The organism is Ruegeria sp. YKSD163 (assembly GCF_059612905.1).
On record NZ_JBXWRM010000004.1, the window covers coordinates 216537 to 269712 of the forward strand.

At 62.7% G+C, this 53176-nt stretch carries 68 protein-coding genes and 1 tRNA gene (1 of these 69 running past the window's edge); 50 read left to right on the forward strand and 19 right to left on the reverse strand.

Annotation, left to right across the window (positions count from 1 at the left end; all coding sequences use genetic code 11):
• Positions 1 to 52 precede the first annotated feature (52 nt).
• On the forward strand, positions 53 to 736 hold the full coding sequence (gene phnL, locus AC2FNA_RS07950; RefSeq protein WP_496825474.1) for a phosphonate C-P lyase system protein PhnL: 684 nt from the start codon (positions 53 to 55) through the stop codon (positions 734 to 736).
• Entirely contained in the window at positions 733 to 1281 is a 549-nt protein-coding gene (gene phnN / locus AC2FNA_RS07955; protein ID WP_496825475.1) for a phosphonate metabolism protein/1,5-bisphosphokinase (PRPP-forming) PhnN, read from the forward strand. The genes phnL and phnN overlap by 4 nt, the downstream gene beginning before the upstream one ends.
• Here the strand turns inward: phnN and AC2FNA_RS07960 are convergent.
• A complete protein-coding gene (locus AC2FNA_RS07960) occupies positions 1263 to 1946 on the reverse strand; it encodes a DUF1045 domain-containing protein (protein WP_496825476.1) in 684 nt (227 codons plus the stop codon). The two genes, phnN and AC2FNA_RS07960, sit on opposite strands and share 19 nt — an antisense overlap.
• A gap of 53 nt (positions 1947 to 1999) precedes the next feature.
• On the opposite strand from AC2FNA_RS07960, the gene AC2FNA_RS07965 reads away from it, so the two are divergent.
• Positions 2000 to 3142 carry an alpha-D-ribose 1-methylphosphonate 5-triphosphate diphosphatase gene (locus AC2FNA_RS07965; protein ID WP_496825477.1) on the forward strand — a complete coding sequence of 381 codons (1143 nt, stop codon included), beginning with the start codon at positions 2000 to 2002 and terminating at the stop codon, positions 3140 to 3142.
• A gap of 4 nt (positions 3143 to 3146) precedes the next feature.
• Here the strand turns inward: AC2FNA_RS07965 and AC2FNA_RS07970 are convergent, their stop codons facing one another.
• Positions 3147 to 3560, reverse strand: a complete 414-nt coding sequence (locus AC2FNA_RS07970) for an excalibur calcium-binding domain-containing protein (protein ID WP_496825478.1) — start codon at positions 3558 to 3560, stop codon at positions 3147 to 3149.
• A gap of 177 nt (positions 3561 to 3737) precedes the next feature.
• On the opposite strand from AC2FNA_RS07970, the gene AC2FNA_RS07975 reads away from it, so the two are divergent.
• The gene (locus tag AC2FNA_RS07975; protein WP_496825479.1) at positions 3738 to 3989 is read left to right on the forward strand and encodes a hypothetical protein; all 252 of its coding nucleotides are present in this window, start codon (positions 3738 to 3740) and stop codon (positions 3987 to 3989) included.
• Positions 3990 to 4048: 59 nt separating this feature from the next.
• On the opposite strand, the gene AC2FNA_RS07980 is transcribed toward AC2FNA_RS07975, so the two are convergent.
• From AC2FNA_RS07980 to AC2FNA_RS07990, 3 genes are all read right to left on the reverse strand, one after another.
• Positions 4049 to 4125, reverse strand: a tRNA-Arg gene (locus AC2FNA_RS07980).
• A gap of 35 nt (positions 4126 to 4160) precedes the next feature.
• Positions 4161 to 4637 carry a GNAT family N-acetyltransferase gene (locus AC2FNA_RS07985; protein WP_496825480.1) on the reverse strand — a complete coding sequence of 159 codons (477 nt, stop codon included), beginning with the start codon at positions 4635 to 4637 and terminating at the stop codon, positions 4161 to 4163.
• 7 nt (positions 4638 to 4644) lie between these two features.
• Positions 4645 to 4956 (reverse strand): ETC complex I subunit, encoded by a 312-nt coding sequence (locus AC2FNA_RS07990; RefSeq protein ID WP_234137369.1) that lies wholly within the window; start codon positions 4954 to 4956, stop codon positions 4645 to 4647.
• A 220-nt stretch (positions 4957 to 5176) separates the two neighbouring features.
• On the opposite strand from AC2FNA_RS07990, the gene AC2FNA_RS07995 reads away from it, so the two are divergent.
• Positions 5177 to 6943 (forward strand): adenylate/guanylate cyclase domain-containing protein, encoded by a 1767-nt coding sequence (locus AC2FNA_RS07995; protein WP_496825481.1) that lies wholly within the window; start codon positions 5177 to 5179, stop codon positions 6941 to 6943.
• A 101-nt stretch (positions 6944 to 7044) separates the two neighbouring features.
• Here AC2FNA_RS07995 and AC2FNA_RS08000 read toward each other — a convergent pair whose 3' ends face one another.
• The 3 genes from AC2FNA_RS08000 to AC2FNA_RS08010 form a co-directional block, all read right to left on the reverse strand.
• A complete protein-coding gene (locus AC2FNA_RS08000) occupies positions 7045 to 7251 on the reverse strand; it encodes a cold-shock protein (protein ID WP_496825482.1) in 207 nt (68 codons plus the stop codon).
• Positions 7252 to 7477: 226 nt separating this feature from the next.
• Complete coding sequence (locus AC2FNA_RS08005; RefSeq protein WP_496825483.1) at positions 7478 to 9160, reverse strand: adenylate/guanylate cyclase domain-containing protein; 1683 nt, start codon at positions 9158 to 9160, stop codon at positions 7478 to 7480.
• A gap of 27 nt (positions 9161 to 9187) precedes the next feature.
• On the reverse strand, positions 9188 to 9883 hold the full coding sequence (locus tag AC2FNA_RS08010; protein WP_496825484.1) for a glutathione S-transferase family protein: 696 nt from the start codon (positions 9881 to 9883) through the stop codon (positions 9188 to 9190).
• A gap of 85 nt (positions 9884 to 9968) precedes the next feature.
• On the opposite strand from AC2FNA_RS08010, the gene AC2FNA_RS08015 reads away from it, so the two are divergent.
• From AC2FNA_RS08015 to AC2FNA_RS08030, 4 genes are all read left to right on the forward strand, one after another.
• Positions 9969 to 10460, forward strand: coding sequence for a MarR family winged helix-turn-helix transcriptional regulator (locus AC2FNA_RS08015; protein WP_496825485.1), 492 nt, complete (start codon positions 9969 to 9971; stop codon positions 10458 to 10460).
• Positions 10461 to 10503: 43 nt separating this feature from the next.
• Entirely contained in the window at positions 10504 to 11889 is a 1386-nt protein-coding gene (locus AC2FNA_RS08020) for an alpha/beta fold hydrolase (protein WP_496825486.1), read from the forward strand.
• An 84-nt stretch (positions 11890 to 11973) separates the two neighbouring features.
• Complete coding sequence (gene uvrB, locus AC2FNA_RS08025; RefSeq protein ID WP_496825487.1) at positions 11974 to 14172, forward strand: excinuclease ABC subunit UvrB; 2199 nt, start codon at positions 11974 to 11976, stop codon at positions 14170 to 14172.
• 6 nt (positions 14173 to 14178) lie between these two features.
• Complete coding sequence (locus AC2FNA_RS08030) at positions 14179 to 14760, forward strand: AbiU2 domain-containing protein (RefSeq protein WP_496825488.1); 582 nt, start codon at positions 14179 to 14181, stop codon at positions 14758 to 14760.
• A gap of 232 nt (positions 14761 to 14992) precedes the next feature.
• Here AC2FNA_RS08030 and AC2FNA_RS08035 read toward each other — a convergent pair whose 3' ends face one another.
• On the reverse strand, positions 14993 to 15640 hold the full coding sequence (locus AC2FNA_RS08035) for a phage tail protein (RefSeq protein ID WP_496825489.1): 648 nt from the start codon (positions 15638 to 15640) through the stop codon (positions 14993 to 14995).
• 436 nt (positions 15641 to 16076) lie between these two features.
• On the opposite strand from AC2FNA_RS08035, the gene rplB reads away from it, so the two are divergent.
• The 6 genes from rplB (at position 16077) to AC2FNA_RS08065 (ending at position 19375) form a co-directional block, all read left to right on the forward strand.
• Positions 16077 to 16919, forward strand: coding sequence for a 50S ribosomal protein L2 (rplB, locus tag AC2FNA_RS08040; RefSeq protein ID WP_496803067.1), 843 nt, complete (start codon positions 16077 to 16079; stop codon positions 16917 to 16919).
• Positions 16920 to 16922: 3 nt separating this feature from the next.
• Positions 16923 to 17201, forward strand: coding sequence for a 30S ribosomal protein S19 (gene rpsS, locus AC2FNA_RS08045; RefSeq protein WP_093029006.1), 279 nt, complete (start codon positions 16923 to 16925; stop codon positions 17199 to 17201).
• A gap of 3 nt (positions 17202 to 17204) precedes the next feature.
• Positions 17205 to 17585 (forward strand): 50S ribosomal protein L22, encoded by a 381-nt coding sequence (gene rplV / locus AC2FNA_RS08050; RefSeq protein ID WP_234140484.1) that lies wholly within the window; start codon positions 17205 to 17207, stop codon positions 17583 to 17585.
• A complete protein-coding gene (rpsC, locus tag AC2FNA_RS08055) occupies positions 17585 to 18292 on the forward strand; it encodes a 30S ribosomal protein S3 (RefSeq protein WP_011046247.1) in 708 nt (235 codons plus the stop codon). The genes rplV and rpsC overlap by 1 nt, the downstream gene beginning before the upstream one ends.
• Before the next feature lie 12 nt (positions 18293 to 18304).
• Positions 18305 to 18718: a 50S ribosomal protein L16 gene (gene rplP / locus AC2FNA_RS08060; protein ID WP_234140485.1), complete on the forward strand. Its 414-nt coding sequence runs from the start codon at positions 18305 to 18307 to the stop codon at positions 18716 to 18718.
• A 108-nt stretch (positions 18719 to 18826) separates the two neighbouring features.
• On the forward strand, positions 18827 to 19375 hold the full coding sequence (locus AC2FNA_RS08065; RefSeq protein ID WP_234167404.1) for an amino acid synthesis family protein: 549 nt from the start codon (positions 18827 to 18829) through the stop codon (positions 19373 to 19375).
• An 88-nt stretch (positions 19376 to 19463) separates the two neighbouring features.
• On the opposite strand, the gene AC2FNA_RS08070 is transcribed toward AC2FNA_RS08065, so the two are convergent.
• Entirely contained in the window at positions 19464 to 19712 is a 249-nt protein-coding gene (locus AC2FNA_RS08070; protein WP_496825490.1) for a YjiS-like domain-containing protein, read from the reverse strand.
• Between the two features lie 169 nt (positions 19713 to 19881).
• Between AC2FNA_RS08070 and AC2FNA_RS08075 the strand changes: the two genes are divergently transcribed.
• From AC2FNA_RS08075 to AC2FNA_RS08240, 34 genes are all read left to right on the forward strand, one after another.
• Positions 19882 to 20583: a winged helix-turn-helix transcriptional regulator gene (locus tag AC2FNA_RS08075; RefSeq protein WP_496825491.1), complete on the forward strand. Its 702-nt coding sequence runs from the start codon at positions 19882 to 19884 to the stop codon at positions 20581 to 20583.
• A gap of 66 nt (positions 20584 to 20649) precedes the next feature.
• Positions 20650 to 21270 (forward strand): 2OG-Fe(II) oxygenase family protein, encoded by a 621-nt coding sequence (locus AC2FNA_RS08080; protein WP_496825492.1) that lies wholly within the window; start codon positions 20650 to 20652, stop codon positions 21268 to 21270.
• A gap of 126 nt (positions 21271 to 21396) precedes the next feature.
• Positions 21397 to 21894 (forward strand): hypothetical protein, encoded by a 498-nt coding sequence (locus tag AC2FNA_RS08085; protein ID WP_496825493.1) that lies wholly within the window; start codon positions 21397 to 21399, stop codon positions 21892 to 21894.
• A 90-nt stretch (positions 21895 to 21984) separates the two neighbouring features.
• On the forward strand, positions 21985 to 22683 hold the full coding sequence (locus tag AC2FNA_RS08090; protein WP_496825494.1) for a Crp/Fnr family transcriptional regulator: 699 nt from the start codon (positions 21985 to 21987) through the stop codon (positions 22681 to 22683).
• 183 nt (positions 22684 to 22866) lie between these two features.
• Positions 22867 to 23067, forward strand: a complete 201-nt coding sequence (gene rpmC, locus AC2FNA_RS08095; protein ID WP_234140496.1) for a 50S ribosomal protein L29 — start codon at positions 22867 to 22869, stop codon at positions 23065 to 23067.
• A gap of 12 nt (positions 23068 to 23079) precedes the next feature.
• A complete protein-coding gene (rpsQ, locus tag AC2FNA_RS08100) occupies positions 23080 to 23310 on the forward strand; it encodes a 30S ribosomal protein S17 (protein ID WP_011046254.1) in 231 nt (76 codons plus the stop codon).
• 101 nt (positions 23311 to 23411) lie between these two features.
• A complete protein-coding gene (gene rplN, locus AC2FNA_RS08105) occupies positions 23412 to 23780 on the forward strand; it encodes a 50S ribosomal protein L14 (protein ID WP_005621870.1) in 369 nt (122 codons plus the stop codon).
• A gap of 2 nt (positions 23781 to 23782) precedes the next feature.
• Positions 23783 to 24094 (forward strand): 50S ribosomal protein L24, encoded by a 312-nt coding sequence (gene rplX / locus AC2FNA_RS08110; RefSeq protein ID WP_234140497.1) that lies wholly within the window; start codon positions 23783 to 23785, stop codon positions 24092 to 24094.
• On the forward strand, positions 24087 to 24647 hold the full coding sequence (rplE, locus tag AC2FNA_RS08115; protein ID WP_234140498.1) for a 50S ribosomal protein L5: 561 nt from the start codon (positions 24087 to 24089) through the stop codon (positions 24645 to 24647). The genes rplX and rplE overlap by 8 nt, the downstream gene beginning before the upstream one ends.
• Positions 24648 to 24664: 17 nt before the next feature.
• A complete protein-coding gene (gene rpsN, locus AC2FNA_RS08120; RefSeq protein ID WP_234140500.1) occupies positions 24665 to 24970 on the forward strand; it encodes a 30S ribosomal protein S14 in 306 nt (101 codons plus the stop codon).
• 12 nt (positions 24971 to 24982) lie between these two features.
• Entirely contained in the window at positions 24983 to 25375 is a 393-nt protein-coding gene (gene rpsH, locus AC2FNA_RS08125; RefSeq protein WP_234140501.1) for a 30S ribosomal protein S8, read from the forward strand.
• Between the two features lie 12 nt (positions 25376 to 25387).
• On the forward strand, positions 25388 to 25921 hold the full coding sequence (rplF, locus tag AC2FNA_RS08130; protein WP_496825498.1) for a 50S ribosomal protein L6: 534 nt from the start codon (positions 25388 to 25390) through the stop codon (positions 25919 to 25921).
• An 11-nt stretch (positions 25922 to 25932) separates the two neighbouring features.
• Positions 25933 to 26292, forward strand: coding sequence for a 50S ribosomal protein L18 (gene rplR, locus AC2FNA_RS08135; protein ID WP_234140503.1), 360 nt, complete (start codon positions 25933 to 25935; stop codon positions 26290 to 26292).
• A 112-nt stretch (positions 26293 to 26404) separates the two neighbouring features.
• Positions 26405 to 26977 (forward strand): 30S ribosomal protein S5, encoded by a 573-nt coding sequence (gene rpsE, locus AC2FNA_RS08140; protein ID WP_011046261.1) that lies wholly within the window; start codon positions 26405 to 26407, stop codon positions 26975 to 26977.
• Between the two features lie 12 nt (positions 26978 to 26989).
• Positions 26990 to 27178 (forward strand): 50S ribosomal protein L30, encoded by a 189-nt coding sequence (gene rpmD / locus AC2FNA_RS08145; protein ID WP_234140505.1) that lies wholly within the window; start codon positions 26990 to 26992, stop codon positions 27176 to 27178.
• A 131-nt stretch (positions 27179 to 27309) separates the two neighbouring features.
• Positions 27310 to 27951 carry a 2-hydroxychromene-2-carboxylate isomerase gene (locus tag AC2FNA_RS08150; RefSeq protein ID WP_496825501.1) on the forward strand — a complete coding sequence of 214 codons (642 nt, stop codon included), beginning with the start codon at positions 27310 to 27312 and terminating at the stop codon, positions 27949 to 27951.
• A 148-nt stretch (positions 27952 to 28099) separates the two neighbouring features.
• Positions 28100 to 28315, forward strand: a complete 216-nt coding sequence (locus tag AC2FNA_RS08155; protein WP_234142737.1) for a DUF1127 domain-containing protein — start codon at positions 28100 to 28102, stop codon at positions 28313 to 28315.
• 195 nt (positions 28316 to 28510) lie between these two features.
• Positions 28511 to 28984 carry a 50S ribosomal protein L15 gene (rplO, locus tag AC2FNA_RS08160; RefSeq protein ID WP_234140516.1) on the forward strand — a complete coding sequence of 158 codons (474 nt, stop codon included), beginning with the start codon at positions 28511 to 28513 and terminating at the stop codon, positions 28982 to 28984.
• A gap of 112 nt (positions 28985 to 29096) precedes the next feature.
• On the forward strand, positions 29097 to 30464 hold the full coding sequence (gene secY / locus AC2FNA_RS08165; RefSeq protein ID WP_011046265.1) for a preprotein translocase subunit SecY: 1368 nt from the start codon (positions 29097 to 29099) through the stop codon (positions 30462 to 30464).
• Entirely contained in the window at positions 30461 to 31102 is a 642-nt protein-coding gene (locus AC2FNA_RS08170) for an adenylate kinase (protein WP_234140524.1), read from the forward strand. The genes secY and AC2FNA_RS08170 overlap by 4 nt, the downstream gene beginning before the upstream one ends.
• 202 nt (positions 31103 to 31304) lie before the next feature.
• A complete protein-coding gene (gene rpsM / locus AC2FNA_RS08175; RefSeq protein ID WP_011046268.1) occupies positions 31305 to 31673 on the forward strand; it encodes a 30S ribosomal protein S13 in 369 nt (122 codons plus the stop codon).
• 14 nt (positions 31674 to 31687) lie between these two features.
• Positions 31688 to 32080: a 30S ribosomal protein S11 gene (gene rpsK, locus AC2FNA_RS08180; RefSeq protein WP_011046269.1), complete on the forward strand. Its 393-nt coding sequence runs from the start codon at positions 31688 to 31690 to the stop codon at positions 32078 to 32080.
• Positions 32081 to 32196: 116 nt separating this feature from the next.
• The gene (locus tag AC2FNA_RS08185; protein ID WP_234140529.1) at positions 32197 to 33213 is read left to right on the forward strand and encodes a DNA-directed RNA polymerase subunit alpha; all 1017 of its coding nucleotides are present in this window, start codon (positions 32197 to 32199) and stop codon (positions 33211 to 33213) included.
• Positions 33214 to 33349: 136 nt separating this feature from the next.
• Positions 33350 to 33772 carry a 50S ribosomal protein L17 gene (rplQ, locus tag AC2FNA_RS08190; RefSeq protein WP_496825505.1) on the forward strand — a complete coding sequence of 141 codons (423 nt, stop codon included), beginning with the start codon at positions 33350 to 33352 and terminating at the stop codon, positions 33770 to 33772.
• 107 nt (positions 33773 to 33879) lie between these two features.
• Positions 33880 to 34287 (forward strand): hypothetical protein, encoded by a 408-nt coding sequence (locus tag AC2FNA_RS08195; RefSeq protein ID WP_496825507.1) that lies wholly within the window; start codon positions 33880 to 33882, stop codon positions 34285 to 34287.
• A 63-nt stretch (positions 34288 to 34350) separates the two neighbouring features.
• The gene (locus AC2FNA_RS08200) at positions 34351 to 35733 is read left to right on the forward strand and encodes a trypsin-like peptidase domain-containing protein (RefSeq protein ID WP_496825509.1); all 1383 of its coding nucleotides are present in this window, start codon (positions 34351 to 34353) and stop codon (positions 35731 to 35733) included.
• A gap of 3 nt (positions 35734 to 35736) precedes the next feature.
• A complete protein-coding gene (locus AC2FNA_RS08205; protein WP_496825511.1) occupies positions 35737 to 37053 on the forward strand; it encodes a replication-associated recombination protein A in 1317 nt (438 codons plus the stop codon).
• Between the two features lie 162 nt (positions 37054 to 37215).
• Positions 37216 to 38259 (forward strand): RluA family pseudouridine synthase, encoded by a 1044-nt coding sequence (locus AC2FNA_RS08210; protein ID WP_234171935.1) that lies wholly within the window; start codon positions 37216 to 37218, stop codon positions 38257 to 38259.
• Positions 38256 to 38927, forward strand: a complete 672-nt coding sequence (locus AC2FNA_RS08215; RefSeq protein WP_496825513.1) for an HAD-IA family hydrolase — start codon at positions 38256 to 38258, stop codon at positions 38925 to 38927. The genes AC2FNA_RS08210 and AC2FNA_RS08215 overlap by 4 nt, the downstream gene beginning before the upstream one ends.
• 5 nt (positions 38928 to 38932) lie before the next feature.
• Positions 38933 to 39640: an ATP12 family chaperone protein gene (locus AC2FNA_RS08220; protein WP_496825515.1), complete on the forward strand. Its 708-nt coding sequence runs from the start codon at positions 38933 to 38935 to the stop codon at positions 39638 to 39640.
• Positions 39641 to 39835: 195 nt separating this feature from the next.
• Positions 39836 to 40852, forward strand: coding sequence for an amino acid ABC transporter substrate-binding protein (locus AC2FNA_RS08225; protein WP_234140545.1), 1017 nt, complete (start codon positions 39836 to 39838; stop codon positions 40850 to 40852).
• Positions 40853 to 40987: 135 nt separating this feature from the next.
• Positions 40988 to 42256 carry an amino acid ABC transporter permease gene (locus AC2FNA_RS08230; protein WP_496825517.1) on the forward strand — a complete coding sequence of 423 codons (1269 nt, stop codon included), beginning with the start codon at positions 40988 to 40990 and terminating at the stop codon, positions 42254 to 42256.
• 1 nt (position 42257) lies between these two features.
• Positions 42258 to 43571, forward strand: a complete 1314-nt coding sequence (locus AC2FNA_RS08235; protein ID WP_496825519.1) for an amino acid ABC transporter permease — start codon at positions 42258 to 42260, stop codon at positions 43569 to 43571.
• A 10-nt stretch (positions 43572 to 43581) separates the two neighbouring features.
• Positions 43582 to 44373, forward strand: coding sequence for an amino acid ABC transporter ATP-binding protein (locus AC2FNA_RS08240; protein WP_275671098.1), 792 nt, complete (start codon positions 43582 to 43584; stop codon positions 44371 to 44373).
• Positions 44374 to 44421: 48 nt separating this feature from the next.
• On the opposite strand, the gene AC2FNA_RS08245 is transcribed toward AC2FNA_RS08240, so the two are convergent.
• From AC2FNA_RS08245 to argB, 4 genes are read right to left on the reverse strand one after another with little or no spacing between them, the layout of a single operon-like run.
• Positions 44422 to 44919 (reverse strand): histidine phosphatase family protein, encoded by a 498-nt coding sequence (locus AC2FNA_RS08245; RefSeq protein WP_234178064.1) that lies wholly within the window; start codon positions 44917 to 44919, stop codon positions 44422 to 44424.
• Positions 44916 to 45611, reverse strand: a complete 696-nt coding sequence (locus AC2FNA_RS08250) for a ferredoxin (RefSeq protein WP_496825522.1) — start codon at positions 45609 to 45611, stop codon at positions 44916 to 44918. The genes AC2FNA_RS08245 and AC2FNA_RS08250 overlap by 4 nt, the downstream gene beginning before the upstream one ends.
• Positions 45548 to 46342, reverse strand: a complete 795-nt coding sequence (locus AC2FNA_RS08255) for a sterol desaturase family protein (protein WP_496825524.1) — start codon at positions 46340 to 46342, stop codon at positions 45548 to 45550. The genes AC2FNA_RS08250 and AC2FNA_RS08255 overlap by 64 nt, the downstream gene beginning before the upstream one ends.
• 57 nt (positions 46343 to 46399) lie before the next feature.
• Entirely contained in the window at positions 46400 to 47263 is an 864-nt protein-coding gene (gene argB / locus AC2FNA_RS08260; RefSeq protein WP_234140556.1) for an acetylglutamate kinase, read from the reverse strand.
• A 115-nt stretch (positions 47264 to 47378) separates the two neighbouring features.
• Here argB and AC2FNA_RS08265 point away from each other — a divergent pair, with 115 nt between their 5' ends.
• Positions 47379 to 48107, forward strand: coding sequence for an SDR family NAD(P)-dependent oxidoreductase (locus tag AC2FNA_RS08265; protein ID WP_496825526.1), 729 nt, complete (start codon positions 47379 to 47381; stop codon positions 48105 to 48107).
• Between the two features lie 12 nt (positions 48108 to 48119).
• Here the strand turns inward: AC2FNA_RS08265 and yihA are convergent, their stop codons facing one another.
• The 5 genes from yihA to ttcA form a co-directional block, all read right to left on the reverse strand.
• Positions 48120 to 48773, reverse strand: a complete 654-nt coding sequence (gene yihA / locus AC2FNA_RS08270) for a ribosome biogenesis GTP-binding protein YihA/YsxC (protein ID WP_496825528.1) — start codon at positions 48771 to 48773, stop codon at positions 48120 to 48122.
• A complete protein-coding gene (locus AC2FNA_RS08275) occupies positions 48770 to 49507 on the reverse strand; it encodes an MOSC domain-containing protein (RefSeq protein WP_496825530.1) in 738 nt (245 codons plus the stop codon). The genes yihA and AC2FNA_RS08275 overlap by 4 nt, the downstream gene beginning before the upstream one ends.
• Positions 49504 to 51333, reverse strand: coding sequence for a membrane protein insertase YidC (gene yidC, locus AC2FNA_RS08280; RefSeq protein ID WP_496825532.1), 1830 nt, complete (start codon positions 51331 to 51333; stop codon positions 49504 to 49506). Before yidC ends, AC2FNA_RS08275 begins: the two co-directional genes overlap by 4 nt.
• A gap of 123 nt (positions 51334 to 51456) precedes the next feature.
• Complete coding sequence (locus AC2FNA_RS08285) at positions 51457 to 52998, reverse strand: putative bifunctional diguanylate cyclase/phosphodiesterase (protein WP_496825534.1); 1542 nt, start codon at positions 52996 to 52998, stop codon at positions 51457 to 51459.
• Positions 52999 to 53070: 72 nt separating this feature from the next.
• Positions 53071 to 53176, reverse strand: partial view of a tRNA 2-thiocytidine(32) synthetase TtcA gene (gene ttcA / locus AC2FNA_RS08290; protein ID WP_011046293.1) — the final stretch only. It continues 779 nt past the right edge of the window; the window shows 106 of its 885 coding nt (coding positions 780–885); its start codon lies beyond the right edge, outside the window — the gene reads right to left on this strand; its stop codon occupies positions 53071 to 53073.

The window sequence follows — 53176 nt, forward strand, 5'->3', positions numbered from 1 at the left end:
GCGCCTGCGGCGCTCCCCCGGAGTATTTGGGGCGAAATGAAAGGGATTTGGGATGATCGACATCCGTGATGTGAGCAAGAGTTTCACCCTGCACAATCAGGGCGGCGCGGTGATCCGGGTGATGGAGGGCGCTTCGCTTCATGTGGCGCCCGGCGAATGCGTTGCGCTGACCGGAGCGTCGGGGGCGGGCAAGTCCACCCTGATGCGGGTGATCTATGGCAATTACCTGGCGGCCTCGGGCTTTGTCCTCGTGGGCGGGCTGGATGTGGCGCGGGCCGAGCCGCGCGAGATCCTGGGATTGAGGCGCGAAGTGCTGGGTTATGTCAGCCAGTTCCTGCGGGTGGTGCCAAGGGTGCCGACGGTCGAGGTGGTGGCCGAACCGCTTCTGGCGCTGGGCGTGGAGCCCGACACGGCGCGGGCGCGGGCCGAGGCGCTGCTCAGGCGGCTCAACATTCCCGAACGGCTCTGGTCGCTGAGCCCCACCACCTTTTCCGGCGGCGAGCAGCAGAGGGTGAACATCGCGCGCGGCTTTACCCATGCCTATCCGGCGCTGTTGCTGGACGAGCCGACCGCAAGCCTCGATGCCGAAAACTGCGCCGTGGTGCTCGAATTGATCGAGGAGGCCAAGGCGCGGGGCGCGGCCATCGTCGGCATCTTTCATGATGTCGAGGCGCGGGCGCGGGTTTGCGACCGGGTGGTCGATGTCTCGGGCTTTACTCCGGGGGTGGCGGCATGAATCCTGTGCCGGTGATCGCGGTTGTCGGCCCGTCGGGCGTGGGCAAGGACAGCGTCATGGCTGCGCTTGCCGCGCGTGACCCGGGATTGCGCCTGATCCGGCGGGTGATCACCCGGCCGGAAGAGGCGGGTGGCGAGCCGTTTACCGGCGTCTCACCGCAGGAATTCGAGGCGATGCGTGCGGCGGGCGGTTTTGCCCTTTTCTGGCAGGCGCATGGGCTGAGCTATGGCATCCCAATGCCCACGGATACGGAACGCGCGGGCGCAAAAGCGCTGCTGGTCAACCTGTCGCGCGGCGTGCTCTTGCGCGGGCAGGAGGTGTTCCAACCCTTTGCCGTGCTGTCCCTAACGGCCCGGCCCGAGGTGCTGGCGGCGCGGCTGGCTGCGCGCGGGCGCGAGGATGCGGCCGATCAGGCGCGGCGGCTGGGGCGTGCCGACATGGCCCTGCCCGAGGGGCTGCGCCGGGTCATCATGATCGACAATTCAGGCCCGCTCGAGCACACGGTCGAGGCGGTTCTGGCCCATCTTCAGCGGGAAAGCGCGTAGCGATGGATCAGGTGAAACCGGCCATCGCTGGCCTCTCCCACCAGGGCCAGATCGGTGAGCGTGAAAGGCGCGGGCAGCAAGGGGCCGAGCCGGTCCTGCAACAGCGCCTGCACCCGCGCCAGCGCGTCCTCGTCCAGCCGTCCGGTCAGGGTGATGTGAAAACGGAACTGGTCGAGCACGTAAGGATAACCCCAGCTGGTCAGATGCGCGTCCTGCGCCGGGCTGAGCCGGGCGGCGCGGCGGCGCTCCAGCTCCTGCGGCGTGGTGGGCGCGCGAAAGCGGTCCAACTCGGTGACACAGGCCGCCGCCAGCGCGTTCAGCGCGCTCAGCTCCCCCACCGGGCGCAGCGCCAGGAACCGGCCGAGCCGGGCGATCTCCAGCCCCTCCAGCACCACCGCCGGGCGGCGGGCGGCCAGCGCGGCGCAGGCCCGGTGCAGCGCATCGGCATCCTGCCCCTCAGCCAGGCGAAAGGGCGGTTTCATCGTGGCATGCAGCCCGTATTTGCGTGGCGTCGCGGTCAAAGCGGCCACATCCAGACCGGTACCCTCGGGGTGCGCCAGTTCCTGCCCGGTTTCGACATCCCAACCCAGCCATGCGGCACCGAACCACGTCCAGGCCTCGGACGCAGCTGGCAGGAAATAGATCGCGTATCGCAGGAATGTCACATTGGCCTCCTATGTCGTGGCCTTCACCCATGCCCCAACCAGATGAAGTTCAGATGACAGATGAAATGATCCTTGCCAATGCCACGCTGGTTCTGCCCAGCGAGACCGTGACCGGCAGTCTGCGGGTGGTGAATGGAACCATCATCGAGATCGACCAGGGCGCGCGCGTGCCCGCAGGCGCCATTGATTGCGGCGGCGATATGCTGGCGCCGGGGCTGGTGGAATTGCATACCGACAATCTGGAGCGCCATATCCAGCCGCGCCCCAAGGTCGACTGGCCACATGCCGCCGCCATTCTGGCGCATGACGCGGAACTGGCAGGTACCGGCATCACCACGGTGTTCGATGCGATGCGGGTGGGCTCGATCCCCTCGGGCGCTGGGCGTTACCTGAAATACGCGCGCAGCCTGTCGCGCGAGCTGTGGCAACTGCGCGAGGCGGAGGCGCTGAAGATCAGCCATTTCCTGCATCTGCGGGCAGAGATCTGCTCGGAAACCCTGGCCGAGGAGTTGGACGAGTTCACGCCTGAAGACCGGGTCGGTCTCGTCTCGCTGATGGATCACACGCCGGGCCAGCGGCAGTTCCGCGACATGGCCAAGCTCGAAGCCTATATGAAGGGCAAGAACGCGATGGACGACGACACGTTCCTGCAACATGTCAGCCATCTGAAAATTCTGCGCGACCGCAATGGCGACCGGCACGAGGCCGAGACGGTCAAGGCCGCCGGGCGACTGGGTTCTGTGTTGGCAAGCCATGACGACACCACACCCGAACAGGTGGCGGTCTCGGCCGGTCACGGCATCCGGCTGGCCGAGTTTCCCACCACGATCGAGGCGGCCGAGGCCTGCCATGCACATGGGATAAAGGTGATCATGGGGGCGCCTAACCTGATCCGGGGGGGATCGCATTCCGGCAATGTGGCCGCGTCGGATCTGGCCGAACGCGGCCTGCTCGACATTCTCAGTTCTGACTATGTGCCATCGGCCCTGTTGCTGTCGGCGCTGCGTCTGGGAGAGTGCTGGGGCGACATGGCGCGCGGCCTGGCCACGGTGACGCGGGCACCGGCGCGTGCAGTCGGCTTGAATGATAGGGGCGAGATCGCGCCGGGGCTACGCGCCGATCTGATCCGGTTCCGCATGCGCGAAGGGGTGCCAGCGTTGCAATCGGTCTGGTCGCAGGGGCGCCGGGTAGCCTGAGCGTTCAGGGTCGGACAAATTTCGCCTGTCCGGGCGCGTGCTGCACAGGAACCTGAGCCTCCATGCTGGCCGCGGCCAGCGTGGTGCCGCAGGCGACACCGTCCAGATCCGCGTCGTTACGCAGGTGATAGCCAGGTTCGCCGCGCCGGGCCTCTGGCAGGCCCGCGAGGGCCGCGAATTCGCATCCGGCCAGCGCAGCGATATGGCGCAAGGCCAGTTCGGGCGGATAGGGGCTGGTACGAATGTAGACGCCAAGGGCCGTCGATCCCGCGATCACCGGCAGGCTGGCCAGCAACAACAGGATTCGCAGGGGCGACAGCGCCTTTGCACGGGTCCGTTCTGCCCGGCGCTGGCACCGGGTCTGCTTTTTCGAGACCTCGGGATAGAGCGCCTCTCGGATGGCTTGCAACTCGGTCATGGGTGGATCGTGACACCTGAATATGGCGGCGGCATGGCACGCGACGGCCGGGATCGGGGAGTTTCTATAAGTATCTGAAAATAATGAGATTAATAAACACTTCTCCCGTACTTGTGCCCTGCCTTGCGCCACCACATCTACCACCTGGTTTCAACCCATGCTCAAAGGAGCACCCCCATGCGCAGCCTTATCCTTGCTGCAACCCTGCTATCCGCCGCGATCCCTGTTCTGGCTGACGAGGTGACCGGTACCATCCTCGCCTTCGACCGGGTCGATGGCCTTATCGTTCTTGAGGACAAGACCATCTGGTCGCTGGAATTCGTTGACGAGATTCCAGAGGATCTGGCCGCTGGGGACGAAGTCCATATCGTTTTCGAAAGCGCGGGCGAGGACGGAATCACCAAAATCAACGCCATTCATCGCAAGTGAGAAACCTGTCCCGAAGCGGCCTTGCGCGCTTCGGGATACACATCCGCGCCAAAGAATGATGGCGATCCCACGAGGACTCGAACCCCGAACCTGCTGATTAGAAGTCAGCTGCTCTATCCAGTTGAGCTATGGGACCGCTTGGCGCCTGTTATGCCACGCAAACATGGGGGGTCAAGCGGCCCCGCGCAGATCGAGGGTCATGAAGGTGGACCAGGGATCCTCGGCATACCCTTCGAAGGGGCCGCATTCGGCGAAACCATAGGTTTCGTAAAGCCGCCGGGCCGGCAGGAAATCATCGGTCGATCCGGTCTCCAGATAGATGCCGGAGGCGCCTTGGTTGCGGGCATGGTCGAGCAGGAATTCGAGCATTGCGCGTCCCGCGCCCGTGCCGCGTGCCTCGGTCAGGGTGTGCATGGATTTCAGCTCCAGCGCGCCGTCCGACAGCGTTTTGAGCGCGCCCATACCAATCGCGGTGCCCGTCTGACGCAGCAGGAAAAACGCCACATCGGGGCTGTCCAGGCCACTGCCATCCAGCACATGACAGCTTTCCTCGGGCGATTGAGACGCCATCAACGCCACATGACGGGCGATCAGCGCCGCCGCCTCGGGCGCGGTTGGGCTGGCCTGCTCTATGGTGAATTCGGACAAAGTGCCCTCAGTGGGTCCAGGGGCCGCGCCGGTCGGTGGCGAAATTCTCGCCATAGCCGCGTGCGCGCAGGTTGGGCTTGCGCTTGTGCGGCTCAGTGACAGTAACTTCAATCCCATGAGACTTTGCGTAATCCAGCGCCTCTTCCTTGGTGTCGAACCGAAGCCGGACCTGGGACTGGGTGTCGCTGGAAGAGGTCCAACCCATCAGCGGATCGACCTCGCGTGCCGAACCGGGGGCGTATTCCAGAACCCATTTGCGGGTCTTGGCCATGCCCGAGGTCATGGCATTCCGGGCGGGCTGGTAGATCCGTGCGCGCATCATGTACTCCGTCGTCTTCGGCTGGTTCCTATATGCGCGCATCGACGGGCTCGGGCAAGGCCGATTTCCGCGACCGCTCGTCGCCTGATGCTGGGCGCCAACGCCTTGCACCGCGCCGAGAATGGCAGCTCGGACCCGACCCTCCTTCGGATAGATTTGCGCGAACCGTTTTTACGACAGCCAGCTAGACCGGCCCGATGATCTGCCTTACCAATCAAGCATGGACAATGAACGGGTATCCCGACGCCTTTCTGCCATTCTGGCCGCTGATATCGTCGGATATTCGCGGCTGATGGCCGAGGACGAATCCGCGACCCTGAACGCGCTGAACCGGCACCGGCGCGAGGTGTTCGACCCCTGCGTGTCCCGCCACAACGGCCGCATCGTCAAGTTGATGGGCGACGGTGCGCTTGTTGAATTCCTGAGCGTGTCCAATGCCGTGCAATGCGCCACCGAGATCCAGCGAACCATGGCCGACATGGACGACGCCGGGGGAATCTCCCTCAGGATCGGCGTCAACCTGGGCGACGTCATCCTTCAGGATGACGACATCTTTGGCGATGGCGTGAACGTTGCCAGTCGGCTGGAGCAGTTGGCACAGCCGGGCGGGGTTTGCGTCTCTTCGGTGGTGCAGGAAAGCGTTGGCGGTCGTCTTGGGATCACCTTTCAGGACGGCGGGCAGGTCTCGGTCAAGAACATCGACCGCGCCTTGCGCGTCTATCATTGGCATCCGCAGGATGCCCCGCCCCCGCCAAGGGGAACGGTAAAATCTGAAAAACCGCGCGAACCTGGCTATGCCATCGCGGTTCTGCCGCTGGACAACATGTCGGGCGACCCCGAGCAGGAGTATTTCTCGGACGGGATCAGCGAGGATATCATCACAGACCTGTCCAAGGTGTCGGGCCTGACGGTGATCGCCCGCAACTCCAGCTTTGCCTACAAGGGCAGGTCCATCGACCTGCGCATCGTCGGGCGCGAGCTGGGTGTCACCCATGTGCTGGAAGGCAGCGTCAGGCGCGCGGGCCAGCGCGTCCGCATCACAGCCCAGCTGATCGACACCAAAGACGGCAGCCATGTCTGGGCCGACCGCTACGACCGGGACCTGACCGATATTTTCGCAGTGCAGGACGAAGTGACGCTGGAAATCGTCAAGGCGCTGAAGGTTTCGCTATCCTCTCGCGAACGCGCGAATATCGCCGATGTCGGCACATCGAATATCGAGGCGCATGAAGACTACATGCGCATGCGCGGCTTCCTGTTCTTCCCCGGCATGAATGCCGAAGGCTGGCGCAAGGCCGTGGCCTATGGCGAGCGCGCGATTGCCCGCGATCCCGGCTATGCTGATGCCTACGGCATGCTGGCCCTCATGCACCTGCTGGACTACCACAACCGCTGGTCCGGCACGCCCTCGGAAGAGGCGATGCAAAAAGCGGACAGCCTCGTGCGGCGCAGCTTGGAGCTTGGCCCAGACAATATCTGGTCCAACAACGCCTATGCCGCCATCGCGCGCTGGCAAGGCAAACTGGACGAAGCGGTTCAGGCGTTGGACAGGGCGATGACCAAAAGCTCGGATTATGCGTTGGGCTGGTTCACAAGGGGTGAGATCGAGATTGCCCAGGGCAGGCTTGACGATGCGATCGAGCATCTCGAACGCGCGATCCGGCTGGATCCGTCGTTTCGGCACCAGTTCATGCAATTCCTTGCCATGGCCCATTTTCTCAAGGGCAGCTTCGAGACTGCGGCGCTGTTTCTGAAGGAACGGGTGTTCTTGGTAAAGGACACCGATATCGGGCGAGCCTGGCTGGCCTCGGCCCTTGGTCACCTGGGCGAGGGGAAAGAGGCCCGCCGCATCTGGCTGGAGATGCTGGAGATCAACCCGTCATTCGATATTCGGACCCGGCTGGCCCGGCTGACCCTGACCGACCCCGCCCACGAGCGGTTGGTTCTGCAAGGCCTGGAACTGGCGGGCCTTTCCGGGGACACTTGATCGCGCGGGGATCGGCCCGGCAAAGAAAAAAGCCCCCGCGTGGGGGCTTCCTCAGAAATTCGCGAAAACCACCGGCGCATGTGTCCGGTGGTTGAACTGGCTCAGGCCAGTTGCAGGTTGGTCGCGCTCTGGCGGCCGTCGCGGCCTTCTTCCAGGTCGAAGGTCACGGCTTGACCGTCATCCAGCGAACGAATGCCGGCGCGTTCAAGTGCGGTGATGTGCACGAACACGTCCTTGGAACCGCCCTCGGGCGCGATGAAGCCAAAGCCTTTAGTTGAGTTGAACCATTTCACAGTGCCATTGGCCATTGTGATGTCTCCATTATGTTTCGTTGCCCGCAGAATGCGACAACCCGGCCTGTCAGTTCGAAATCGAGGACTGTGGCCAAATTGGAGAACAGTAGGTCGAGATAGAAATACGTAGCACGTCTCACATGGTCCCTTGTGGCGCACAAATCAAGGGAATTCGCTTGAAGGCGCAAAAGAATCTCAGGGCGCTGCTGGTCCCCGGCGTTTTGTGGGGTGGAAAGCGGCCTCAGGTCTCCAGCCCATCCAATTGTCCCTGTGGGCTACGGACCGCGCTCGCCAGTGCCTCCGCCAGATGCTGATGTGACGCCGGCAGAACCGGGCAGCGAGAACAGATATTGGGTTGGGGCGCGAGGCTCGCCGCTCGCTGCAGCGCGTCCCTGGCTGCGTCCTCGTCGCCCGCGGCCCGCAGCGCTTGGCCGCGCAAGATATGCATCGCCCGGTCCTTGGGTCGGGTGTCGGCCGCCAGCCGTGCATCTTCTGCGGCCAGATCGTAGCGTCCGCCGCAGTAATAGGCTGCGGCCCGCAGGAAGCGCCGATAGGGGATCATCGGATTGTGAACCTGCCGTTGCAGCAACAGTCCGTACTTTTCTGCGGCCTTGTCGAAATCGCCTTCGGCCATCAGGATATGCGCCTCCAGTTCGTGGTTCTCCGAATAGGCCGGGTTCAGGTCGAGACTGCGTTGCAGATCGGCCCGGGCGCCTGCCACGTCAGACAGGCAATTGATCCGATAGAGGCCCCGGGTCCAGAACACATAGTCGCTCCCCGGGTTCTGTTCGATCGCGGTATCCAGGTCGTCGGCCAGCTGCGCCAGCAGTTCCGGGGGCAAGGTCCTGTAGCGCGCGGCATGGGTCATGATCTCGGCCTCGGCGCGCATCGCCAGGGACACGCCGTCGCGCGGGTTCATCCGGATCGCGCGTTTCATCAGCCGCAGACCGTCGATCCAGTCCTCGTAGGTCAGCCGGTAATAGGCATTGGCCGCCCGCGCCCTCAGCTCCGAGACGCTCAGCTCCTCTTCTGGGATATGGGCCAGGCGGTCACCATCAAAAGCGTTGGTCTGGATGCGCAGGTCGGCCTCGGCGCGCTCCAGCACAACGTCGCAGAAATCGAAGATGTCCGCCGTGTCCCGGTCATAGCTTTCGGACCAGACCGGTCGGCCTTCGGAGCGCAGGACCAGTGAAAGGCTCAGACGCCCGCGACCGCCCGCAACCCGTAGCCGGCTTCGCAGGTCGTAAGTGGCGTTTTCCACTGGCCTGTTGGCGGCGTCCAGAACCACGACACCCTGCCGCCGCGACATGCGGATCACCAACTGGTCGTGCAAATCGCCCGCCAGTGCTGCGGTTTCGGCATCCAGCGGGGCGTGTTCGATGGCGGCGACCGCGATCGAGGTGATCTGGTCCGGATCGGCCTTGCGCTGGTGCTTTGGCCGCCATTGGTACAGCCGAACCGGCTGGGCGATGTTCTTCAGCCGGAACGTTCCCGCATCCTTCAACCCGCTTGCGAGCGGGCCTGACAATTGCCGGAACAGATCCTCGGACACCATCAACCCGCCGGGGGGTGCCTCTGCCTCGATCCGCTGGGCGATATTGAGCCCCGATCCATAGAAATCCTCGCCGTCCGACACGATCTCGCCAATATGCGCACCGATACGAAGCTTCAGTTCGGTTTCGGTCTGAAGCTTTGCCTGAAGGCTCATGGCGCAGTCCACGCAGGCCGATACACTGGTGAAGGAAATGATCCACCCATCGCCAAGGCGTTTCAGAACGCGGCCCGCATGAGTTTCGACTGCGGGTTCCAGCAGCTCCAACCGAAGGCTGCGAACCGCCTCGATGGTCTGGTCCTGATCTGTTTCCATCATCGCGGAGTAGCCGACAATGTCGGCAAACATCAGGATGGCAAGCTGGCTGTGCATCGGCGCTCCCTGTTGCGTCGTTCAAGTCTATGGGATCGTGGCCTGCTGTAAAGCTTTCCCGTCCATGGACCGCGCCAAAGCGCCCAGATGCGAGTTCCGCGCTTGTAGAAACGCCAGCAACCGGGCTGGATAACCCTCGGGCGGGGCATCGCGCACCGACGGGCGCGCCGCCACCGCCGCGCGCCAGCGCGCCATGCCGGTGTGATCGGGCATCAGTCCAAACGCGCCCACCGTCTCGAACGTGTCGAGATAGCGGAACACCGTGCCCCAGACTCCGTCGATCATGTGAAACCGTTCGCCCGCGAAAAACGAACCTTGCACTTCGGGCGCCACCCGCGCCAGCCGGTCGCGCAGGGCCTGCCTACGGCTCTCGAAGGTCGCGGCATCGGGGGCGTTATAAAACCCCGCGATCTCGGCCAGCGTGGCCGAGCCATATTCGATCCATGCCCGGTGCCGCGCCTTTTCCAACGCGTCGTCAGGGTGCAGTGAACCGGGGGTGATCTCGTCCAGGTATTCGGCGATCACCTGGCTTTCGAACAGCACCCTGCCGTCGGTTTCCAGCACCGGCACCCGGCCCAGCGGCGACAGGGAGCGGAACCAGTCGGGCTTGTCCGACAGGTCGATATAGCTGCGGTTATGGGCAATGTCCTTTTCGCTCAGCACGATCACCGCGCGCTGCACATAGGGGCACAGGTGATGGCTGATCAGATGCAGGTCGGTCATGGGATCCTCATGTTAATGCAGGTGCATCTACCTGATCTGGGTATTCCTGCTTGAAAGTCAATGCACATGCATTTACTTTCTCCGCATGAGCAAACCCACTCCCGATCCCTTTGCCGTCTGGCTGCCGCTGGCCCGCGCCCACAAGGCGGTGCTCACCCATGTAGAGGCGGCGCTGAAATCGGCGGGCCTGCCGGGGCTCGACCGTTACGACATCCTGTGGGAGCTGGAACAGGCCGGGCCCGATGGCCTGCGCCCCTTCGAATTGCAGGGCCGGCTGCTGCTGCCGCAATATGGCGTGTCGCGGCTGGTCGACCGGCTGGCCCGCGCCGGGCACCTGACCCGCAGCGCTTGTGACGGGGACGGGCGCGGGCAGGTTCTGGTCCTGACGCCCGAAGGCGCGCGGGTGCGCACCGCCATGTGGGCCGTCTATTCCGCCGCCATGCACCAGGCCATCGGCGATCACCTCGCCCCGGGCGAGGCGCGCCGCTTGGCGGAACTGCTGAGCAAGCTCACCCACCCCGACGACGCGCCCACCGCGCACCAAGACACTGGACAGGCGGGCCAATCCGCGCCCTAATCCGAATTGGCGCAAGGGGGCGCCGGAGCGGGGAGCCGTCCACATGGCAAGACAGATCGTGGCCATACTCTCGCTTGACGTAGTGGGTTTCACTGCCCGTATGGCCGCGAACCCAGACACCACGATGGCCGAACTCAATCAGATCTTCGAGCAGGTCATCCGCCCAAGTGTGAAGATCGGCAATGGCCGCATCTTCAAGCTGATGGGCGATGGCGCGCTGGTGCGTTTCGGTACCGCGACCGAGGCGATTGCTACTGCGCACGCAATTCAAAAGGCGATGCTGGGCAAGCCGGTGCAACTGCGCGCCGGTGTGCATGTGGGCGACGTCACCATCAATGGCGAGGACGTATTCGGCGACGCGGTCAACATCGCGTCGCGGCTTCAGACCGCCGCCCCGCCCGGTGGCTGCCTCGTCAGCCGCGTGACACGCCAGATCGCGGGCGGCACCGTCGGCATTCCTCTGAAATCCGAAGGCGCGATGAGCCTCAAAGGTCTCTACGCCCCGCTCGAGGTCCTCTCGCTCGACCTGTCGGGTGCGGATGACCAAGCTGAACGCGCCCGACAGTCGGCGCGGCAGGTGATCCGCTTTACCACCTCGCAGGACGGCACCCGCATCGCCTGGACCGAAACCGGCAAGGGCCGGACGGTGGTCAAGGCGCCCAACTGGGTGCAGCATCTGGAATACGACTGGACGCAGAACCCGATGGATGGATGGCTACCACACCTGAGCAGCCACTATCGGTTGATCCGCTGCGACGGGCGCAACAACGGCTTGTCGGACCGGGGCGTTCAGGATGTGTCGTTCGACCGCTTTGTCGACGATCTGAAAGCGATGTTCGACGCAGCGGGCCTGGAACGGGCGCCTGTATTTGGCGTATCGCTGGGGGCGGCGGTAGCCGCGGCCTTTGCCGCCCGACATCCCGACCGGGTGTCCGGGCTGGTGCTGATGAGCGGTTTCGTCAAGGGGTTGGGCAAACGCAACCGGCCGCAGGATCTGGCGCTGGGGCATGCGATGATGGACCTGTCCCGGGACAGCTGGGACGACGGGTATCCCTCGGGCAGGCACCTCTTTGCCCAGGCCTTTTTTCCCGAGTCCAGCCCACAGGATCAGGACAGGTACGCCCGTTTCATCAAGATGGCGATGACTCACGAAGATTACCTGCGTGTGGGCACTTCCGTCGATGTGGTCGATATCGAGCCGCTTTTGCCCGACATTCGCTGCCCCGCGCTGGTGCTGCATTCCGACCGTGAGCGGCTGCATTTCAGGGATCAGGGCCAGCGTCTGGCCGCCGGTATCCGCAACGCGCGCTTTGTCAGCCTCGACACCGCCAACAACACCATGCCCGATTACGACCCCGAATGGCCCAAGGCGCTGCGCGAGATCGAGGATTTTCTCTCTACCATTTCCGACGAGACCGCGCCCGGCTGATGCCAGTTTCCGGCATCAGCCCGCTGCACCCCCTTGAACCGGAACAAAAACAGACCAAGATCGGGGGCGAAAGGAATCCCCCCGATGCCCTATGCCCATTCCGACAAGTCCGAGGCGCTGATGCATGCCCCCGCGCCCGAGGTAAAGGCGCGCCCCAAGCTCGAAGGCGGCCGCCGCTTTGTCATGCAGACCGAGTTCCAGCCGGCGGGCGACCAGCCCACCGCCATCGCGGAACTGTCCCAGGGCGTCAACGAGGGCGAGCGCAACCAGGTTCTCTTGGGCGCCACCGGTACGGGCAAGACCTTCACCATGGCCAAGGTGATCGAAGAGACCCAGCGCCCCGCCATCATCCTTGCCCCCAACAAGACGCTGGCGGCGCAATTATACGGCGAATTCAAGGGCTTCTTTCCCGATAACGCGGTCGAATATTTCGTCAGCTATTACGACTATTACCAGCCCGAAGCCTATGTGGCGCGTTCTGACACCTACATAGAAAAGGAAAGCCAGATCAATGAACAGATCGACCGCATGCGCCACTCGGCCACGCGGGCGCTGCTCGAACGCGACGATGTGATCATCGTCGCCTCGGTCTCGTGCATCTACGGTATCGGCTCCGTCGAGACCTATGGCGCCATGACCCAGGACCTCAAGGTTGGCGGCGAATACGACCAGCGCCACATCATCGCCGATCTCGTCTCCCAGCAATACCGCCGCAACGATCAGGCGTTCCAGCGTGGCAGCTTCCGCGTGCGCGGCGACAGTCTGGAAATCTGGCCCGCCCACCTCGAAGACCGCGCCTGGAAGCTCTCCTTCTTCGGCGAGGAACTGGAGGCGATCACCGAGTTCGACCCGCTCACAGGCCAGAAAACCGACACGTTCGACCAGATCCGCGTCTACGCCAACTCGCACTACGTCACGCCGAAACCGACGATGCAGCAGGCCATCATCGGCATCAAGAAAGAGCTGCGCCAGCGGCTCGACCAGCTGGTGGGTGAGGGCAAGCTGCTGGAGGCGCAACGCCTCGAACAACGCACCAATTTCGATCTGGAAATGCTCGAGGCCACCGGCGTCTGCAACGGGATCGAGAACTATTCCCGCTACCTGACCGGGCGCGCACCGGGTGAACCGCCACCGACGCTGTTCGAATTCATCCCCGACCATGCCATTGTTTTCGCGGACGAATCCCACGTCTCGGTCCCCCAGATCGGCGGCATGTACCGGGGCGACTACCGGCGCAAGTTCACGCTCGCCGAACACGGCTTCCGCCTGCCCAGCTGCATGGACAACCGACCGCTCAAGTTCGAGGAATGGGATGCCATGCGCCCGCAATCGGTCTTTGTCTCGGCCACGCCCGCGTCCTGGGAGATGGAGCAATCGGGCGGCGTCTTCACCGAACAGGTGATCCGCCCCACCGGCCTTTTGGACCCGCAGGTCGAAATCCGCCCCGTCAGCATGCAGGTCGACGACCTGCTGGACGAGGTGCGCAAGGTGGCCGCCAACGGCTATCGTACCCTTGTCACCACGCTCACCAAACGCATGGCCGAGGACCTGACCGAATACCTGCACGAACAGGGCATCCGCGTCCGCTACATGCATTCCGACATCGACACGATCGAACGGATCGAGATCCTGCGCGACCTGCGCCTGGGCGCCTTTGACGTGCTGGTCGGCATCAACCTCTTGCGCGAGGGGCTGGATATCCCCGAATGCGGCCTCGTCGCCATTCTCGACGCCGACAAGGAAGGGTTCCTGCGCTCGGAAACCTCGCTGATCCAGACCATCGGCCGCGCCGCCCGCAACGCCGATGGCCGCGTCATCATGTATGCCGACCGCATCACCGGCAGCATGGAGCGCGCGCTGGCCGAAACCGACCGCCGCCGCGCCAAGCAGATCGCCTACAATCAGGAACACGGCATCACCCCCGCCACGGTGAAAAAGAATGTCGAGGACGTGCTGGCCGGCCTCTACAAGGGCGACACCGACATGAACCGGGTGACGGCGAAGATCGATAAGCCACTGCACGGCGGCAATCTCGAGGCGGTGCTGGACGGACTACGCGCCGACATGCGCAAGGCCGCCGAGAACCTGGAATTCGAAGAGGCCGCGCGTCTACGGGATGAGATCAAGCGGCTGGAAGCAGTAGACCTCGCCATCGCCGACGACCCCATGGCCCGGCAATGGGCGGTCGAGAAAGCCTCGGAAGAGGCGGTGAAGTCCAAGGGACGGAGTACGGCCGGACGGCCGGGGCAGCGGGGTGGGAATGTGAAGAGGCGGGGGCGGTAGAAGCAAATGGGCGAGGAAGAGCTCTTTCGGAGTCGTTTGTCCTTCTTGACCCAATTCGTTTCTGACGTCGAACGTCAGCTTGGCGTGCTTGAGGCATTCGAAGAAGTTGTAGGTGAGACACACGATGAGACTTTAAAGGCCATTCTTCTTACCGTAATTCCTGCTATCAAAGATCGGCTGATTTTGTGTGCTGCTCAGTTGCTTGACGAGAAATCTGGCACGAATCTTCGTAAGCTTCTCTCGCACTACAGGGAGCAAAAAGAGAGAATTCGTCACTTGGGTGACCCTATAGCAGATACGCGGTTAGACTATCTAATCAGTGCTGATTCACTGGCACATCAAAAGGTTCGCGTTTTGCGGGACAAGGCTCTCGCCCATCTGGACCGAAAGTTTACTGATGATCCAGAGGCATTTCTCCTTTCGGTTGGGCTTTCTTTTGAAAAAGAGATTTTTGATGTCGTGAACCACGCACAGGCGGTGTTGGCCGAGCTATCATTGGCTGTCGATAAAACTGCGAGGGTTTCAGTCGGGAAACTGTTTTGGGCTTCGACTGTTGAACATTTCAGGCGGGCCGGAAAACTCCGTTAGCCATCAGAACAAGCGTGGGGAAGGTAGCTCTGCTTGCCATCCCGTTGATTATTCCGAACCAAATCTCCACGTAGGGTGGGCAGTCCTGCCCATCCTACGTTACTCGCCAAACCCGCCTTCGGTCGGGGCACCTAACCATTGCGCATCGGCACAATCGGGCGGTGTTGCCTTCGGAGCGAGCGGGCCGGGGCAGGGCGGTCTGTCCTGCCCCGGTCAATCGCAGGGGGCAGGATCAGTTCCGCGATGGGTAGATGCCGATCAGGGCGATGCAGTATTTCATGCCAAGTGACGGCTGGTGGTTTTCCTGCGGCAGACCCTGACCGGCGCTCAGAACTGTCGTGGTGACACCGGTGGTCGCGGCTCCGTTTGCCATGACCTCGTCGGGTTGCGCCGTGTTGTAGGTCGCGGCGGGGGTCGTGCCCAGAACCGCGTTGCCGGGCTCCTGTATATTGGCATCGTCACTGCTCACATGGATCGAGGTCGATGCATTGCTGGTGGCCAGGTGGGTGTGCGGCGCCATCGTCGCGATGGTTTGGGTGGTGGTGGGTTGGCCAAGTCGTTCACCCTGTGTGATGGGCTGCAAGCCGGGGCCGGTGCCGACACCGATGGCGACGCGCCCGCGCAGATCGGGCAGAGCGAATGTGGTGCGTCCGTCACCGCCGTACATAGTGCCCAGCAACGAGAACAGCGTAGTGTTGGACGAGATGGGCAGCAGTGCCCCGTTTGCCTCGGCCCAGCCGCGCGGGCAGAAATTGAAACCGGCAAGCATCAGCTCACCGACAAACGGCTCGGCCCCGGCGCGCGCCTGCGATGCGGGAGCGATCAGGCCCAAAGAAAGGGCCGCAGCGGCCGCGAATGTGGTAAATGCAGTCTTCGACATCTCAATCCTCCAGAAATTTTGGCGCGCTCACAGGGGCACGCGCCACCACTTTGAGGGAGAATCCGTCATCGCGATGCAACCTAGATCACATAGAACGCAGTTATTTTCCAAAAATGTATGATCTTGGGTGTCAAGATGAGATTAAGCGCAGACAAAAAAGGGTGTCGGTTCACAACACGCAAGGCTTGCTTTCGCGTGAACTCGGCGAACGGGGTGACCGCGCAGCGCCCGCCGACCCGGTACGGCTTTGTCCTGTTCCGCTATGGACAATGGGGATCGTCCTTGCTAAGTGCCACCAATCTTGCGCCCTGGGATTCGTCCCGGGGCTCGTGATTTTTGCAGCCGGGGACCTTCGGGGCCCTATACCACGGGCACCTACGGGGGCCTCAATACATAGGCGGGGCAACCCGCCGTTGCTAAACGGAAGACAGAAAGCATGGCACTCAAGTCGTATAAGCCGACGACGCCGGGCCAGCGCGGGCTGGTGCTGATCGACCGTTCGGAGCTTTGGAAAGGACGTCCGGTCAAGTCTCTCACCGAGGGTTTGACCAAGTCGGGCGGCCGGAACAACACCGGACGGATCACCTCGCGTCGCCGCGGTGGTGGGGCGAAACGCCTCTACCGGATCGTTGACTTCAAACGGAACAAATTCGATGTGGCAGCCACCGTCGAGCGGATCGAGTACGACCCGAACCGGACCGCATTCATCGCACTGATCAAATACGAAGACGGCGAGCAGGCCTATATCCTGGCCGCACAGCGTCTGGCGGTCGGTGACAAGGTCGTGGCATCCGCCAAGGCCGACATCAAGCCCGGTAACGCGATGCCCTTCTCGGGCATGCCGATCGGTACCATCGTGCACAACATCGAGATGAAGCCCGGCAAGGGCGGTCAGATCGCACGTGCAGCCGGCACCTACGCCCAGTTCGTGGGCCGCGATGGTGGCTACGCTCAGATCCGCCTGAGCTCGGGTGAACTGCGCATGGTGCGTCAGGAATGCATGGCCACCGTCGGTGCCGTGTCGAACCCCGACAACAGCAACCAGAACTACGGCAAGGCCGGCCGTATGCGCCACAAGGGCATCCGTCCGTCGGTCCGCGGTGTTGCAATGAACCCGATCGACCACCCCCATGGTGGTGGTGAGGGCCGCACCTCGGGTGGCCGTACGCCGGTGACCCCGTGGGGCAAGGACACCAAGGGTACCCGTACCCGCAACAAGAACAAAGCGTCGCAAAAGCTGATCATTCGCTCGCGTCACGCCAAGAAGAAAGGGCGTTAAGCAATGTCTCGCTCTGTTTGGAAAGGTCCTTTCGTCGATGCTTATGTCCTTAAAAAGGCAGCAGCAGCGCGCGAGTCGGGCCGCAACGAAGTCATCAAGATCTGGTCGCGCCGGTCCACCATCCTGCCCCAGTTCGTGGGTCTGACCTTTGGTGTGTACAATGGCCAGAAGCACATCCCCGTCAACGTCTCCGAAGACATGATCGGTCAGAAGTTCGGTGAATACTCGCCGACCCGGACCTATTACGGTCACGCGGCTGACAAAAAAGCGAAGCGGAAGTAAGTCATGGGCAAGGAAAAGAACCCCCGCCGCGTGGCCGAAAACGAAGCAATGGCGAAAACCCGCATGCTTCGCACCAGCCCGCAGAAACTGAACCTGGTTGCAGCGATGATCCGCGGCAAGAAAGTTGGACAGGCCCTGACCGACCTGACTTTCTCGAACAAGCGGATCGCGCAGGACGTGAAGAAATGCCTTCAGTCCGCCATCGCCAATGCCGAAAACAACCACAACCTGGACGTGGACGAGCTGATCGTTGCCGAAGCATGGGTTGGCAAGAACCTGGTCATGAAACGCGGCCGCCCGCGGGCCCGTGGCCGGTTCGGCAAGATCATGAAGCCGTTCTCGGAGCTCACCATCAAGGTGCGTCAAGTTGAGGAGCAAGCCTAATGGGACATAAAGTCAATCCGATCGGCATGCGTCTTCAGGTCAACCGCACCTGGGACAGCCGCTGGTACGCAGATACCAAGGACTATGGCAATCTGCTGCTTGAAGACCTCGCAATCCGCGAGTTCATCAAGGAAGAGTGCAAGCAGGCCGGTGTCGCCCGTGTGATCATCGAGCGTCCGCACAAGAAGTGCCGCGTGACGATCCACACCGCGCGTCCGGGCGTGATTATCGGCAAGAAAGGCGCCGATATCGAGACCCTGCGCAAGAAGCTGGCGAACATGACCGACAGCGAGCTGCACCTGAACATCGTCGAAGTGCGCAAGCCCGAGATGGATGCTCAGCTGGTCGCCGAGTCGATCGCACAGCAGCTGGAACGCCGCGTGTCCTTCCGCCGTGCGATGAAGCGCGCGGTGCAAAACTCGATGCGGATGGGTGCCCTGGGCATCCGTGTGAACGTCGCCGGCCGTCTGGGCGGTGCCGAGATCGCACGGACCGAGTGGTATCGCGAGGGCCGCGTGCCCCTGCACACCCTGCGCGCCGACATCGATTATGCTCTGGCCGAGGCCTCGACCCCTTACGGGATCATCGGGATCAAGGTCTGGATCTTCAAAGGCGAGATCCTCGAGCATGATCCGCAGGCGCGTGACCGCAAGGCACAGGAACTCCAGGACGGTCCGGCCCCGCGTGGCGCCGGTGGCCGCCGCTAAGGAGGATTAGAGATGCTGCAACCAAAGCGCACTAAATTCCGCAAGATGTTCAAGGGCCGTATCCACGGTCTGGCAAAAGGCGGAAGCGACCTGAACTTCGGCACCTATGGTCTGAAGGCTCTGGAGCCCGAGCGGGTTACCGCCCGCCAGATCGAAGCCGCACGTCGTGCCATGACGCGTCACATGAAACGTCAGGGCCGCGTCTGGATCCGGATCTTCCCGGATACGCCGGTGACCTCGAAGCCGACCGAAGTCCGTATGGGTAAAGGTAAGGGTTCGGTGGATTACTGGGCCTGCAAGGTCAAGCCCGGTCGCGTGATGTTCGAGATCGATGGCGTCAATGACGACATCGCCCGCGAGGCCCTGCGCCTGGCCGCGATGAAGCTGCCGATCAAGACCCGCGTCGTGGTCCGCGAAGACTGGTAATCCCGGTCCTTCGACAAGACATTGAAACCCCCGCCGGGACACCGGCGGGGGTTTTCCTTTTTTGGTATCCATCGTAGAATTTGTGCATTCCGTGTCCGGAGGTAACCCTTGGCGCAGCCCCGCAAGACCGTTTTTCAACGTGAAATCATTACTGCGGATGCATTCGGTGAACCTTGCCATCCCGTGACCCGGGTGGCTGTCATGGTCGCGTTTCGCAATCCGCTGGCGGGTCGGTTCTTTCGTGACCTCTCGCCCCTGTTCGAGATCGGTCGCGAATTGGGCGAAGCTCTGGCACGGCAAGCCATCGCCGAATTGGGCAATCCCCCGATTTCCTACGGCAAGGCCGCGATTGTCGGAGCAAATGGCGACATGGAACAGGGCGGGGCGGTTGTGCATCCCAAACTGGGTGCGCCGATGCGCGTGGCAGCGGGTGGCGGGGCGGCGGTGATCCCTTCCAATGTAAAACTGGGCGGACCGGGCACAACGATTGACCTGCCGCTGGGTCACAAGGACAACCCCTGGTCCTTTGATCATTTCGACACGATGACCCTGGTCATGGCGGATGCACCGGGCCCGGACGAGATTGTCATGTGCCTGGCCTATGCTGACGGCGGACGCCCGATCCCCCGCTGCGGCAAGGGTCCGGTCCAGACCTGAACAGGCAAAGGGTGGAAAGTGGTGCGCCAAACCATAAGGAGACCCGCCGATTTCCCGACGGGCGCTTTTTTGTTCAGTGCTGTGCATTCTACCAGTTGCCGGACTGGCGAAGCCTCGTCTGCTCAATCTGGTCAACTCCGCCAGTATCTCGTGCAATCGACATGACATCATCGCGTGTCAGCCCGATGTCGCGCAATCCGCGGTCCGATAGCAGGGACAAAGTGGCCATCGCCTGCCAGCGGAGCAATAGCCCTTGGGCGATCAAACGGAACCGATTTATGGAAAGGGCATTGTGAAGTCGGGTCTGCTCGGTTGCGGCATGTGCGAGGGAGATCATCTGTCGTAGTCCTTGTTCGGGGTTCATCTGACGACAGGGTGCCACCTCAATCATGGTGCGGGGCAGTGTAGGAAGTGAACCAGAACCGGTACAGCTTCTGTACTGGAGCGAAATCCCGGGCCCGGATAGACTGTCACATACCCTACAGACCAGAAGATGGAGGTACGAGATGACGACCAAACCGTTTGGTCTCTTTTGCCCGACTTCCAAGGCTTGCGAAGTCCTCAATCCCCGTTGGACCATTCAGATCCTCGGAGAGCTCTCCACCGGTTCGACCCGTTTCAACGATATCAAGCGCGGCCTACCGGGAATCTCGCCGACTCTGCTGGCCAAACGCCTGAAAGAGATGCAACTGAATGGACTTGTCGAACGGATCGATGACCCAGCCAGCGGGGTCATAGACTATATCCGTACCGAGAAGGCCGTCGAACTGGACCCGATCCTTGAAGGTCTCGCGCGATGGGCGCAGCGCAATGTAACTGTCGATGTGGCGCTCGAAGACCGTGATGCGGATGTCCTGATGTGGACCCTTCGAAACCGGATCGTGGTCGATGCGCTGCCGCCGGGCCGGACAGTTGTCCGTTTCAACTTTTCGGACGCAACCTCGCCTGCGTCGACCTATTGGCTGGTCGTTCGTCCGGGTGTTCCGGTGGAACTTTGTGCTGCGGACCCCGGCTTTGACGTGGATTTGTTCATCGAGACGGGTGTGTCCGTGATGACCGGCATCTATCTTGGCCGGATGTCTTACGGTCGCGAGATCGACAGCGGGAGGTTTTTCATGTCAGGAGACAAACGACTGGAAAAGACGATCGGGAGATGGCTCAGACTAAGCATGTACGCCGGGGTCGAGGGTCTGGCTCGGGCCGTTTGACATCGAATATTGCTGTCGCGGCGACTGGCTCTCGCGCGTGTTCCCGGGTTGGTCTATGACTCCGCCATGTCCCAGATCGAATCCCTCTTTGTTACCCGTCTCTATCGCGCCCGCCTGTCCGAACATGGTCCTGCCATCGACCCGGACGAGATGGAGGCCTCCTGCTATTCCATCGCCGAGGATGACGAGGCCGGACAGGAATGGTGCGAGGAAAACGGTTATCCCGGCTATACCTCTTACGCCTCGCTTACCGATCTGCCCTGGCGGTTCCCGATCTTCGCCGATCTGGTCACATCGCTCGACGCTCATGTCGCGGGTTTTGCGGCCGATCTGGAGTTCGATCTGGACGGGCGCAAATTGGTGCTCGAGGATCTCTGGATCAACATCCTGCCGCAGGGCGGCATGCATTCCAGCCATCTGCATCCGCATTCGGTGATCTCGGGCACCACCTATGTCGCCATGCCCGACGGCGCCAGCGCGCTTAAGCTGGAAGACCCCCGCTCGGGCCGGATGATGGCGGCGCCGACGCGCACCAAGACCGCCCGGCGCGAATTGCAGCCCTTCATCTATATGAAACCCGATGTGGGCGACGTCCTGCTGTGGGAAAGCTGGCTGCGACACGAAGTGCCGATGAACATGTCCGAAGAGGAACGCATCTCGGTCAGCTTCAACTATCGCTGGGAATAATCCCGGCGCCGACAGCACCGGATTTGACCGAAGTCATGGGGATCACGCGCGCGTTGCTCTAGGCTGGGGGCGCTGCGTTGGCGTGACGCGCCAGCGGCGGCGCTTGTCCCTGGTCGCGAGTGTGCCATGCCGCGTATCCCTGTTCCCCTGTTGGCCGCCCTTCTTGCCCTGTTTCTGACAGCGCCCGCGCTTGCCCAATCGGCCGACCCACATCGCTTGTACGAGGAACGCTGCGCCGGTTGCCATCTGCCGCATGCTGGCGATTTCGTCTGGCAGGATCTGGCGCTGACGCAAGAGGGGTTGACGGGGCAACGGTCGGGGCGCTCCGTCGCGGCTATGCTGGAGGCCGGACATGGCCGCCTGACCCCGCACGAGGCTGCGATCCTGCTTGACCATTTCGACACCATCCGTACCTCGGGGCAGCTGTTCCGGCAGAAATGCCGGGCCTGCCATGTCTCGGCCCGCGATCTGGCGCGCCACAGTCTGATTCTGCGCGAGGGGGTGCTGACCGGCCGCTACACGGATCGGGATATCGCAGCGTTCCTGGTGGGGCACGGCCGGCTGACCCCGAAACAGGTCGCCCAGATGCTTGAGGTGTTGAAACGCGCGACTGCCAACCCCTAGGCCCTCGCGCCGTGCTTGAATGCAACCGAGGGGACCGCTATCGCTGAAAGGGGGTCGGAGAAATACCGGCGGGACTAGCGGATATCGCGCATGGATCTGGGGTTCATCATCGAAGGCTGGGCGGGGCATCTGTCCTATCTGCTGCTCGTGCTGTCGATGCTGATGCGCCACATGTTGTGGCTGCGGCTGTTCGTGATCGCCTCGGCGCTGGCGGGCATCGCGTTCGATCATTTCTGGCTGCAAAACCCGGTCGGCGTATTCTGGCAGAGCCTGCTGGTGCTAGTGAATGTGGCGGAGCTGACCCTGCTCTGGCGCAACGACCGGCGCGCGCGGTTCACGGCTGAGGAGGACCGGTTTCGCGAAACCCTGCTGAGCGGCCTCTCGCCGGGGCGTACCCGCCGGTTGCTGGATATGGGGCGGTGGGAAACGCTGCCATCCGAAACGGTGCTGACGCATGAAGGGCAGCCACCCGAGTTCCTGACCTATGTGGCGTCCGGCGTGGTTCGGATTGAACGACAGGGTCGGCTGCTGCGGCTGGTGGGCGAGGGCCATTTCATCGGCGAGATGTCCCTGATGGGAGATGGTCTGGCAGTGGCGACGGCGGTGATGCAGAACGAGGGATGGGTCTGGCGGATCGAGCGGCCCAAGCTCGACCGCCTGCGCGAGAGCAACCCGGCGGCCATGGCGGCCGTCGAGGCGGGTGTTGCCCGCGACATGCGCGCCAAGCTGGCCTATCAGAACGCCGGTGCCGAAACCGCTGTTCGACCGGCTGGCGGGACGGCCGACTGACAGCAGGTCGCCGGTGTGGAGCGCGGGCGAACTTTCCCTTGCCCTCCCATGGCAACTCTCCTATAGAGCGGCATCTTGCGTTCCCCCGCGCCAGCGGGGGATTCGCTTGTTTGTCATTCATCCACCAGGTCAAGGGTGACCCGGCCACGGGGCCCTCTGGTGTTTTGAGCAAAGGAAAAGGCGATGAACGCCCAGGAACTGCGTAACAAGACCCCGGATCAGCTCCGGGAAGATCTGGTCAACCTGAAAAAGGAGGCGTTCAACCTGCGCTTCCAGCAGGCCACCGGTCAGCTCGAAAGCACGGCCCGCATCCGTACCGTCCGCCGCGACGTTGCCCGTGTGCAGACCGTGTTGAACGAAAAAGCCGCTGAAGCTGCGAACTGAGGAGCCTGAGAGATGCCCAAACGTATTCTGCAAGGCACCGTGACCAGCGACGCCAACGCACAGACCGTGACCGTCCTGGTGGAGCGTCGCTTCACCCACCCGGTTCTGAAGAAGACCATCCGTAAGTCCAAGAAATACCGGGCTCACGATGAAAAGAACGCTTTCAAGGTCGGCGATACTGTCCGCATCATCGAATGCGCGCCGAAATCGAAAACGAAACGCTGGGAAGTTCTGGAAGCCTAAGAGTCTGATTGCTCAGACTCCTGGCGACTAGGCCTCTTGGCACAGTCGAAACCCTGGGGATACCGCCACGCATCGGCGCCCCAAAGGTCGGGAGAAACCACATGATCCAGATGCAAACCAATCTGGATGTTGCTGACAACTCCGGCGCTCGCCGGGTTCAGTGCATCAAGGTTCTGGGTGGTTCCAAGCGTAAATACGCCTCCGTCGGCGACATCATTGTCGTCTCGGTGAAGGAAGCCATCCCGCGCGGCCGCGTGAAGAAAGGTGACGTCCGCAAGGCCGTCGTCGTGCGCACCGCCAAAGAAGTCCGTCGCGAAGACGGCACCGCGATCCGTTTCGATCGCAACGCCGCCGTCATCCTGAACAACAACAACGAGCCGGTCGGTACCCGTATCTTTGGCCCGGTTGTTCGTGAACTGCGCGCGAAGAACTTCATGAAAATCATCTCGCTGGCTCCGGAGGTGCTGTAATCATGGCCGCAAAACTCCGCAAAGGCGACAAGGTCGTCGTGCTGGCCGGCAAGGACAAGGGCAAAGAGGGGACCATCTCCTCGGTTGACCCGAAAGCCGGCAAAGCTGTTGTCGACGGCGTTAACATCGCCATCCGTCACACCCGCCAGACCCAGACCTCGCAAGGTGGCCGCCTGCCCAAGGCACTGCCGATCGACCTCAGCAACCTGGCGCTGCTGGACAAGAACGGCAAGGCAACCCGCGTCGGCTTCCGCATGGAAGGTGACAAGAAGGTCCGTTTTGCCAAGACCACGGGGGACGTGATCGATGCTTGATGCTGCAAACTATACCCCGCGTCTGAAAGCACAGTACGCAGAAACCATCCGGGCCGCTCTGAAAGAAGAGTTCGGCTACAAGAACGACATGATGATCCCCAAGCTGGACAAGATCGTTCTGAACATCGGCTGCGGCGCCGAGGCGGTGAAAGACAGCAAGAAGGCCAAATCGGCTCAGGAAGATCTGAGCAAGATTGCCGGCCAGAAAGCCATCACCACCACGGCCAAGAAGTCGATCGCCGGTTTCCGCGTTCGCGAAGACATGCCGATGGGTGCCAAGGTAACCCTGCGCGGCGAGCGTATGTATGAATTCCTTGATCGTCTGATCACCATCGCGATGCCCCGCATCCGCGACTTCCGTGGTGTGAAGCCGTCGTTCGATGGCCGTGGCAACTTTGCCATGGGTATCAAGGAGCACATCGTGTTCCCGGAAATCGACTTCGACAAGGTCGACGAAGTCTGGGGCATGGACATCATCATCGCCACCACTGCGAAAACCGACGCCGAAGCCAAGAGCCTGTTGAAGCATTTCAACATGCCCTTCAACGCCTAAGCGCGCGAGGATTAGACATGGCTAAGAAAAGCATGATCGAACGCGAGAAGAAGCGCGAGCGCCTGGTGGCACAATATGCCGCAAAGCGCGCCGAGCTGAAAGAAATCGCAAACGACGAGAGCCGCCCGATGGAAGAGCGCTTCAAGGCGCGTCTGCAACTGGCGAAACTGCCGCGCAACAGCTCGGCAACCCGTCTTCACAACCGCTGCCAGCTTACCGGCCGTCCGCATGCTTACTATCGTAAGCTCAAGGTCAGCCGGATCATGCTGCGCGAGCTGGGGTCTGCTGGTCAGATCCCCGGCATGGTGAAATCGAGCTGGTAAGGAGAGAGTGATATGAACGATCCTATCGGCGATATGCTCACCCGTATCCGCAACGCTCAGCTGCGCGGCAAGACCACGGTCAGCACCCCCGGCTCGAAACTGCGCGCCTGGGTTCTGGATGTACTGGCGGACGAAGGCTATATCCGCGGCTACGAGAAGTCGACGGATGCCAATGGCCACCCGACGCTGAACATCGAGCTGAAATACTACGAAGGCGAACCCGTCATTCGCGAACTGAAGCGGGTGTCGAAACCCGGTCGTCGCGTTTACATGGGCGTCAAGGACATCCCCTCGGTCCGTCAGGGCCTGGGCGTGTCGATTGTCAGCACTCCGAAAGGTGTGATGTCGGACGCGAACGCTCGCTCCAACAATGTTGGCGGCGAAGTGCTCTGCACCGTCTTCTAAGGAGGTCTGCAAATGTCTCGTATTGGTAAGAAACCGGTCGAGCTGCCCAGTGGCGTTTCCGCCTCTGTGTCGGGCCAGACCATCGAAGTGAAGGGCCCCAAGGGTGCCCGTACCTTCACCGCCACCGACGACGTGACCATCACCGTCGACGGCAATGTGGTGAGCGTCACCCCCCGTGGCATGTCCAAGCGGGCACGCCAGCAGTGGGGCATGTCGCGTACCATGGTGGCCAACCTCGTCGCCGGCGTGACCGAAGGCTTCAAGAAAGAGCTGGAGATCACCGGTGTGGGTTACCGCGCCAACGCACAGGGCAACACGCTCAAGCTGAACCTCGGCTACAGCCACGATGTCGACTTCGCCGTTCCGGCGGGCGTCACCGTGAGCACGCCGAAGCAGACCGAGATCGTTGTCGAAGGCATCGACCAGCAACAGGTTGGTGAAGTGGCTGCGAAAATCCGCGAGTGGCGCTCGCCCGAGCCCTACAAAGGCAAGGGTATCCGCTACAAGGGCGAGTTCATCTTCCGCAAAGACGGCAAGAAGAAGTAAGGACGCGAACAATGGCAAACAGCAAACGTACCCTGTTTCTGAAACGCCGCCTGCGCGTTCGGAACAAGCTTCGCAAGGTCAACGCCGGGCGCCTGCGCCTCAGCGTGCACCGCTCGAACAAGAACATCAGCGCCCAGCTGATCGACGACGTTCGTGGCGTGACCCTGGCGGCAGCCTCGACCATGGAAAAGGACCTTGGCGTTGTTGGCAAGAACAACGTCGAAGCGGCCAAGAAGGTGGGTGCGGCAATCGCCGAGCGCGCCAAGAAGGCTGGCATCGAAGAGGCCTATTTCGATCGTGGCGGCTTCCTGTTCCACGGCAAGGTGAAGGCCCTGGCCGACGCCGCGCGTGAAGGCGGTCTGAAGATCTAAGACCTGAGGGGGGCGCCTGCCGCCCCCCCGATGATCCGGGGCCGCGCCCGCGTGGCCACCATGGATCGGAGACAACGGCGCCCAGGCGCCAACAGAGAAAGAGGAATGCCGCATGGCAGAACGTGAAAACCGCCGGGGCAACCGTCGCGACCGCGAGGAAGCAGCCCCCGAATTCGCCGACCGTCTGGTCGCGATCAACCGCGTGTCGAAAACCGTCAAGGGCGGTAAGCGCTTCGGCTTCGCCGCTCTGGTGGTCGTGGGCGATCAGAAAGGCCGCGTCGGCTTTGGCAAGGGCAAGGCAAAAGAAGTGCCCGAGGCCATCCGCAAGGCAACCGAGCAGGCCAAGCGCCAGATGATCCGCGTGCAGCTGCGCGAAGGCCGCACCCTGCATCACGACATCGAAGGCCGCCACGGCGCCGGTAAGGTCGTCATGCGCGCCGCGCCCGAAGGTACCGGTATCATCGCCGGTGGTCCGATGCGCGCCGTGTTCGAAATGCTGGGTGTCAAGGACGTCGTGTCTAAGTCGCTGGGCAGCGCGAACCCCTACAACATGATCCGCGCCACCATCGACGGCCTCAAAAAAGAGCAGAGCCCGCGTTCGGTCGCACAGCGTCGTGGCAAGAAGGTCGCCGACATCCTGCCCAAGCGGGACGAAGCACCGGCTGCTGAAGCCGCTGAAGCCTAAGGAGACGCACCCATGGCAAAAACCATCGTCGTCAAGCAGATCGGCTCGCCGATCCGCCGCCCCGCCGACCAGCGCGCAACCCTGGTTGGTCTGGGTCTGAACAAGATGCACAAGACCCGCGAGCTGGAGGATACCCCCTCGGTCCGCGGCATGATCCGCAAGATCCCGCATCTGGTCGAGATCGTCGAAGAGCGCGGCTAAGCCCCTCTCGACAGACAGTTGAAACGCCCCCGGTTCGCTGGGGGCGTTTTTTTGCGTCGTGCGGATCAATTTCGCGTGTTTGGACAAGGCACGGGATGCGGTGCCGCCGACGTCCGCCTAACCTGCCTGACATGGCCCGTATTGACTATTTCTATTCCGCCCATTCCGCCTATGCCTATCTCGGCGCACAGGAGCTGTACCGCATCTGCGCCGCCCACCCGGACACGGAGCTGGTGCATCGCCCCATTCTTCTCAGCCCGGTGGTCGAAGCGGCGGGCGGCCTGTCCTTCGCCGCGCGCAGCCAGGCGCATGTAGACTATTTCTTTGGTCGCGAGATCGAACGCTGGGCCGAATGGCGCGGCGTTCCGGTAATTGATCATCGCCCGACCTATCACGACAATCTGCTGGACCTGCCCAACGGTCTGATCATCGCCGGGCAGAGGGACGGATTGGATGTAAACGCGCTGTCCTTTGCGATTCTACAGGCGCATTGGCGCGACGATGCGGATATCGCCGATCCCCGACTGCTGAGCGAGCTGCTCGCGCGGCTGGGACTGCCGGTCGAGCCGTTGATGGCGGCGGCCCGATCCGCCCCGGCAATCGACGAGCAGGCCGTCAATACGCAAGAGGCGATCGACCGCGCGCTGTTCGGCTCTCCGACTTATGTGGTCGATGGAGATCCGTTCTATGGCCAGGACAGGCTGGAACTGGTGGCCCGCGCCCTGACGCTGCCGTTTCGGCCGGGCAATTGGCACAATCCGCCGGTCGGATGAGCCAAGCCATGCCGCCGCTGCATGGCGGCTAGACCAAAGCACCTCTTGCTGATGCTGCGGTGCAGCACTATCTGCCAGCCATGTTCGGAATGCCCGAAAAACAGGCAGTGGGGAAGGGCCCTGCTGCATCCGTATGAGGTAAGAGAAAATGGCATATGCAACCGTGACCGCCGACCGCGCCCCCTCTGTGGTGGCCCGCGTCCTGTCCGCCCTGAAATCGACCCGCGCCACCTGGGCCCGGAACGCCGCCTACAAGCGTACGTTCAACGAGCTGGACCGCCTGTCGAACCGGGAACTGGCAGATATCGGCATCCGCCGTTGCGATATCGAGGATATCGCCCGCTTTCACGTCTATGGCGCCTGATCGGCCCATCTGACGGACTGCTGCACCGCCCTCGGAAATCCGGGGGCGTTCTGCATTTTGAGGCACCTCTTGCGTGACGCGAGCACAGCGTCTATACGCCCCCGGTGGCCGCAGGGCCGCGAGAATCAACAAGCAAGAAATGCCGAGGTTGGCCCGTCACGCTTCGTGGGTCACATCCGGCGAAGGAGAAGCGACATGAAACTGCATGAACTCAGCGACAATCCGGGCGCAGCCAAGAAACGGATGCGCATCGGCCGTGGCCCCGGCTCGGGCAAGGGCAAGATGGGTGGCCGTGGTATCAAGGGTCAGAAATCCCGTTCGGGTGTGGCCATCAATGGCTATGAAGGCGGCCAGATGCCGCTTTATCAACGTCTGCCCAAGCGTGGCTTCAACAAGCCCAACCGCAAGGCATTCGCGGTGGTCAACCTGGGCCTGATCCAGAAATTCGTCGAAGCCGGCAAGCTGGACGGCGCCGCCGCCATCACCGAGGACGCGCTGGTCGCATCCGGCCTGGTGCGCCGCAAGCTGGACGGCATTCGCGTGCTGGCCAAGGGCGATTTCAACGCCAAGCTGAACATCGAAGTCACAGGCGCGTCGAAATCGGCTGTCGAGGCTGTCGAAAAAGCGGGCGGCTCGCTGAAGGTCACAAACGCTGCTGCGGCAGAGTAACGGCTTGTGAGCGGGCGCCGACCCGCTTACATAGACACCCAAGTTTTCCAAAACGCCGCCCGAGCCGGAAAACGGTTCCGGGCGGCGTTTGCATCAGAGAGACCGATACAACATGGTATCAGCAGCAGAACAAATGGCGGCCAACACCAGCTGGTCCGCCCTGGGCAAGGCCACGGACCTGCGCAATCGGATCCTGTTCACGCTGGGGCTTCTCATCGTCTATCGTCTGGGCACGTTCATCCCCGTGCCGGGCATCGACGGTGTTGCGCTGCGCGAGTTCATGGAACAGGCAGGGCAGGGCATCGGCGGCATGGTGTCGATGTTCACCGGTGGCGCGCTGGGGCGGATGGGCATCTTTGCCTTGGGCATCATGCCATATATCTCGGCCTCGATCATCGTTCAGCTGCTGACGGCCATGGTCCCCTCGCTTGAGCAACTCAAGAAGGAGGGCGAACAGGGCCGCAAGAAGATCAACCAGTATACCCGTCTGGGCACCGTGGCGCTGGCTACCGTGCAGGCCTATGGCCTTGCGGTCTCGCTGGAATCGGGTGACCTGGCCACCGAACCGGGCATGTATTTCCGCTTTGCCACCATGATCACCCTTGTGGGTGGCACCATGTTCCTGATGTGGCTGGGCGAACAGATCACCGCGCGTGGCATCGGCAACGGCGTCTCGTTGATCATCTTTGTCGGCATCATCGCCGAGGTCCCCGCCGCGCTGGCGCAGTTCTTTGCCAGCGGTCGTTCGGGCGCCATCAGCCCCGCCGTGATCATCGCCATCATCCTGATGGTGATCGCGGTCATCACGTTCGTCGTGTTCATGGAACGCGCACTGCGCAAGATCCACATCCAGTATCCCCGCCGTCAGGTGGGCATGAAGGTCTATGACGGCGGCTCCAGCCACCTGCCGGTCAAGGTCAACCCCGCGGGCGTGATCCCGGCGATCTTCGCAAGCTCGCTGCTGCTGTTGCCGGTCACCATCTCGACCTTTTCCTCGGGCGCGGCCAACGGGCCGGTGATGTCCTGGCTTCTGGCCAACTTCGGCCCTGGACAGCCGCTCTATCTGCTGTTCTTCGTGTCGATGATCGTGTTCTTTGCCTATTTCTATACCTTCAACGTCTCGTTCAAACCCGATGACGTGGCGCAGAACCTGAAGAACCAGAACGGCTTTGTCCCCGGTATCCGTCCGGGCAAGAAGACTGCCGAATATCTGGAATACGTGGTCAACCGCGTGCTGGTGCTGGGTTCGGCCTATCTGGCCGCCGTCTGCCTGCTGCCCGAGATCATGCGCGGCCAGTTCAACGTGCCGTTCTATTTCGGTGGCACCTCGGTGCTCATCATCGTTTCGGTGACCATGGACACCATTCAACAGGTCCAAAGCCACCTGCTGGCACACCAATACGAAGGTCTGATCGAAAAATCGCAGCTTCGCGGCAAGAATCGCAAGCGCACGAACAGGAAGGGACCGGCGCGTCGATGAATATCATTCTGTTGGGACCCCCGGGTGCGGGCAAAGGCACCCAGGCGCGGCATCTGGTCGAAACACGTGGCATGATCCAGCTGTCGACCGGTGACATGCTGCGCGAGGCGCGGACGTCTGGCACCGAAATGGGTCAGAAGGTCGCTGCCATCATGGATGCGGGCAAGCTGGTCACCGACGAGATCGTCATCGGCCTGATCGAGGAACAGCTGACCACCAAGAAGGGGGCCGGTTTCATCTTCGACGGCTTCCCCCGCACCCTGGCCCAGGCCGACGCGCTGGCCGCGTTGCTGGCCAAGCACGGCCAGTCGCTGCATACCGTGATCGAGATGCGCGTCGATGATGAGGCGCTGGTCAGCCGAATCACCGCCCGCTCGACCTGCGGCGGCTGTGGTGAGGTCTATAACGACATCACCAAGCCGATCCCGGCTGACGGCAAGTGCTCCAACTGCGGCAGCACTGAGTTCAAGCGCCGCGCCGACGACAACGAGGACAGTCTGCGCACCCGGCTGATGGAGTATTACAAGAAAACGTCACCTTTGATCGGCTATTACTATGCCAAGGGCGATTTGCGTCCGGTGAACGGACTGGCCGATATCAAGGAAGTGACCGCCTCGATCGAGGCGATCCTGGGCTGACATTGGTTAGGGGCTTGACGGCCCCTTCAAAAGCCCATATCGACCACCATCCCCTCGGGGAATCAACCGCGCGGACGGGATTCGTTCCATTTGCGCACGACCACCTCATATAATGCTGGATCTACTGGCGACACTGCCATGGTCAAGCGTTGTGAAAAAAGGTTCTGGCGCTACGGAACCGCAACGAAAAGGAAAGTGACACGTGGCACGTATTGCCGGCGTTAACATCCCGACTGCCAAACGGGTACCCATCGCCCTCACCTATATCACCGGTATCGGCAACACTTCGGCGAAAGCCATTTGCGAAGCTGTTGGCATCGACGCGACCCGTCGTGTGAACGAGCTGAGCGATGCCGAGATCCTGGCCATCCGCGAGCATATCGACGCCAACTACAGCGTCGAAGGCGACCTGCGCCGTGAAGTTCAGATGAACATCAAGCGCCTGATGGACTTGGGCTGCTATCGCGGTCTGCGTCACCGCCGCAACCTGCCGGTTCGCGGTCAGCGGACCCACACCAACGCTCGCACCCGCAAAGGCCCCGCAAAGGCCATTGCCGGCAAGAAGAAATAAGGGGGCGTTGAGATATGGCACGCGATAAGACCCGCACCACGAAGAAAAAAGAACGCAAGAACATCGCATCGGGCGTGGCCCATGTGAACTCGACGTTCAACAACACCAAGATCCTGATCTCGGATGTGCAAGGCAACGCCATCTCGTGGTCGTCGGCTGGTACCATGGGCTTCAAGGGATCGCGGAAATCGACCCCCTACGCCGCTCAGCTGGCTGCCGAAGATGCCGGCCGCAAGGCGCAGGATCATGGCGTGAAGACGCTGGAAGTCGAAGTTCAGGGCCCCGGTTCGGGCCGTGAATCGGCTCTGCGCGCTCTGGCTGCCGTGGGCTTCAACATCACGTCGATCCGCGACGTGACCCCGATCGCTCACAACGGCTGCCGCCCGCCGAAGCGCCGCCGCGTCTAAGCGACCCAGAATTTACGCTGGGGCCGTGTCTGGTACACGGCCCCAGCACGCCGTTTGAAACCTCGGGCGTTTGCACCTTGCTGGACATGGGGTGCGAACAGGAATGGAGGGACTACATGATCCACAAGAACTGGGCAGAACTGATCAAGCCGACCCAGCTTGAGGTCAAGCCGGGCAATGATCCGGCACGCCAGGCGACCGTGATCGCCGAACCGCTGGAACGCGGTTTTGGTCTGACCCTGGGCAACGCGCTGCGCCGCATCCTGATGAGCTCGCTGCAAGGTGCGGCCATCACCAGCGTGCAGATCGACAACGTCCTGCACGAGTTTTCGAGCGTCGCCGGTGTCCGCGAAGACGTCACCGACATCATCCTCAACCTCAAGCAGGTCTCGCTGCGCATGGATGTCGAAGGGCCCAAACGCCTGTCGATCAATGCCAAGGGCCCGGCTGTCGTCACCGCCGGTGACATCAGCGAAAGCGCCGGTATCGAGATCCTGAACCGCGACCACGTGATCTGTCACCTGGACGATGGTGCCGACCTGTTCATGGAACTGACCGTGAATACCGGCAAGGGCTATGTCTCGGCCGACAAGAACCGCCCCGAAGACGCGCCCATCGGCCTGATTCCGATCGACGCGATCTATTCGCCGGTCAAGAAGGTCGCCTATGACGTGCAGCCCACCCGCGAGGGCCAGGTGCTGGACTATGACAAGCTGACCATGAAGATCGAAACCGACGGTTCGATCTCGCCGGACGATGCCGTGGCCTATGCCGCGCGTATCCTTCAGGACCAGCTGTCGATCTTCGTCAACTTCGACGAGCCGGAATCGGCTGGCCGCCAGGACGACGATGACGGTCTTGAGTTCAACCCGCTTCTGCTCAAGAAAGTGGACGAGCTGGAACTGTCGGTGCGTTCGGCAAACTGCCTCAAGAACGACAACATCGTCTATATCGGCGACCTGATCCAGAAGACCGAGGCCGAGATGCTGCGCACCCCGAACTTCGGCCGCAAGTCGCTGAACGAGATCAAGGAAGTGCTGTCGGGCATGGGCCTGCACCTGGGCATGGACGTCGAGGACTGGCCGCCGGACAACATCGAAGATCTGGCCAAGAAGTTCGAAGACGCTTTCTGAGAAGAAGGGGCGGGCGAACAGCCCGCCCTGCAAATTGCCCGGACCTGCCGGGGAACATCAGGGCAAATGCCCCAAGGAGAGCCGGTGACACGCATCGCCGGTCGGACAAAGCAAAACGCAAGTTAGGAGATAGAAAATGCGTCACGCACGTGGTTACCGCCGCCTCAACCGCACTCACGAACACCGCAAGGCCTTGTTTTCGAACATGGCCGGCTCGCTGATCGAGCACGAACAGATCAAGACCACCCTGCCCAAGGCCAAGGAACTGCGTCCGATCGTCGAAAAACTGATCACGCTGGGCAAGCGCGGTGACCTGCATGCGCGCCGTCAGGCCGCGGCGCAGCTGAAAGAGGACAAGGACGTCGCCAAGCTGTTCGACGTTCTGGCAGAGCGTTACAAGGATCGTCAGGGCGGTTATGTCCGCATCCTGAAGGCCGGCTTCCGTTATGGCGACATGGCGCCGATGGCGATCATCGAATTCGTCGATCGTGACGTGGATGCCAAAGGTGCCGCAGACAAGGCCCGTCTGGTCGAAGAAGAGGCAGCCGCCGAAGAATAAGCATTTCGGGACATGTCCCGATTGCGCCCCGCCCGGGTTTCCGGGCGGGGTTTTTCGTTGTCGGGGGTGTTGCCCCGGTGGGGCCGGCCTTCTACCCTGCCGCCATCATGCGCACATCTTCACCTGCGGGATATTCGGGTCGTCCTCTGGTGGCCAAACTGGGGTTTAAACCGGGCTGGCGCGTGCGCGCCATCAACGTGCCACCCCACTACGCCGACCTGATGGCCGAGGCGGTGGATATCGTTTTTGACCCCGAGGCAACGAGTGCCGATGCGGCGCATCTTTTCCTGCACGGCCTGGAACCGCTGGCCGAGGCCGTCGCGACCGAGATCGCCTATCTGCGTCCCGGCGGCATGTTGTGGCTGTCCTGGGTTAAGAAGTCCTCGCCCCAACATGCGAGCATCACCGAGGACCTGCTGCGCGCCGAGGTGCTGCCGCTGGGCTGGGTCGATGTAAAGGTCTGCGCCATTGATGCGGATTGGTCGGGTCTGAAATTCCTGCGCCGCCGGGGTTGAGCGCGCGACTTGCATTTGTGGCCCATGCCCCGCATATCGCAGGGGACTGCAAATGGAGGTCCCATGATCCGCGCCATCCTGCTTTGTCTGCCGCTTGTCCTGGCCGCGCCGGTTCAGGCGGAAACCCGGGTGCCGACCTCGCAGGCCGAGATCGGGTTGGGCTTTGCCCCGGTGGTCAAGAAAGCAGCCCCCGCCGTGGTCAACATCTATGCCCGCATCATCACCGCCGGGCGGCAAAGCCCGATCTTTGACGACCCCTTCTTTCGCGATTTCTTTCGCGGATTTGGGACACCGCAGCCGCGGGTTCAGAACTCGCTGGGATCGGGCGTGATCCTGTCGGATGACGGCTATGTCGTGTCCAATTACCACGTGGTCGGCATGGCTTCGGAGATCCGGGTGGTCACCACCGACCGGCGCGAGTTCACCGCGCAGGTGGTGCTGGGCGACGAGGAGAGCGATATCGCCATCCTGCGCCTTGATGCGGCGCGCGATCTGCCGTCCCTGGCGCTGCGTGACAGTGACCATGTCGAGGTGGGCGAGCTGGCGCTGGCCATCGGCAACCCGTTTGGCGTGGGGCAGACCGTCAGCAGCGGAATCGTCTCGGGGTTGGCGCGCTCGGGCGCGGCCACCGGCAACGGGCGCGGCTATTTCATCCAGACCGACGCACCGATCAATCCGGGCAATTCGGGCGGGGCGCTGATCGACGTGAATGGCGACCTGATCGGCATCAATACCTCGATCCTCAGCCGGTCGGGCGGCTCGAACGGGATCGGTTTTGCCATTCCAGCCAATCTGGTGGCCGAATTCCTGCGCCAGGCCCGGCAGGGCAACAGCAGCTTTGCCCAGCCCTGGGCCGGGATCGCGGGTCAGCCGATGACCGCCGATATCGCCGACTCGCTGGGGCTCGGCCTGCCCGAGGGGGTGGTGATCTCGGACCTGCATCCCGACAGCCCGCTGGCGCGGGCGGGCTTTGCAGTGGGCGATGTGGTGACCGAGGTCGATGGACAGGCGGTCAACTCTCCGGCCGAGATGAAGTTCCGCATGTCGGTCGCAGGGATCGGGGGCGAGGCGCGGATGACCCGGCTGCGACAGGGGCAGCGCGAGACCCTGAGTGTAGCCCTGATCGAGGCGCCCGATACCCCTCCCGCGCAGGAAACTACGCTGGGAGAGCGCACGATCCTACCCGGTCTGACCGTGGCCCGGCTGAACCCGGCTGTGATCGCGCGTCTGGGCCTGCCGCTGTCGGCGCGCGGGGTTGTTGTGCTCGATCCCGGCCCCTATGGCGCGCGGGCGGGTCTGCAACCGGGCGACGTGCTGGACGCGATCAATGGCGATCAGGTGGACAGCCCGCGCGACGTGGAACGGGCGCTGAGCGAGACCGGGCGCCGGGTACAGATCGACCTGCAACGGCGCGGCCAGCGGGTCTCGCTGCGGTTCCGGCTCTGAGCGATGGCGGATCTGTTCGATAGCGGCGCCAAGCCTTCGCCCGAGCGCGAGCCGCCCCGGCCGCTGGCCGACCGGCTGCGGCCGCAGAGCCTGGCCGAGGTGATCGGGCAACAGCAAGTGCTGGGGCCTGAGGCGCCCTTGGGTGTGATGCTGGCCTCGGGGTCGCTGTCCAGCCTGGTGTTCTGGGGGCCGCCCGGGGTGGGCAAGACCACCATCGCGCGCCTGCTGGCGAAGGAGACCCACCTGCATTTCGTGCAGATCAGCGCCATTTTTACCGGGGTGCCGGACCTGAAGAAAGTCTTCGAGGCCGCGCGTATCCGGCGCGGCAACGGGCAGGGCACGCTGTTGTTCGTCGACGAAATCCACCGGTTCAACAAGGCGCAGCAGGACGGGTTCCTGCCCCATATGGAGGATGGCACCATCCTGCTGGTAGGGGCCACGACCGAAAACCCTTCGTTCGAGCTGAACGCGGCGCTCTTGAGCCGCGCTCAGGTGTTGGTGCTGGAGAGGCTGAGCGCCCAGGATCTGGAGCATCTGACCGCACGGGCCGAGCGCGAGTTGGGCCGCGAATTGCCACTGACGCCCGAGGCGCGGCTGGCGCTTCAGGAAATGGCCGATGGCGATGGGCGCGCGCTGCTCAACCTGATCGAGCAGGTGGCGGCGTGGAAGGTCGCGGCCCCGCTCGAGCGTGAGGCACTGGCGGCGCGGCTGATGCGCCGGGCCACCAAATACGACAAGAGCGGGGACGAGCATTACAACCTGATCTCGGCGTTGCATAAATCGGTGCGCGGCTCGGACCCGGACGCGGCGCTCTACTGGCTGGCGCGGATGCTGGCCGGGGGCGAGGACCCGCGTTACCTGGCACGTCGGATCACCCGGATGGCGGTCGAGGATATCGGGCTGGCCGACCCACAGGCGCAGTCGATCTGCCTGCATGCCTGGGAAATCTATGAACGCCTTGGCAGCCCCGAGGGCGAGCTGGCGCTGGCGCAAGCGATTGTCTATCTGGCGCTGGCCCCGAAATCGAACGGGGCCTATGTGGGCTACAAGGCGGCGATGCGGCTGGCCAAGCAATCGGGCTCGGCACCGCCGCCCAAACATATCCTGAACGCGCCCACCGGGTTGATGAAGGATCAGGGCTATGGCGCGGGCTATGCCTATGACCATGACGCCGAGGACGGGTTTTCCGGCCAGAACTATTTTCCCGACGGGATGGAGCGCCCGCAGCTTTATCAACCTGTCGAACGCGGGTTCGAGCGCGAGTTGAAGAAGCGGCTGGATTATTTCGCCCGTCTGCGGGCGCAGCGCGAACAGGGATAGGGCGGGCAGTCCGCGGCCGCCCCACCCACCCGCCCGCGTCCGCGGACTGCCCTTGGTCCCTTGACTCTCGGGCGCGTGCGGGTGAGAGACGGCGATGTTTTCTTTCGATCTTCAACAAGGGGTGCGGCGGGCCGGAAACCGCCCCGCGCACGGGTTGCTGGCATGAGCGGCGTACAGATGATCACCGTGGGTGAGGGGGACGGCGACCAGCGGCTTGACCGCTGGTTTCGCCGGATGTTCCCGCATGTGGGGCAGGGGCGCATCGAGAAGATGTGCCGCAAGGGCGAGCTGCGCGTCGATGGCGCGCGGGCCAAACCCGCGACCCGGCTTGAGGTTGGTCAGCAGGTCCGTATCCCGCCGCTGCCCGCACCCGGCGAACGGCCAGAGCCGGTGAAATCGCGCGTCTCGGACGCCGATGCAAAGATGATCCGCGCCTGTGTCCTGCATCGCGACGACGATATCATCGTGCTGAACAAGCCTGCCGGGCTGGCGGTGCAGGGGGGCAGCGGCCAGACCCGCCATGTGGATGGCCTGTCCGAGGCGCTGCGCTTTGGCAATGACGAGAACCCGCGCCTGGTGCACCGGCTGGACAAGGACACCTCGGGTGTTCTGGTGCTGGCGCGCACTCGCGAGGCGGCGGCGCGTCTGACCGCCGCCTTCCGCCACCGCAACACGCGCAAGATCTATTGGGCGCTGGTGGCCGGGGTTCCGACGCCCTATCTGGGCGAGATCAAGACCGGGCTGGTCAAGGCCGGTGGGCATGGCGCCCGCGGCGAAGGCGAGAAGATGAACGTTGTGCATCTGAGCGAGATCGACGACACGCCCGGCGCCAAGCGGGCCCATACCTATTACGCCACGCTCTATCGGGTGGCGGGGCGCGCCTCGTGGGTGGCGATGGAGCCGGTCACCGGCCGCACCCACCAGCTGCGCGCACATATGGCCGGGATCGGGCATCCGATCATCGGTGACGGCAAATATGGCGGCTCGGGGCAAGAGAACCTAGGCGATGGATGGGGCGCGCAACTGGGCGGCATCATCAGCAAGAAACTGCATTTGCATGCGCGGCGGCTGAGCTTTGAGCACCCCTCGACCCGCAAGCAGGTCAGCTTTACCGCGCCATTGCCCGATCATATGCGCGAGAGCTGGGACACGTTTGGTTGGACCGAGGACCTGGCGGCGGAGGATCCGTTCGAGGAGCTGATGTGAGCCAGCCGCTGTACCTGATCCTCTTTGATGTGGACGGGACGCTGGTCGACAGTCAGGCGGCCATCGTCGGGTCGATGACTGCCGCATTCGCCGCATTCTCGCTGCCGGTGCCTGCGCGGGCGGATATCCTGTCGATCGTTGGCCTGTCCCTGCCGCAGGCGATGGCGCGGTTGGCACCGGGGCAGAGCGAGACCACACAGGCGCGGTTGGTCGAGGCCTACAAGCAATCCTATCACGCCACCCGGCTGGCGCTGGGTGAGGCGCATTCGCCGTTCTATCCCGGTGCACGCGAGATGCTGGAGCAGCTGCACGCGGTACCGCATTACTTGCTGGGCGTGGCGACGGGCAAATCCAAGCGCGGCCTCGATGCCTTGATCGAGGTACATGGGCTGGAGCGGTTCTTTGTTACCCGGCAGGTGGCCGATCACCACCCGTCGAAACCGCACCCCTCGATGATCGAGACGGCACTGGCAGAAACCGGTACCGCGCCGGGGCACGCGGCGATGATCGGCGATACCTCGTTCGATATGGAAATGGCGGCGGCAGCGGGCGTCGCCGGGATCGGCGTCAGCTGGGGTTATCATCCGCCCCGGGCCCTGTCCCGGGCGCGCTGCATCGTCGATACCTTCCCTCAATTGCCGCCGGCACTGACACAGATCTGGACTTGAACGACATGAGCGACTGGAAACCGAAACGCTTCTGGAAACAGGTTGCCGTGGCCGAAACGGCCGAAGGCTATGCGGTGGAACTGGATGGCCGCCCGGTGCGCACCCCGGCCAAGGCGCCGCTGCTGTTGCCGACCCGGGCGCTGGCACAGGCGGTTGCCGCGGAATGGGACGCGCAGGAGAGTGAGGTCGATCCGATCAGCATGCCCTTTACCCGCACCGCCAACGCGGCCATCGACAAGGTGCGCATCCAGCATGGCGAAGTGGCCGACATGCTGGCGGCCTATGGCGATTCGGATCTGTTGTGTTATCGGGCGGATAGCCCTGCCGAATTGACGGAACGACAGGCGCTTTCCTGGGATCCGGCGCTGGATTGGGCCGCGGAAACCCTGGGCGCGCGTTTGATGCCGATTCAGGGTGTCATGCACCAACCACAACCCTCGGGGGCGCTCGATGCACTGACACCACGGGTGCATGCACTGAACCCGTTTCAGCTGGCGGCCTTTCACGATCTGGTCAGCCTGTCCGGTTCGCTGGTGCTTGGCTTTGCCGCGGCGCTGAATTGGCGCGAAGCTGACGAAATCTGGCAGATTTCACGCCTCGACGAGACCTGGCAAGAGGAACAATGGGGCCCCGATGACGAAGCGCGCGCGCTGGCCGCGCTGAAACGCGTGGCCTTTCTTCATGCCAAGGCGGTCTACGATATCTCGACATGAGACTGATTCCGTCAGACTGACGAAAACCTCAACGGATATGGGGCGGAAAGCGACATAGAAGCCTTGACCTTTGTCGGATATTGCGCCCAAACTCCTGCCCATCGAAGGGTTAACCCCTTCGCGATCCGCTCCGGCGCCAACGTGTGCCGGTCGAACCGCCCCGGGACAGGGGTGGAAAATCAGGAAGAGGTAAAAATGAAGAAATCCGTATTTTTGGGCGCTCTCACGGTCGCCGGGATGGCCGCTGGCGTTGCTGCGGCGGGCACCATGGACGACGTCAAGGCGCGCGGCAAGCTGAACTGCGGTGTGACCACCGGTCTTGTTGGCTTTGCAGCACCGGATTCGAATGGGGAGTGGAAAGGTTTTGACGTGGCCCTGTGCCGTGCCGTTGCTGCGGCCGTGCTGGGCGACGGCAACGCGGTTGAATTCGTGCCGACCACCGGCAAGACCCGTTTCACCGCGCTGGCATCGGGCGAAGTCGACATGCTGGCCCGTAACACCACCTGGACCTTCTCGCGCGATGTGGACCTGAAGTTCGAATTCGTCGGCGTGAACTACTATGACGGTCAGGGCTTCATGGTTCCGAAATCGCTGGGCGTCAGCTCGGCAAAGGAACTTGATGGCGCCACCGTCTGCATCCAGACCGGCACCACCACCGAGCTGAACCTCGCGGATTTCTTCCGCGCCAACAACATCAGCTACGAGCCGGTTCCGATCGAAACCAACGCCGAAGCGCAGCAGCAGTATCTGGCCGGCGCCTGTGACGTGTACACCACCGACGCCTCGGGTCTGGCCGCAACCCGCGCCACCTTCGAGAATCCGGGCGACCACGTTCTGCTGCCCGAAATCATCTCGAAAGAGCCGCTCGGCCCGCTGGTTCGCCATGGCGACCACGAGTGGGGCGATGTGGTCCGCTGGACCCTGAATGCGCTGGTCTCGGCTGAAGAGATGGGCATCACCTCGGCCAATATCGACGAAATGTCGGCCGGCACCAACAACCCGGAAATCAACCGTATCCTGGGTACCGAAGGGACCCTGGGCGAGATGCTGGGTCTGGACGCCGAGTGGGCCAAGCGCGCCATCAAGGTGGGCGGCAACTATGGTGAAGTGTTCGCACAGAACATCGGTGAAAGCACCCCGATCGGTCTGGCACGCGGCCTGAACGCACAGTGGACCGACGGCGGCCTGCTGTACTCGCCGCCGTTCCGCTAACAAAACAGCGAAGGGGCGCAGGGCAACCTGCGCCCTTTTTGCATCCATGAATACAAAGTGCCTGGCTGGTGGGAGCGGGGGAGAAACCTCGCCGGAGAGAGACAAGCCAGGACCTCACGGGGATATACATAGGTCATGACGACTCTCACTGACCCGCCAAAGGAGCAGTTCCGGCTGTCCATGCTTCTTTATGACACGCGGTACCGGTCGGCCACCATCCAGGTCATTGCGATGATATGCTTCATGCTGATGGCAGCATGGCTCATAAGCAATACCGCGCAAAACCTGGCCACCTTGGGCAAGCCCATTGATTTCGGATTTTTCAGCGAACCGGCCAGCTATGACATCAACCAGCGGCTTCTGGATTATTCCTCGCGCGATACGCACCTGCGGGCGGCCTTCATCGGTCTGCTTAACACGCTCGTCGTGGCGGTGCTGGGTTGTATCACAGCCACGATACTTGGCGTGATCATCGGTGTGCTGCGCCTGTCCAACAACTGGATCGTCGCGCGGCTGATGACGATCTATGTCGAAGGGTTCCGCAACGTTCCGGTCCTGCTGTGGATCGTCTTCATCATGGCGATCTTGATCGAAACCCTGCCAGCGCCACGAGCGTTCCGGGGCGACGATGCCACTGCCAGCATGATGCTGAACGACAGCGTGGCCGTCACCAACCGTGGCGTCTATATCCCCGACGCTCTGTTTTCCAACAGTCTGGGCAATATCCACCTGTTCGGCGAAAGCAGCCTGCGGTTTGATATCAGTCTTGATCTGATGCTGATCCTGATCGTTCTGGGCGGCGGCCTGTGGGTGTCGAACTTCCTGCGCAAGCGGGCGAACCGCATCCAGGAACAGACCGGTGATCGGCCGGTGACCTGGTGGCAGCGTCTGGGCGTGGTGGTGATCCCGACCGGGCTGGTGCTGGTGCTGCTGGGCTTCCATTTTGGCTATCCCGAGCTCAAGGGCTTCAACTTCCAGGGCGGTACCCATCTGCGGAACTCGCTGATCGCGCTCTGGCTGGCGCTGTCACTTTATACCGCCGCCTTCATCGCCGAGATCGTGCGCGCCGGTATCCTGGCTATCTCCAAGGGTCAGACCGAGGCCGCCTCGGCCCTGGGCCTGCGCTCGAACAAGATCATGTCGCTGGTGATCCTGCCGCAGGCGCTGCGGGTGATCATTCCGCCGCTGATCTCGAACTATCTCAACCTCACCAAGAACTCGTCGCTGGCGATCGCCGTGGGTTACATGGATATCACCGGCACGCTGGGCGGTATCACCATGAACCAGACCGGGCGCGAGCTGGAGACGATCCTGCTCTTGATGCTGGTGTACCTGACCATCTCGCTGTCCATTTCGGCGGTGATGAACTGGTACAATGAATCCGTCAAACTGAAGGAGCGTTGAGATGTCTGACATCGGATTTGTCCGCACCGAAATGCTCCCCGAGCGCGAACCGCCGGCCTCGACCGTCGGCGCGCTGGGCTGGGCACGCGCCAACCTGTTCTCGAACTGGTTCAACAGCATTCTGACACTGGCGTCACTCTACGCGATCTATGCGATCCTTGCGGCGATCTTGCCTTGGGTATTCTCGCCCACTTGGAACGGGACCTCGCTCAACAACTGCCGCGAGATCCTGACCGCCGCCGGTTCGGTTGGGGATCACGGCACCTCGGGTGCCTGCTGGGGCGTCATTCGCGAGCGCTGGATCCAGCTCTTGTTCGGGTTCTACCCGTCCGAGCTGTATTGGCGCCCGATCCTCGCCTTTGTCCTGCTGGCCGTGGCCCTGGCCCCGGTCCTGTTCGCGGACAAGGTGCCGTCGAAGATGCTGATCTTCTCGGGTCTCTATCCGTTCATCTTCCCCTGGCTTCTGTGGGGCGGCACCATCTGGGGGCCGGTCGCGGCGCTGGGTGGCTTTGTCATTGGCTGGGTGGTCTATTCGGCGCTCAGCAAGACGATGAGCAGCCTGATGGGCATTCTTCTTGGCGCTGCGGCGGCATTGGTCTGGTGGCTTGTTCTGTCCGGCTACTTTGTCGGCGCGCTGGATTCCATCCTGCCGATCGGCATCGAGGCGGTCGAAAGCCGCAAGTTCGGTGGCTTCATGCTGTCGATCACCATCGGCGTCGTCGCCATTGCCTGTTCGTTGCCGCTGGGCATCGTTCTGGCGCTGGGCCGTCAGTCGGACCTGATGATCGTCAAATACATCTGCGTGGGCTTTATCGAGTTCATTCGGGGTGTGCCGCTGATCACGCTGCTGTTCGTGGCCTCGACCCTGCTGAACATCTTCATGCCGCCCGGCACGAATTTCGACATCATCCTGCGGGTGCTGATCATGGTGACGCTGTTCGCCGCGGCCTATATGGCCGAGGTGATCCGCGGCGGTCTGGCCGCGCTGCCCAAGGGCCAGTATGAGGGGGCGGATTCGCTTGGCCTCAACTACTGGCAGGCGCAGCGCCTGATCATCATGCCACAGGCGCTCAAGATCTCGATCCCGGGTATCGTGTCGACCTTCATCGGGGTGTTCAAGGACACCACGCTGGTCTCGATCATCGGGCTTCTCGATCCGCTGGGTCTGTCGAACGCCATTCGTGCGGACGCCAACTGGAACGGCGTCGTCTGGGAACTCTACGGCTTCATCGCCCTGCTGTTCTTTGTCTTCTGCTTCGGCATGTCCCGCTATTCCATGTATCTGGAGCGTAAGCTCCACACTGGCCATCGTTAAGGAGGGCCCAATGTCTGAACTCGCAATCGATCGTGAAATCGACCGTTCGAAAATGCAGGTGAGCGACGAGGTCGCCATCGAAATCACCAACATGAACAAATGGTACGGGGCCTTCCACGTGCTGCGCGACATCAACCTGACCGTCAATCAGGGGGAACGGATCGTCATCGCCGGGCCTTCGGGTTCGGGCAAGTCGACCCTGATCCGCTGCCTGAACGCGCTGGAGGAACACCAGCAGGGCAAGATCGTGGTGGACGGCACCGAGTTGTCGAACGACCTCAAGAACATCGACAAGATCCGGTCCGAGGTTGGGATGGTGTTCCAGCACTTCAACCTGTTCCCGCATCTGACCATTCTGGAGAACTGCACGCTGGCCCCGATCTGGGTGCGCAAGACGCCCCGCAAAGAGGCCGAGGAAACCGCGATGCATTTCCTGGAAAAGGTCAAGATCCCCGAACAGGCCCTGAAGTATCCGGGTCAACTTTCGGGCGGCCAGCAGCAGCGCGTGGCGATTGCCCGCTCGCTGTGCATGCGGCCCCGGATCATGCTGTTCGACGAACCGACCTCGGCGCTGGACCCCGAGATGATCAAGGAAGTGCTCGACACCATGATCGAGCTGGCCGAGGAAGGCATGACCATGCTCTGCGTGACGCACGAGATGGGCTTTGCCCGCCAGGTCGCCAACCGCGTCATCTTCATGGATGCGGGCCAGATCGTGGAACAGAACGAGCCGGAAGAGTTCTTCAACAATCCGCAGAGCGAGCGGACCAAGCTGTTCCTGAGCCAGATCCTGGGTCACTGAACAGGGCCTGGAATGACACGGAAAGGGCGGGGATTTCCCCGCCCTTTTTCATTCCGTCAGCTCTCGTGGAACGATGAAATCCAGCACCTCGCCCTGGTGCCAGCCGATCTCCGCCCAATCGTCGGTGGCAAACTCGATCACCGTGGTTGCACCGGTCGGATAGTCGAAGAAGCGGGCATGGGCGGGTGCCTCATCGACGATCTGACCCGCAAACTCGGCGATACCGGGGTTGTGCCCCAGCAACAGCACCACCCGCCCGCTGGCCTGCCTGAGGTTGGCAAGGATATGCTCTGGTGGGGCCAGATAGAGCGCGCGGGTGAATTCAGGTTCACAGCCGCCCAGCCCCATCTCGGTCCAGGTCTCGCGGGTGCGGACGGCGTCCGAACTGATCACCTGATCCGGCAGATAGCCATGCTGGCGTAGCCAGGCCCCGATCGCCTGCGCCGACCGCCTGCCACGCTTGTTGAGGGTGCGGTCGTGGTCGCCAAGGCTGATATCGTCCCAGGCGGATTTGGCGTGGCGGGTCAGGATCAGAATGCGGGTCATCTGCGCAAAAAAGCCTTCATGTGCAATGCGGACTGCGCCGGATCACGCGCCGCGCCAGCGCTGAGCGGGCAGGCGAGTCGGGCGGCACAGCCTGCCCCCATACAAGCAGACCCAGCGGCGGTGTCCAGATATCCGCGGCAGGCATCGACATCATAGGCGTGATCTGCCGCAAGCGCACCAACCGGGCAGGCCCGGGTACAGGGCGCGGCGCAGCTGTCGCAGGGCGATGGGGCGTTGGCCACAGGCAGGTCGATCCGCTCTGGCAGCAGCAGCGCACCGCGCAGCGAGATCATCAGACCGACCTGGTCATGCACCATCATGCCAACCGGGCTGGTATGAAACCGGCCCGAGGCCAATGCCCAGGCGATGAAGGGCGGATAGGGCGGCCCGTCCGAGGGGTAGGCTGTCTTGGCACCCAGATCGACGGCCATCGCCCCGATCACCCGTTTTGACCAGCGGTCGACCGGGTCGCGCTGGCCATCGGCATATTCAGGCGCCGCGCTGAAGACGGACCAGAAGCCGGGGCCCGTGCCAAGCAGAACGACAGTGCCTGCCTGATCGACCGGGTTGAGCGCCCCCATCACAATCAGGGCCGAGGTGGCGGCCTCTGCCGTAATCCGCTCCAGCGTCATCGGCGGCGAAACGGCAGCAGCAGGCTCCAACCCAGCCGCGCGGGCCGGTCGTCCTGCCATGCCAGCCCGATGGTCATCTGGTCATGTCCCTTGGCGGGTTGTGCAACATAGGTTCCCATCATCCGGTCCCAGATCGACAAGGCAAAGCCGTAATTGCTGTCATGCTCCTCGCGCAGCACGGAATGGTGCACCCGGTGCATGTCGGGGGTCACCAGAACCTTGCGCAACACAGCGTCGAGCGCAAGCGGCAAGCGGAGGTTGGAGTGATTGAAGAGCGCGGTGCCGTTCAACAGGATCTCGAACAGGACCACCGCCAGCGCCGAAGGACCCAGCAGATATACAAGGCCGATCTTGAGCAGCATCGACAGCGCGATTTCAACCGGATGAAACCGGATCGCGGTAGAGACGTCGATATCGGTATCGGCGTGATGCACCCGGTGCAGCCGCCACAGCAGCGGTATCTTGTGGGTGATCAGGTGCTGGCCCCAGATGGCGAAGTCGAGGATCAGGACGGCCAGTAGCGCCTCGAGCCAGCTGGGCCAAGCCAGATGGTTGAACAGGCCCCAGCCCTGCGCGGTGGCGTCCAGCGCCGCGCCCACCGCCAGCAGCGGCAGGCCCACTGCCAAGGCGCGCAGGGTAACGGTGTTCAGCACCGATATCGTCAGGTTGGTCAGCCAGCGTCGCGGGCGCCGTGGGTGAACCACCCGGCGCGGGGCCAGCCGCTCGGCAATTGCGAACAGGACAAAAAGGCCAACAAACATCGCCAGCCGGATCAGGCTTTCGTTTTCCATTCATTCACAATTCGGCATGTAAATGAAATAGGCAAGCCCGCTGGTCTGACGATTGCGTTAGTCCCGTCGGATCAGCGACCCGGCCCCGTGCTCGGTATATAGCTCGAGCAGGACCGCATTCGGTGCGCGGCCATCCAGGATGACAACAGCGCGCACACCCTTTTCAAGCGCATCCAGCGCGGTTTCCGTCTTGGGGATCATTCCGCCCGCGATTGTGCCATCGGCCACCATCTCGCGGATTTGCGCTGCTTTCAGCTCCGTCAACACTTCGCCCGCACCGTTCTTGACACCGGATACATCGGTCAGCAGCAGCAGCCGGTCAGCCTTGAGGGCGCCTGCAATCGCACCGGCGGCGGTATCGCCGTTGATGTTGAACGTCTCGCCATTCCGGCCCGCGCCCAAGGGGGCGATCACCGGGATGATGTCATGGGCAAACAGGTTGCGCAGCAGGTCGGGATTCATCTCGGCCGGGGTGCCGACAAAGCCCAGATCGGGATCGGTCTGATCGCAGACCATCAGGTTGGCGTCCTTTCCGGACAGGCCCACCGCCTTGCCGCCCTGGCGGTTGATCGCCTGCACGATCCGCTTGTTGACCACGCCCGACAGCACCATTTCGACCACCTCGACCGTGGCAGCATCGGTGACCCTCTTGCCGTTCACGAAGTCGGACTGAATGCCCAGCTTGTCCAGCATGGCGTTTATCATCGGCCCGCCGCCATGCACCACGACCGGGTTCACACCCACCTGCCGCAACAGCACGACATCGCGCGCAAAGCTCTCCATGCCTTCGTCGCTGCCCATGGCGTGTCCGCCCAGCTTGATGACAACGATCGCATCATCATAGCGTTGAAGATACGGCAAGGCCGCGTTCAGCGTGGCAGCGGTGGCAATCCAGTCGCGATTCATGTCTCGTGTCTTCATGGCAAGGGTTCCTTTGGGGCCTTGTGTTAGGGGTTTTGCGCCCCTCTGCCAAGGGGCGTTGCCAAGATGCCGCGCTATGATAGGCTCCGCGAGAAATCAGTCACGAGGCCGGATCATGACGCGCAAGACCCTTGTTTTGACAGGTGCCAGTCGGGGAATCGGCCATGCCACGGTGCGCCGCTTCGTGGCCGAGGGCTGGCGGGTGATCACCTGCTCGCGCGAGCCGGTGCCGCCGGGATGTCCCTGGAGCAGTGGCGAGAACAACCATGTCCAGATCGACCTGAGCGACCCGCAGGCCACCATCGCCGGGGCCGAGACCATCCGGACCAAGCTGGACGGGCGGCTGGATGCATTGGTGAACAATGCCGGCATCTCGCCCAAGGGCCCCAATGGCGAGCGGTTGAGCACGCTCAGCACCGATCTGTCGGACTGGGGCCATGTGTTTCATGTCAATTTCTTTGCCCCGGTGGTGCTGGCCCGATCGCTCAAGGACGAGCTGGCGGCAGCCAGGGGGTCGGTGGTCAACGTGACGTCGATCGCGGGGTCACGGGTGCATCCGTTCGCCGGGGCGGCCTATGCCACGTCAAAGGCGGCGCTGGCGGCACTGACGCGTGAGATGGCGCATGATTTCGGGCCGCTCGGCGTACGGGTGAACGCGATTGCTCCGGGCGAGGTCGAAACCTCGATCCTCAGCCCCGGCACCGACAAGATCGTCGAGAAACTGCCGATGCAGCGGCTGGGCCAACCCAGCGAGGTGGCCGCCGCGATCTATTTCCTCTGCTCGCAGGAAAGCTCTTACATCTCGGGCACCGAGATCGAGGTGAACGGCGCGCAGCACGTTTGACCTCGCCGCCACCTACTCGAGATGCGCGATGATGGACCTGAGTGTCGCGATACCGTCACCTTTTTCAGACGAGGTGAGGACGATTTCAGGATAGGCGGCCGGGTGCTTGGCCAGCGCCGCGCGCACCTGCGCCAGCACCTTGTCGCGCTCGACGGCCTTGACCTTGTCGGCCTTGGTCAATACGCATTGAAAGGTCACGGCACTGGTGTCGAGCAGCTTCATGATCTCGTCATCGACCGCCTTGACCCCATGGCGGGCGTCGATCAGCACAAAGGCGCGGCGCAGGGTCTGGCGGCCGCTGAGATATTGCTTCAGCAGCTTCTGCCATTTCTCGACCACTTTCAGCGGCGCATTGGCATACCCGTACCCCGGCAGGTCGACCAGATAGAGCTCAGGTCCCTGAGTGAAGAAGTTGATTTCCTGTGTGCGGCCCGGCGTGTTCGAGGCGCGCGCCAGCCCCTTGGTGCCGGTCAGCGCGTTGATCAGGCTGGACTTGCCCACGTTTGATCGTCCGGCAAAGCAGACCTCGACCCGATCGGCGGGCGGCAGGCCGGACATCGCCACCACGCCCTTGACGAATTCGGACGGGCCGGCAAAGAGCTTGCGTCCGGTCTCGGCGGCGAATGCGTCGGGCTCTTCGGCAATGGGAAAGGGCAGGGCGGTCATAGCGGGCGCACCTCGTCACCAAGGCGGATGGTCCCGCCGCGGATCACCTCGGCCCGGACGCTGAAATCACGATGACCCCAATGGTCGAGCGCGGCCAGCGTGTCGGCATCGCGAATCCCGGTTTCAGGATTGGTAGTGGTCGCGGCGCAGCGGTCGGTGCGTTCGCGCACGGCAAACACCACCTCGCCGATCTGCACCTCGCGGTCGAGCCAGTCGAACTCCTCCCACAAAGGCAGGCCGTCGAACCAGATATTGCCGCGCCAGCGCAGTGGCGACAGAGGATGCCCAATCCGCTGTTCCACCGCCCGGTGCGAAGCCATATTGCACAGCGTCACCGAGGGGAAATCGCTATCGGTCATGCCGCGTCCGGGTACCCGGATGATTCGGGCCGATTGGGCCCGATCCTGTGGCATCAAGGGTTTCACCCATTCGAGGAAGCGGTCCGCCTCGGTCTCGGGGGCGAACTCCAGATCGGGGCGTTTGGGATGGCGAAGAGTCACGCGATCGCCGTTGAGCGCGGCAGTGATCGCCATCAGCTCGGGCACCTTGGACACACGGCTGAAATGACCGCAATGCACCCATTCGGACCCGTCCGCCTGGGACGTCTCATGCGCCACCGCCCAAACACGATCCCCGGGCATGGTCTGCCCGGGGTTGAGGGTGACGCTGTCCAGCGCCTCGCGGCCATGGCTCTTGATCGGATGCCGCCAGAGCCCGGTGACCGTGCCGGTCATTTCTTATCCGCCTTGGCCTTGCGGGCAAAGCCGGACTTGATGTTTCCGAATACGTCCGGTTTGTACCCGTGGCTGCGCATGATGATGTACTGCTGGGTAAAGGTGATCGTGTTGTTCGCGATCCAGTACACCACCAGGCCGCTGGCAAAACTGCCCAGCATGAACATGAATACCCAGGGCATCCAGGCAAAGATCATCGCCTGGGTCGGGTCGGTGGGCGCCGGATTAAGCTTCTGTTGCAGCCACATCGAGATGCCCAAAAGCAGCGGCAGGATACCGATGAGGATGGTCGCCGCCAGCGAGCCCGGCTCGGGCCCGGCCCAGGGCAGCCAGCCGAAGAAGTTCATGATCGAGGTTGGGTCCGGCATGCTGAGGTCGCGAAACGGGCCGAACCACGGAGCCTGGCGCAATTCGATGGTGACAAAGATCACCTTGTAGAGCGAGAAGAAGATCGGGATTTGCAGCAGGATCGGCAGACAGCCCGCGGCCGGGTTCACCTTTTCCTTCTTGTAAAGCTCCATCATGCCCTGTTGCATCTTCTGGCGGTCGTCGCCAGCCGCCTCTTTAAGGGCTTCCATCTGCGGCTGAAGCTCTTTCATCTTGGCCATCGAGACATAGGATTTCAGCGCCAGCGGGAAAACGATCGCCTTGATGATCAGCGTCAGACCGATGATCGACCAGCCCATGTTGCCGATCAGCCCGTTGAGCTGGTGCAGCAGCCAGAAGATCGGCTTGGTCAGGAAGAAGAACCAGCCCCAGTCGATACTGTCGAGGAACTTCTGCACGCCGTCTTTCTGATAGGCGCGGATGCTTTCCCATTCCTTGGCGCCGGCGAACAGGCGGGTGGTTACCTCGGCGCTTTCGCCTGGTGCGACGGTCATGGTCGGCAGGACGGTTTCGGCCTGATAGATCTTGCGCCGCGCATCATATTTGGCTGCCGATTTGAAGGCGCTGCCCGATCCGGGGATCAGGGTAGCCATCCAATAGTGATCGGTGAATCCGATCCAACCGTCGGATTTGTTCTGGAACACTTCGGCCTGCGCACCCTCATTCGGGTCGATGTCGAACTTGCGCACATCCTTGTAGTCGATTTCCGAAAGGGTGCCGTCATTCATGGCGACGACGCCCTCGTGCAGGATGAAGAAGTTCTTCAGACCCGGCAGGTCGGCATCTTCGCCAACACCGTGACGAGCCAGGATGCCATAAGGCGCGGCGCCAATCGGAGCGGTAGAGCTGTTCTCCACCGACTGGGTGACGGTGAACATATAGTCCTCGTCCACGGCAAGGATGCGGCGGAAGGTAACGCCGCTTCCATTGGACCAGCGCAGCGTCACCGGGCTGCCCACGCTCAGCGTTTCACCGGACTCCAGCGACCATTCGGTCAGCGGTCCGGGCACGTCGGCGGCGTTCAGGCCGGTGCCGGGGGCCCAGCCATAAAGCGCGTAGTAGGCCGAGGTCGACCCTGCCGGGGTCAACATCTCGACGATCTCGGCGTCCGCGTCTAGCGAGACGCGGTAATCCTTCAGCGAAAGCTCGTCGATCCGGCCACCGAGCAGTGACACACTGCCCTTCAGGCGCGGGGTGTCGATCTGAACCCGCGGGGCCTCTGCTTCGGTCGGGGCGTTGCTGTCGAGCACGGGGACCTCGCCCGAGCCGGTTTGGGTCGTGGCAGCAGAGGGGGCTTGCACGGCGGTGCCGTCGGTGGTTGCGATCTCGGTCGCGGGCGCCTCGGTCTGTTCCGGTGGCGGGAACAGGATGAACCAGACCAGGATCACCAGAAAGCTGAGCGCTGTTGCGAGGATGAGATTCTTGTTCTGATCGTCCATCGGGACAGCCACCTTGTGCAGTGAAAGACCACGCAGGGTTCAACAGAGTGATGGCACAAAGGTCAAGCGGAATCGGCCCTCGGGCGGAGTGGAAACGCTCCGGTGACCGTGGTTCGCGTGCGTTCAGCCAGTTTCGCGCCCGATCCTCGGGGCATCCTGCAGTTTCGCGTCGTGATGCGCGATCCAATCGAGGGTCTGGTCGAAAGGCATCGGTTTGCCGATCCCGAAGCCCTGAACATGGTCGCAACCCAGCTGCGCCAGCAGCGCATGTTCGCCGACGGTTTCCACCCCTTCGGCCAGGGTTTCCAGTTCGAGCCGCTCCGCCATCGTCAGGATTGCCGCGATCAAGCGCTGCTGTTCGGGGTCGCGGTCAGCCTTCATCACAAAGGACCGGTCGATCTTGATGCGCGAGATATCAAAGCGGCGGATCGACGCGATCGAGGCATGGCCCGTGCCGAAATCGTCCAGGTCGATGCGGCAGCCAAGCTTGCCCAGCCCTGCGATGTTGCGGGTGATGACGTCATCGGGCGTGTTCGAGAACACGGTTTCCAGGATTTCCACCGACAGCCGGTCCGGAGTCAGGTCAAACCGGTCAAGCTCCCACTGGACCCGTTCGACCAGGCCCGGATTGCGCAATTCGTCCGAGGCGAAGTTGACACCGACCCGGGGGACATCGACCCCTGCGCTGTCCCAGGCCTTGACCGCCGTCAGGGCGTGATAAAGCATCACCTGCCCCAGCCGTTCCATCAGGCCGGCCTCTTCGATCACCGGCAGGAAAACGTTTGGCGTCAGCAGGCCGCGCGCGGGGTGGTTCCAGCGCGCCAGCGCCTCGAACCCGGTGACCTTGCCGGTGTCGGTCGAGATCTGGGGCTGGTACCAAGGCTGAATCTGCCCGTTTTCGAGTGCTGCCTGAACCTCATCGCGCAACTGAGATGCACCGCCCGGCCTACGCTCCATATCCGGGGCATAGGCCCGGATTGAGGAGGGGCCGGCGCCCTGCGCCGCAGCCAGGGCCACATTCGCGGCATCGAGCCAGTCGCTGGCGCTATGTCCGGGGGCCCGGCGGTTCTGACAGAAGCCGATCGAGCAGGATACGTAGACTGCCACCCCATTGAGAGAGATCGGGTCCTCTACCGCGCTCTGCATCCGGCCCGCGAGTTGGATACACAGTTCCAGATCCAGTTGCGGCACCGGCGCCAGGCAGACGGCAAATCGTTTGTCACCCAAGCGCGCCACCACATCGTTGTTGCGTAGCGCGGCCAGAATGCGTTCGCCACTGCGTTGGGCGACAAGGTCGCCTGCTGTCTGTCCGTGATGGTCCACCAGTTCGGCATAATCGTCGAGTTCAATGAGAAAACAGGCCGATTTCCGGTCGGTCTCGGCCGCCATCGCGTGAATATGGGTCGCCGCGCTTTCGAACCCGTCCCGAAGCATCAGACCGGTCACGCTGTCACGCGGCACCTGATAGGTTGCGGGCCATTTGCCGAAGGCCCCGGCAAAAGCGAACATCAAAGGCAGGCCCAGAGACGCCAACAGCAGGGCAATCTCGCCCCCCAGCCAGAACGCCCCAAGAGTGATTGCGGGCAAGAAGGCCAAAATCGGCGGGCCTGTCAGCACCGGCACGATTGCATGTCGAATTCGGGTCAGGGACGGTTTTATCCGCATAGGGTCTACTGGCCTTTCGCAAGGCGCAACGCGCGCCTTGTTGGACCGTAGGAAACCAGTCTGAGTCAGACGTTAACGCAGCAGCGGAATTTCCCCAAAATTTTCGCCTTTTTCACGGGAACCCAATTCAAGCCCCTGAAAATCGAAGAGTTTCGGGTCCAGCAAATGCGACGGACGC

Bases quoted from the DNA above. Each gene is read 5' to 3' on its own strand.
- phnL (WP_496825474.1), top strand. From the start codon at position 53: ATGATCGACATCCGTGATGTGAGCAAGAGTTTCACCCTGCACAATCAG.
- phnN (WP_496825475.1), top strand. From the start codon at position 733: ATGAATCCTGTGCCGGTGATCGCGGTTGTCGGCCCGTCGGGCGTGGGC.
- AC2FNA_RS07965 (WP_496825477.1), top strand. From the start codon at position 2,000: ATGACAGATGAAATGATCCTTGCCAATGCCACGCTGGTTCTGCCCAGC.
- AC2FNA_RS07970 (WP_496825478.1), bottom strand. From the start codon at position 3,560: ATGACCGAGTTGCAAGCCATCCGAGAGGCGCTCTATCCCGAGGTCTCG.
- AC2FNA_RS07975 (WP_496825479.1), top strand. From the start codon at position 3,738: ATGCGCAGCCTTATCCTTGCTGCAACCCTGCTATCCGCCGCGATCCCT.
- AC2FNA_RS07990 (WP_234137369.1), bottom strand. From the start codon at position 4,956: ATGCGCGCACGGATCTACCAGCCCGCCCGGAATGCCATGACCTCGGGC.
- AC2FNA_RS07995 (WP_496825481.1), top strand. From the start codon at position 5,177: ATGGACAATGAACGGGTATCCCGACGCCTTTCTGCCATTCTGGCCGCT.
- AC2FNA_RS08000 (WP_496825482.1), bottom strand. From the start codon at position 7,251: ATGGCCAATGGCACTGTGAAATGGTTCAACTCAACTAAAGGCTTTGGC.
- AC2FNA_RS08005 (WP_496825483.1), bottom strand. From the start codon at position 9,160: ATGCACAGCCAGCTTGCCATCCTGATGTTTGCCGACATTGTCGGCTAC.
- AC2FNA_RS08010 (WP_496825484.1), bottom strand. From the start codon at position 9,883: ATGACCGACCTGCATCTGATCAGCCATCACCTGTGCCCCTATGTGCAG.
- AC2FNA_RS08015 (WP_496825485.1), top strand. From the start codon at position 9,969: ATGAGCAAACCCACTCCCGATCCCTTTGCCGTCTGGCTGCCGCTGGCC.
- AC2FNA_RS08020 (WP_496825486.1), top strand. From the start codon at position 10,504: ATGGCAAGACAGATCGTGGCCATACTCTCGCTTGACGTAGTGGGTTTC.
- uvrB (WP_496825487.1), top strand. From the start codon at position 11,974: ATGCCCTATGCCCATTCCGACAAGTCCGAGGCGCTGATGCATGCCCCC.
- AC2FNA_RS08030 (WP_496825488.1), top strand. From the start codon at position 14,179: ATGGGCGAGGAAGAGCTCTTTCGGAGTCGTTTGTCCTTCTTGACCCAA.
- AC2FNA_RS08035 (WP_496825489.1), bottom strand. From the start codon at position 15,640: ATGTCGAAGACTGCATTTACCACATTCGCGGCCGCTGCGGCCCTTTCT.
- rplB (WP_496803067.1), top strand. From the start codon at position 16,077: ATGGCACTCAAGTCGTATAAGCCGACGACGCCGGGCCAGCGCGGGCTG.
- rpsS (WP_093029006.1), top strand. From the start codon at position 16,923: ATGTCTCGCTCTGTTTGGAAAGGTCCTTTCGTCGATGCTTATGTCCTT.
- rplV (WP_234140484.1), top strand. From the start codon at position 17,205: ATGGGCAAGGAAAAGAACCCCCGCCGCGTGGCCGAAAACGAAGCAATG.
- rpsC (WP_011046247.1), top strand. From the start codon at position 17,585: ATGGGACATAAAGTCAATCCGATCGGCATGCGTCTTCAGGTCAACCGC.
- rplP (WP_234140485.1), top strand. From the start codon at position 18,305: ATGCTGCAACCAAAGCGCACTAAATTCCGCAAGATGTTCAAGGGCCGT.
- AC2FNA_RS08070 (WP_496825490.1), bottom strand. From the start codon at position 19,712: ATGATCTCCCTCGCACATGCCGCAACCGAGCAGACCCGACTTCACAAT.
- AC2FNA_RS08075 (WP_496825491.1), top strand. From the start codon at position 19,882: ATGACGACCAAACCGTTTGGTCTCTTTTGCCCGACTTCCAAGGCTTGC.
- AC2FNA_RS08080 (WP_496825492.1), top strand. From the start codon at position 20,650: ATGTCCCAGATCGAATCCCTCTTTGTTACCCGTCTCTATCGCGCCCGC.
- AC2FNA_RS08085 (WP_496825493.1), top strand. From the start codon at position 21,397: ATGCCGCGTATCCCTGTTCCCCTGTTGGCCGCCCTTCTTGCCCTGTTT.
- AC2FNA_RS08090 (WP_496825494.1), top strand. From the start codon at position 21,985: ATGGATCTGGGGTTCATCATCGAAGGCTGGGCGGGGCATCTGTCCTAT.
- rpmC (WP_234140496.1), top strand. From the start codon at position 22,867: ATGAACGCCCAGGAACTGCGTAACAAGACCCCGGATCAGCTCCGGGAA.
- rpsQ (WP_011046254.1), top strand. From the start codon at position 23,080: ATGCCCAAACGTATTCTGCAAGGCACCGTGACCAGCGACGCCAACGCA.
- rplN (WP_005621870.1), top strand. From the start codon at position 23,412: ATGATCCAGATGCAAACCAATCTGGATGTTGCTGACAACTCCGGCGCT.
- rplX (WP_234140497.1), top strand. From the start codon at position 23,783: ATGGCCGCAAAACTCCGCAAAGGCGACAAGGTCGTCGTGCTGGCCGGC.
- rplE (WP_234140498.1), top strand. From the start codon at position 24,087: ATGCTTGATGCTGCAAACTATACCCCGCGTCTGAAAGCACAGTACGCA.
- rpsN (WP_234140500.1), top strand. From the start codon at position 24,665: ATGGCTAAGAAAAGCATGATCGAACGCGAGAAGAAGCGCGAGCGCCTG.
- rpsH (WP_234140501.1), top strand. From the start codon at position 24,983: ATGAACGATCCTATCGGCGATATGCTCACCCGTATCCGCAACGCTCAG.
- rplF (WP_496825498.1), top strand. From the start codon at position 25,388: ATGTCTCGTATTGGTAAGAAACCGGTCGAGCTGCCCAGTGGCGTTTCC.
- rplR (WP_234140503.1), top strand. From the start codon at position 25,933: ATGGCAAACAGCAAACGTACCCTGTTTCTGAAACGCCGCCTGCGCGTT.
- rpsE (WP_011046261.1), top strand. From the start codon at position 26,405: ATGGCAGAACGTGAAAACCGCCGGGGCAACCGTCGCGACCGCGAGGAA.
- rpmD (WP_234140505.1), top strand. From the start codon at position 26,990: ATGGCAAAAACCATCGTCGTCAAGCAGATCGGCTCGCCGATCCGCCGC.
- AC2FNA_RS08150 (WP_496825501.1), top strand. From the start codon at position 27,310: ATGGCCCGTATTGACTATTTCTATTCCGCCCATTCCGCCTATGCCTAT.
- AC2FNA_RS08155 (WP_234142737.1), top strand. From the start codon at position 28,100: ATGGCATATGCAACCGTGACCGCCGACCGCGCCCCCTCTGTGGTGGCC.
- rplO (WP_234140516.1), top strand. From the start codon at position 28,511: ATGAAACTGCATGAACTCAGCGACAATCCGGGCGCAGCCAAGAAACGG.
- secY (WP_011046265.1), top strand. From the start codon at position 29,097: ATGGTATCAGCAGCAGAACAAATGGCGGCCAACACCAGCTGGTCCGCC.
- AC2FNA_RS08170 (WP_234140524.1), top strand. From the start codon at position 30,461: ATGAATATCATTCTGTTGGGACCCCCGGGTGCGGGCAAAGGCACCCAG.
- rpsK (WP_011046269.1), top strand. From the start codon at position 31,688: ATGGCACGCGATAAGACCCGCACCACGAAGAAAAAAGAACGCAAGAAC.
- AC2FNA_RS08185 (WP_234140529.1), top strand. From the start codon at position 32,197: ATGATCCACAAGAACTGGGCAGAACTGATCAAGCCGACCCAGCTTGAG.
- rplQ (WP_496825505.1), top strand. From the start codon at position 33,350: ATGCGTCACGCACGTGGTTACCGCCGCCTCAACCGCACTCACGAACAC.
- AC2FNA_RS08195 (WP_496825507.1), top strand. From the start codon at position 33,880: ATGCGCACATCTTCACCTGCGGGATATTCGGGTCGTCCTCTGGTGGCC.
- AC2FNA_RS08200 (WP_496825509.1), top strand. From the start codon at position 34,351: ATGATCCGCGCCATCCTGCTTTGTCTGCCGCTTGTCCTGGCCGCGCCG.
- AC2FNA_RS08205 (WP_496825511.1), top strand. From the start codon at position 35,737: ATGGCGGATCTGTTCGATAGCGGCGCCAAGCCTTCGCCCGAGCGCGAG.
- AC2FNA_RS08210 (WP_234171935.1), top strand. From the start codon at position 37,216: ATGAGCGGCGTACAGATGATCACCGTGGGTGAGGGGGACGGCGACCAG.
- AC2FNA_RS08220 (WP_496825515.1), top strand. From the start codon at position 38,933: ATGAGCGACTGGAAACCGAAACGCTTCTGGAAACAGGTTGCCGTGGCC.
- AC2FNA_RS08225 (WP_234140545.1), top strand. From the start codon at position 39,836: ATGAAGAAATCCGTATTTTTGGGCGCTCTCACGGTCGCCGGGATGGCC.
- AC2FNA_RS08230 (WP_496825517.1), top strand. From the start codon at position 40,988: ATGACGACTCTCACTGACCCGCCAAAGGAGCAGTTCCGGCTGTCCATG.
- AC2FNA_RS08235 (WP_496825519.1), top strand. From the start codon at position 42,258: ATGTCTGACATCGGATTTGTCCGCACCGAAATGCTCCCCGAGCGCGAA.
- AC2FNA_RS08240 (WP_275671098.1), top strand. From the start codon at position 43,582: ATGTCTGAACTCGCAATCGATCGTGAAATCGACCGTTCGAAAATGCAG.
- AC2FNA_RS08245 (WP_234178064.1), bottom strand. From the start codon at position 44,919: ATGACCCGCATTCTGATCCTGACCCGCCACGCCAAATCCGCCTGGGAC.
- AC2FNA_RS08250 (WP_496825522.1), bottom strand. From the start codon at position 45,611: ATGGCAGGACGACCGGCCCGCGCGGCTGGGTTGGAGCCTGCTGCTGCC.
- AC2FNA_RS08255 (WP_496825524.1), bottom strand. From the start codon at position 46,342: ATGGAAAACGAAAGCCTGATCCGGCTGGCGATGTTTGTTGGCCTTTTT.
- argB (WP_234140556.1), bottom strand. From the start codon at position 47,263: ATGAAGACACGAGACATGAATCGCGACTGGATTGCCACCGCTGCCACG.
- AC2FNA_RS08265 (WP_496825526.1), top strand. From the start codon at position 47,379: ATGACGCGCAAGACCCTTGTTTTGACAGGTGCCAGTCGGGGAATCGGC.
- yihA (WP_496825528.1), bottom strand. From the start codon at position 48,773: ATGACCGCCCTGCCCTTTCCCATTGCCGAAGAGCCCGACGCATTCGCC.
- AC2FNA_RS08275 (WP_496825530.1), bottom strand. From the start codon at position 49,507: ATGACCGGCACGGTCACCGGGCTCTGGCGGCATCCGATCAAGAGCCAT.
- yidC (WP_496825532.1), bottom strand. From the start codon at position 51,333: ATGGACGATCAGAACAAGAATCTCATCCTCGCAACAGCGCTCAGCTTT.
- AC2FNA_RS08285 (WP_496825534.1), bottom strand. From the start codon at position 52,998: ATGCGGATAAAACCGTCCCTGACCCGAATTCGACATGCAATCGTGCCG.